The organism is Phycicoccus sonneratiae (assembly GCF_016887965.1).
In the GTDB taxonomy this organism is placed as follows: Bacteria; Actinomycetota; Actinomycetes; order Actinomycetales; family Dermatophilaceae; genus Phycicoccus; species Phycicoccus sonneratiae.
This window is the reverse complement of sequence record NZ_JAFDVD010000005.1, coordinates 1-57,430: the sequence shown is the minus strand read 5'-3', so window position 1 is coordinate 57,430 and position 57,430 is coordinate 1. Positions and strand designations below refer to the sequence as shown.

General features: G+C 74.9%; 53 protein-coding genes, 1 tRNA gene and 1 riboswitch (2 of these 55 running past the window's edge). Of the genes, 20 read left to right on the top strand and 34 right to left on the bottom strand.

The features are described 5' to 3' along the window. Nucleotides 1-27: the 3' end of an acyltransferase family protein gene (locus tag JQN70_RS03745; protein ID WP_204129983.1), read on the top strand. 1,224 nt of this gene lie to the left of the window's left edge; 27 of the gene's 1,251 nt are visible here — the last part of the coding sequence; its start codon lies off the left edge, out of view; the stop codon is at nt 25-27. Here the strand turns inward: JQN70_RS03745 and JQN70_RS03740 are convergent. Next, nucleotides 1-811, bottom strand: partial view of a 2OG-Fe(II) oxygenase gene (locus tag JQN70_RS03740; RefSeq protein ID WP_204129982.1) — the 5' portion only. It extends 35 nt beyond the left edge of the window; only the first 811 of its 846 coding nucleotides appear in the window; it begins with the start codon at nt 809-811; its stop codon lies beyond the left edge, outside the window. The genes JQN70_RS03745 and JQN70_RS03740 overlap by 62 nt on opposite strands. A 128-nt stretch (nt 812-939) precedes the next feature. Here JQN70_RS03740 and JQN70_RS03735 point away from each other — a divergent pair, with 128 nt between their 5' ends. Genes JQN70_RS03735 through JQN70_RS03725 form a run of 3 tightly spaced genes read left to right on the top strand, consistent with a single transcriptional unit; the run spans nt 940 to nt 5,586 of the window. Further along, nucleotides 940-2,388: a bifunctional glycosyltransferase/class I SAM-dependent methyltransferase gene (locus tag JQN70_RS03735; protein ID WP_204129981.1), complete on the top strand. Its 1,449-nt coding sequence runs from the start codon at nt 940-942 to the stop codon at nt 2,386-2,388. Then, on the top strand, nt 2,385-4,427 hold the full coding sequence (locus tag JQN70_RS03730) for a hypothetical protein (protein WP_204129980.1): 2,043 nt from the start codon (nt 2,385-2,387) through the stop codon (nt 4,425-4,427). The genes JQN70_RS03735 and JQN70_RS03730 overlap by 4 nt, the downstream gene beginning before the upstream one ends. A 10-nt stretch (nt 4,428-4,437) precedes the next feature. Next, nucleotides 4,438-5,586 (top strand): glycosyltransferase family 4 protein, encoded by a 1,149-nt coding sequence (locus JQN70_RS03725; RefSeq protein WP_307835798.1) that lies wholly within the window; start codon nt 4,438-4,440, stop codon nt 5,584-5,586. On the opposite strand, the gene JQN70_RS03720 is transcribed toward JQN70_RS03725, so the two are convergent. Beyond that, a complete protein-coding gene (locus JQN70_RS03720; RefSeq protein ID WP_204129979.1) occupies nt 5,564-5,704 on the bottom strand; it encodes a hypothetical protein in 141 nt (46 codons plus the stop codon). The two genes, JQN70_RS03725 and JQN70_RS03720, sit on opposite strands and share 23 nt — an antisense overlap. A gap of 41 nt (nt 5,705-5,745) precedes the next feature. After that, a complete protein-coding gene (locus JQN70_RS03715; protein ID WP_204129978.1) occupies nt 5,746-7,458 on the bottom strand; it encodes an MmpA family trehalose lipid delivery protein in 1,713 nt (570 codons plus the stop codon). Nucleotides 7,459-7,521: 63 nt separating this feature from the next. Here JQN70_RS03715 and JQN70_RS03710 point away from each other — a divergent pair, with 63 nt between their 5' ends. Beyond that, entirely contained in the window at nt 7,522-8,235 is a 714-nt protein-coding gene (locus JQN70_RS03710; protein ID WP_204129977.1) for a class I SAM-dependent methyltransferase, read from the top strand. Between the two features lie 48 nt (nt 8,236-8,283). Next, nucleotides 8,284-9,603, top strand: a complete 1,320-nt coding sequence (locus JQN70_RS03705) for a lipopolysaccharide biosynthesis protein (protein ID WP_204129976.1) — start codon at nt 8,284-8,286, stop codon at nt 9,601-9,603. A gap of 24 nt (nt 9,604-9,627) precedes the next feature. On the opposite strand, the gene polA is transcribed toward JQN70_RS03705, so the two are convergent. Continuing rightward, nucleotides 9,628-12,336, bottom strand: a complete 2,709-nt coding sequence (polA, locus tag JQN70_RS03700; protein ID WP_204129975.1) for a DNA polymerase I — start codon at nt 12,334-12,336, stop codon at nt 9,628-9,630. Here polA and JQN70_RS03695 point away from each other — a divergent pair. The 3 genes from JQN70_RS03695 to JQN70_RS03685 all read left to right on the top strand — a co-directional run bounded on the left by JQN70_RS03695 (nt 12,335) and on the right by JQN70_RS03685 (nt 15,957). Continuing rightward, nucleotides 12,335-12,766, top strand: a complete 432-nt coding sequence (locus JQN70_RS03695; RefSeq protein ID WP_204129974.1) for a hotdog fold thioesterase — start codon at nt 12,335-12,337, stop codon at nt 12,764-12,766. The two genes, polA and JQN70_RS03695, sit on opposite strands and share 2 nt — an antisense overlap. Before the next feature lie 147 nt (nt 12,767-12,913). After that, on the top strand, nt 12,914-14,632 hold the full coding sequence (locus JQN70_RS03690; RefSeq protein WP_204129973.1) for a DUF1800 domain-containing protein: 1,719 nt from the start codon (nt 12,914-12,916) through the stop codon (nt 14,630-14,632). Between the two features lie 8 nt (nt 14,633-14,640). Next, entirely contained in the window at nt 14,641-15,957 is a 1,317-nt protein-coding gene (locus tag JQN70_RS03685; RefSeq protein WP_204129972.1) for a DUF1501 domain-containing protein, read from the top strand. A gap of 404 nt (nt 15,958-16,361) precedes the next feature. On the opposite strand, the gene JQN70_RS03680 is transcribed toward JQN70_RS03685, so the two are convergent. The 15 genes from JQN70_RS03680 to hisI form a co-directional block, all read right to left on the bottom strand. Continuing rightward, nucleotides 16,362-16,922 carry a GNAT family N-acetyltransferase gene (locus JQN70_RS03680; RefSeq protein ID WP_204129971.1) on the bottom strand — a complete coding sequence of 187 codons (561 nt, stop codon included), beginning with the start codon at nt 16,920-16,922 and terminating at the stop codon, nt 16,362-16,364. A 172-nt stretch (nt 16,923-17,094) separates the two neighbouring features. Next, nucleotides 17,095-17,688, bottom strand: a complete 594-nt coding sequence (locus JQN70_RS03675) for an ANTAR domain-containing response regulator (protein ID WP_166120464.1) — start codon at nt 17,686-17,688, stop codon at nt 17,095-17,097. Between the two features lies 1 nt (nt 17,689). Beyond that, a tRNA-Leu gene (locus JQN70_RS03670) sits at nt 17,690-17,772 on the bottom strand. Between the two features lie 39 nt (nt 17,773-17,811). Further along, on the bottom strand, nt 17,812-19,275 hold the full coding sequence (pyk, locus tag JQN70_RS03665) for a pyruvate kinase (RefSeq protein WP_204129970.1): 1,464 nt from the start codon (nt 19,273-19,275) through the stop codon (nt 17,812-17,814). A 78-nt stretch (nt 19,276-19,353) separates the two neighbouring features. Further along, the gene (locus tag JQN70_RS03660; protein ID WP_204129969.1) at nt 19,354-20,814 is read right to left on the bottom strand and encodes a glutamate synthase subunit beta; all 1,461 of its coding nucleotides are present in this window, start codon (nt 20,812-20,814) and stop codon (nt 19,354-19,356) included. Further along, the gene (gene gltB / locus JQN70_RS03655; RefSeq protein ID WP_204129968.1) at nt 20,807-25,348 is read right to left on the bottom strand and encodes a glutamate synthase large subunit; all 4,542 of its coding nucleotides are present in this window, start codon (nt 25,346-25,348) and stop codon (nt 20,807-20,809) included. Before gltB ends, JQN70_RS03660 begins: the two co-directional genes overlap by 8 nt. 128 nt (nt 25,349-25,476) lie before the next feature. After that, nucleotides 25,477-26,367, bottom strand: a complete 891-nt coding sequence (gene lgt / locus JQN70_RS03650) for a prolipoprotein diacylglyceryl transferase (protein WP_204129967.1) — start codon at nt 26,365-26,367, stop codon at nt 25,477-25,479. A 31-nt stretch (nt 26,368-26,398) separates the two neighbouring features. Further along, a complete protein-coding gene (locus JQN70_RS03645; RefSeq protein ID WP_204129966.1) occupies nt 26,399-27,175 on the bottom strand; it encodes a DsbA family protein in 777 nt (258 codons plus the stop codon). Nucleotides 27,176-27,204: 29 nt separating this feature from the next. After that, a complete protein-coding gene (gene trpA, locus JQN70_RS03640) occupies nt 27,205-28,035 on the bottom strand; it encodes a tryptophan synthase subunit alpha (RefSeq protein ID WP_204129965.1) in 831 nt (276 codons plus the stop codon). Further along, complete coding sequence (gene trpB, locus JQN70_RS03635; RefSeq protein ID WP_204130159.1) at nt 28,032-29,243, bottom strand: tryptophan synthase subunit beta; 1,212 nt, start codon at nt 29,241-29,243, stop codon at nt 28,032-28,034. The genes trpA and trpB overlap by 4 nt, the downstream gene beginning before the upstream one ends. Nucleotides 29,244-29,275: 32 nt before the next feature. Next, nucleotides 29,276-30,076: an indole-3-glycerol phosphate synthase TrpC gene (gene trpC / locus JQN70_RS03630; RefSeq protein ID WP_204129964.1), complete on the bottom strand. Its 801-nt coding sequence runs from the start codon at nt 30,074-30,076 to the stop codon at nt 29,276-29,278. Nucleotides 30,077-30,089: 13 nt separating this feature from the next. Next, nucleotides 30,090-30,317: an HGxxPAAW family protein gene (locus JQN70_RS03625; RefSeq protein ID WP_204129963.1), complete on the bottom strand. Its 228-nt coding sequence runs from the start codon at nt 30,315-30,317 to the stop codon at nt 30,090-30,092. A gap of 66 nt (nt 30,318-30,383) precedes the next feature. Then, on the bottom strand, nt 30,384-30,989 hold the full coding sequence (locus tag JQN70_RS03620; RefSeq protein WP_204129962.1) for a Trp biosynthesis-associated membrane protein: 606 nt from the start codon (nt 30,987-30,989) through the stop codon (nt 30,384-30,386). Next, nucleotides 30,986-32,548, bottom strand: coding sequence for an anthranilate synthase component I (locus JQN70_RS03615; protein WP_204129961.1), 1,563 nt, complete (start codon nt 32,546-32,548; stop codon nt 30,986-30,988). Before JQN70_RS03615 ends, JQN70_RS03620 begins: the two co-directional genes overlap by 4 nt. Next, nucleotides 32,545-32,913, bottom strand: coding sequence for a phosphoribosyl-AMP cyclohydrolase (hisI, locus tag JQN70_RS03610; protein ID WP_204129960.1), 369 nt, complete (start codon nt 32,911-32,913; stop codon nt 32,545-32,547). The genes JQN70_RS03615 and hisI overlap by 4 nt, the downstream gene beginning before the upstream one ends. Nucleotides 32,914-33,116: 203 nt before the next feature. Here hisI and JQN70_RS03605 point away from each other — a divergent pair, with 203 nt between their 5' ends. From JQN70_RS03605 to JQN70_RS03595, 3 genes are all read left to right on the top strand, one after another. Next, nucleotides 33,117-33,380: a hypothetical protein gene (locus JQN70_RS03605; RefSeq protein WP_204129959.1), complete on the top strand. Its 264-nt coding sequence runs from the start codon at nt 33,117-33,119 to the stop codon at nt 33,378-33,380. Then, nucleotides 33,380-34,768 carry a DUF4331 domain-containing protein gene (locus tag JQN70_RS03600; RefSeq protein WP_204129958.1) on the top strand — a complete coding sequence of 463 codons (1,389 nt, stop codon included), beginning with the start codon at nt 33,380-33,382 and terminating at the stop codon, nt 34,766-34,768. Before JQN70_RS03605 ends, JQN70_RS03600 begins: the two co-directional genes overlap by 1 nt. A 75-nt stretch (nt 34,769-34,843) precedes the next feature. After that, on the top strand, nt 34,844-35,215 hold the full coding sequence (locus JQN70_RS03595) for a hypothetical protein (protein ID WP_204129957.1): 372 nt from the start codon (nt 34,844-34,846) through the stop codon (nt 35,213-35,215). Here the strand turns inward: JQN70_RS03595 and JQN70_RS03590 are convergent. Genes JQN70_RS03590 through hisF form a run of 3 tightly spaced genes read right to left on the bottom strand, consistent with a single transcriptional unit; the run spans nt 35,190 to nt 37,257 of the window. Further along, complete coding sequence (locus JQN70_RS03590) at nt 35,190-35,861, bottom strand: Pr6Pr family membrane protein (protein ID WP_307835797.1); 672 nt, start codon at nt 35,859-35,861, stop codon at nt 35,190-35,192. The genes JQN70_RS03595 and JQN70_RS03590 overlap by 26 nt on opposite strands. Nucleotides 35,862-35,890: 29 nt before the next feature. Continuing rightward, nucleotides 35,891-36,448 carry a hypothetical protein gene (locus tag JQN70_RS03585; protein WP_204129956.1) on the bottom strand — a complete coding sequence of 186 codons (558 nt, stop codon included), beginning with the start codon at nt 36,446-36,448 and terminating at the stop codon, nt 35,891-35,893. A gap of 20 nt (nt 36,449-36,468) precedes the next feature. Continuing rightward, on the bottom strand, nt 36,469-37,257 hold the full coding sequence (gene hisF, locus JQN70_RS03580) for an imidazole glycerol phosphate synthase subunit HisF (protein ID WP_204129955.1): 789 nt from the start codon (nt 37,255-37,257) through the stop codon (nt 36,469-36,471). Between the two features lie 37 nt (nt 37,258-37,294). Here hisF and JQN70_RS03575 point away from each other — a divergent pair, with 37 nt between their 5' ends. Genes JQN70_RS03575 through JQN70_RS03565 form a run of 3 tightly spaced genes read left to right on the top strand, consistent with a single transcriptional unit; the run spans nt 37,295 to nt 40,220 of the window. After that, on the top strand, nt 37,295-37,873 hold the full coding sequence (locus tag JQN70_RS03575; RefSeq protein WP_204129954.1) for a nucleoside/nucleotide kinase family protein: 579 nt from the start codon (nt 37,295-37,297) through the stop codon (nt 37,871-37,873). Further along, a complete protein-coding gene (locus JQN70_RS03570; RefSeq protein WP_204129953.1) occupies nt 37,870-38,976 on the top strand; it encodes an FUSC family protein in 1,107 nt (368 codons plus the stop codon). Before JQN70_RS03575 ends, JQN70_RS03570 begins: the two co-directional genes overlap by 4 nt. A gap of 20 nt (nt 38,977-38,996) precedes the next feature. Next, nucleotides 38,997-40,220, top strand: a complete 1,224-nt coding sequence (locus JQN70_RS03565) for an MFS transporter (protein ID WP_307835796.1) — start codon at nt 38,997-38,999, stop codon at nt 40,218-40,220. Here the strand turns inward: JQN70_RS03565 and JQN70_RS03560 are convergent. The 4 genes from JQN70_RS03560 to pnuC all read right to left on the bottom strand — a co-directional run bounded on the left by JQN70_RS03560 (nt 40,210) and on the right by pnuC (nt 42,621). Next, entirely contained in the window at nt 40,210-40,605 is a 396-nt protein-coding gene (locus tag JQN70_RS03560) for a PH domain-containing protein (RefSeq protein ID WP_307835795.1), read from the bottom strand. The two genes, JQN70_RS03565 and JQN70_RS03560, sit on opposite strands and share 11 nt — an antisense overlap. A 53-nt stretch (nt 40,606-40,658) precedes the next feature. Then, a complete protein-coding gene (hisG, locus tag JQN70_RS03555; RefSeq protein WP_204129952.1) occupies nt 40,659-41,504 on the bottom strand; it encodes an ATP phosphoribosyltransferase in 846 nt (281 codons plus the stop codon). 28 nt (nt 41,505-41,532) lie between these two features. Beyond that, nucleotides 41,533-41,796 (bottom strand): phosphoribosyl-ATP diphosphatase, encoded by a 264-nt coding sequence (locus tag JQN70_RS03550; protein ID WP_204129951.1) that lies wholly within the window; start codon nt 41,794-41,796, stop codon nt 41,533-41,535. A gap of 66 nt (nt 41,797-41,862) precedes the next feature. After that, on the bottom strand, nt 41,863-42,621 hold the full coding sequence (gene pnuC / locus JQN70_RS03545) for a nicotinamide riboside transporter PnuC (protein ID WP_204129950.1): 759 nt from the start codon (nt 42,619-42,621) through the stop codon (nt 41,863-41,865). Between the two features lie 102 nt (nt 42,622-42,723). After that, nucleotides 42,724-42,854, bottom strand: a riboswitch (FMN riboswitch). Nucleotides 42,855-42,958: 104 nt separating this feature from the next. Here pnuC and JQN70_RS03540 point away from each other — a divergent pair. Continuing rightward, nucleotides 42,959-43,483 carry a hypothetical protein gene (locus JQN70_RS03540; protein ID WP_204129949.1) on the top strand — a complete coding sequence of 175 codons (525 nt, stop codon included), beginning with the start codon at nt 42,959-42,961 and terminating at the stop codon, nt 43,481-43,483. A 6-nt stretch (nt 43,484-43,489) separates the two neighbouring features. On the opposite strand, the gene JQN70_RS20805 is transcribed toward JQN70_RS03540, so the two are convergent. From JQN70_RS20805 to rpe, 3 genes are all read right to left on the bottom strand, one after another. Then, on the bottom strand, nt 43,490-45,370 hold the full coding sequence (locus JQN70_RS20805) for a methyl-accepting chemotaxis protein (RefSeq protein WP_204129948.1): 1,881 nt from the start codon (nt 45,368-45,370) through the stop codon (nt 43,490-43,492). Nucleotides 45,371-45,481: 111 nt separating this feature from the next. Then, nucleotides 45,482-46,093 carry a pentapeptide repeat-containing protein gene (locus JQN70_RS03530; RefSeq protein ID WP_204129947.1) on the bottom strand — a complete coding sequence of 204 codons (612 nt, stop codon included), beginning with the start codon at nt 46,091-46,093 and terminating at the stop codon, nt 45,482-45,484. Nucleotides 46,094-46,095: 2 nt separating this feature from the next. Then, nucleotides 46,096-46,752, bottom strand: a complete 657-nt coding sequence (rpe, locus tag JQN70_RS03525) for a ribulose-phosphate 3-epimerase (protein WP_204129946.1) — start codon at nt 46,750-46,752, stop codon at nt 46,096-46,098. A 39-nt stretch (nt 46,753-46,791) separates the two neighbouring features. Between rpe and JQN70_RS03520 the strand changes: the two genes are divergently transcribed. Beyond that, nucleotides 46,792-47,214: an NUDIX hydrolase gene (locus JQN70_RS03520; protein ID WP_204129945.1), complete on the top strand. Its 423-nt coding sequence runs from the start codon at nt 46,792-46,794 to the stop codon at nt 47,212-47,214. Nucleotides 47,215-47,218: 4 nt separating this feature from the next. Here JQN70_RS03520 and JQN70_RS03515 read toward each other — a convergent pair whose 3' ends face one another. Both JQN70_RS03515 and JQN70_RS03510 read right to left on the bottom strand, forming a co-directional pair. After that, nucleotides 47,219-47,719 carry a GNAT family N-acetyltransferase gene (locus tag JQN70_RS03515; protein ID WP_204129944.1) on the bottom strand — a complete coding sequence of 167 codons (501 nt, stop codon included), beginning with the start codon at nt 47,717-47,719 and terminating at the stop codon, nt 47,219-47,221. Next, nucleotides 47,716-49,200, bottom strand: coding sequence for an RsmB/NOP family class I SAM-dependent RNA methyltransferase (locus JQN70_RS03510; protein ID WP_204129943.1), 1,485 nt, complete (start codon nt 49,198-49,200; stop codon nt 47,716-47,718). The genes JQN70_RS03515 and JQN70_RS03510 overlap by 4 nt, the downstream gene beginning before the upstream one ends. Before the next feature lie 87 nt (nt 49,201-49,287). Between JQN70_RS03510 and JQN70_RS03505 the strand changes: the two genes are divergently transcribed. Continuing rightward, on the top strand, nt 49,288-50,148 hold the full coding sequence (locus JQN70_RS03505) for a DinB family protein (RefSeq protein ID WP_204129942.1): 861 nt from the start codon (nt 49,288-49,290) through the stop codon (nt 50,146-50,148). A gap of 7 nt (nt 50,149-50,155) precedes the next feature. On the opposite strand, the gene fmt is transcribed toward JQN70_RS03505, so the two are convergent. The 3 genes from fmt to metK all read right to left on the bottom strand — a co-directional run bounded on the left by fmt (nt 50,156) and on the right by metK (nt 54,468). After that, entirely contained in the window at nt 50,156-51,094 is a 939-nt protein-coding gene (gene fmt, locus JQN70_RS03500) for a methionyl-tRNA formyltransferase (protein WP_204129941.1), read from the bottom strand. Nucleotides 51,095-51,122: 28 nt separating this feature from the next. Beyond that, complete coding sequence (locus tag JQN70_RS03495) at nt 51,123-53,177, bottom strand: primosomal protein N' (RefSeq protein ID WP_204129940.1); 2,055 nt, start codon at nt 53,175-53,177, stop codon at nt 51,123-51,125. A gap of 70 nt (nt 53,178-53,247) precedes the next feature. Continuing rightward, nucleotides 53,248-54,468 (bottom strand): methionine adenosyltransferase, encoded by a 1,221-nt coding sequence (metK, locus tag JQN70_RS03490; protein ID WP_307835794.1) that lies wholly within the window; start codon nt 54,466-54,468, stop codon nt 53,248-53,250. A gap of 132 nt (nt 54,469-54,600) precedes the next feature. On the opposite strand from metK, the gene JQN70_RS03485 reads away from it, so the two are divergent. After that, nucleotides 54,601-56,052 (top strand): coiled-coil domain-containing protein, encoded by a 1,452-nt coding sequence (locus JQN70_RS03485; protein WP_204129938.1) that lies wholly within the window; start codon nt 54,601-54,603, stop codon nt 56,050-56,052. Next, complete coding sequence (locus JQN70_RS03480; RefSeq protein WP_204129937.1) at nt 56,052-57,332, top strand: DivIVA domain-containing protein; 1,281 nt, start codon at nt 56,052-56,054, stop codon at nt 57,330-57,332. The genes JQN70_RS03485 and JQN70_RS03480 overlap by 1 nt, the downstream gene beginning before the upstream one ends. Nucleotides 57,333-57,430: the final 98 nt, after the last annotated feature.

Below are 57,430 nucleotides of genomic sequence, written 5' to 3'. Positions count from 1 at the left end.
GCAGACCCTGCACCGTCTCGTCCCTGAGCCCGAGCCGGCGCTTGGCCCGGTCGTAGACGTCGAGGGCGGTGCGGTCGGCCCAGATCGCCGCCCCGCGCCCCGCGCCGTCGGTGGGGCGGGCCCGGTAGTTGGTCGACCGGCGCACCGCCTCCGCCTCCTCGGTGAAGTAGTAGAGGGCCATCGACCGGCGGGCCTCCCCCGGCGGGCAGGTGAGCGGGTCCGGGTGCCCGTGGAAGCTGTCGAACGACGTCGTGAAGACGAGCATCCGGTTGCCCTTCGGCGTCACCGTGCCCTGCCTGGCCGTCATCTGCCGGTCCCACAGCTCGAGCTCGCCGCCCCACTCCGGGTGCCACTCCTCGTTGAGGTACAGGAGGATGTTGACCCGGCGGGCCCAGTTCTCGCGCTCGTGGTGCGTCGTGAAGTCGGCGTGGATGTTGAGGTGGCCGCCGCGCAGCGTCTGGTGCAGGCCGCCGCCGTCCATCGACCAGTCGGGCAGCAGGTCCTCGATGCCGGTGAGCCGCTCGAGGTAGGCGACGAACTCGGGGGCGCAGAGCTCGCGGGCGACCGCCCGGAGGGTCGGGCCCCAGGTGTCGGGCGCGGTGTTGGAGTACTTCGTCTCGTTGACGTGCAGGTACCCTCGCCAGAACGGGTCCTCGGTGCCGGGGAACTCCTCGACCGCGGCCGCGAAGGCCTCGGGGGTCAGCACGTCGTCGAGGACGGTGTGCGGGAACGGGACGGCCGCCGCGTACTGCGCCGCGGCGTCGGGGAGGCCCGCCGAGAGGCGGTCCATCGCGAGGAGCTGGCTCGGCATGGCGCCAGTGTGGCACGGCGCCCGGACCGGTCCTGCGACATCCCTACCGGCGGGTCACATACAATCCAGCGACGTCGCGACGCCGCCTCGACCCGGGCGGCGCAGCGCCCGAGACGGACGGACCCCCGATGACCCAGACCCCTGCCGCGCCGGCACCGCGCGTCGGCGTGCTCGTCGTGGCGTACAACGCCGCGAGCACCCTCGTGCACACCCTCGACCGGCTGCCGGCCGGCTTCCGCGCCACCGTCGACCACGTGCTGCTCGCCGACGACGCGAGCCAGGACGACACGTACGCCATCGGGATGGCCTACCGCGACACGAGCGACCTGCCGCTGACGGTCGTGCGGCACGAGAAGAACCTCGGCTACGGGGGCAACCAGAAGGCCGGGTACCGCTGGGCGATCGGCCACGGGCTCGACGTCGTCGTCCTCCTCCACGGCGACGGCCAGTACGCGCCCGAGGTCATCGAGGACCTCGTACGCCCGCTCACCGAGGGGCGCGCCGACGCCGTGTTCGGCTCCCGGATGATGGTGCGCGGGCAGGCCCTCAAGGGCGGCATGCCGCTCTACAAGTTCGTCGGTAACCGCATCCTGTCGACCTTCCAGAACGCGATGACCGGCGCCGGGCTCAGCGAGTGGCACAGCGGGTACCGGGCCTACCGCGTCGACGCCCTCGCCGACCTCGCCCTCGACACCTACAGCGACGGCTTCGACTTCGACACCGAGATCATCCTCGGCCTGCTCGACGCCGGGAAGCACGTCGCCGAGGTCCCGATCCCCACGTACTACGGCGACGAGATCTGCTACGTCAACGGGATGGCCTACGCCCGTGACGTGGCCCGCGACGTCGTGCGCCACCGGGCACGCCGGATGGGCTTCGGCGCGCAGGGTGCGGTCGACGCCGAGGCCTACGAGCTCAAGCCGTCGCCGCACTCGAGCCACGGCCGGATCCTCGCGTGGCTCGCCGCGTCGGCCCCCGGCTCGGTGCTCGACGTCGGCTGCTCCGACGGCGCGTTCGGTGCGCTCGCCCGCGCGGAGGGGCACCGGGTCGTCGGGGTCGACGTCGTCAAGCACGACGGTGTCGGCGCCCGTCTCGACGACTTCGTCGAGGCCGACCTCGAGCGCGGCCTGCCCGACGAGGTCGGCACCGGTTACGACCACGTCGTCGCCGCCGACGTCCTCGAGCACGTCACCCAGCCCGAGGTGCTCCTGCGCGACATCGCCGCGCGGCTCGCGCCGGGTGGGGAGGTGCTCGTGTCCGTGCCGAACTTCGGCCACTGGTACCCGCGTGGTCGCACCGCCCTCGGGCTCTTCGACTACGACAGCCGTGGCCCGCTCGACCGCGGCCACGTCCGGTTCTTCACCCGTCGCAGCTTCGAGAAGCTCGTCCGCGAGTGCGGCCTGCGCATCGCCGAGCGCGACGTCGTCGGGGTCCCGGTCGACGTCCTCGACCGCGGGCGCACCGGCGGCCGCCGGGTCGACCTCGCCCGGGCCGTCGGGGCCGCCGACCGCGCCGCCGTCCGCGGCTGGCCGACCCTCTTCGGCTACCAGCTGCTCTACCGCCTCGAACCGGCGTGAGGCCGCCGGCACCGCCGCATCCTCGGGTCGTCGTCGCGTCCCTCGCCGGGTGCCTCCTCGGGGGCCTGGTCTACCTGCTCGTCCTCCTCGACCTCGCGTGGTCGCCGACCCGCACGGCCGTCGGCCTCGGGTACGGCTCGAACTTCTTCGACATCCAGGCCAACGCGCTGCTCGACGGCCACCTCGACGTGCCCGAGGGCTCGCTCGGCATCGAGGGGTTCGTCCTCGGCGGGCGCACGTTCATGTACTTCCCGCCGTTCCCGGCACTGCTGCGCATCCCGGTCATGCTCGTCACGCACGAGTTCGACGGGCGGCTGACGGTCGCGTCGATGGCGCTCGGCTGGCTCGTCCTCGCCGTCATGTCCGCCCGGCTGCTCTGGCTCGTCCGGACCGTGCTGCGCGGCAGCACCGTGCCGAGCCGGCGCGAGGCCGCGGCCGCTGCCGTGCTCCTCGTGGCGATGACCGGGGGCACCGTCATCACCTTCGTCGCCGCGCTGCCGTGGGTCTACCACGAGGTGTACGTGTGGTCGGTGGCCACCGTCGTCGGGGCCCTGTACTGGCTCGTGCGGGCGGGGCTCGAACCGAGCCGCCGCAGCCTCGGGTGGCTCGGCGCGTTCGCCCTCGCGGCCGTCCTCACCCGCACGACCGGTGGCTTCGCGGTCTGCGGCGCCGCGGTCCTCGCCGGTGGCTGGTGGTGGCTCTCCGAGGGTCGACGCCGGGTCGACGGGCGCCGGCTGCTCGTCGGGTTCCTCGCCGCGGGCCTGCTCCCCGTCGCGGCGTCGGTGGCCCTCAACGAGGTGAAGTTCGGGCACCCGTACCTCTTCCCGCTCCAGGACCAGGTCTGGACCCAGGTCAACGACCACCGTCGGGAGGCGTTGTCCGCCAACGGTGGTCACATCACCGGCCCGCAGTTCCTCCCGACGACCACGCAGGCCTACCTCTCCCCCACCGGCCTGCGCCCCACGCCGTGGTTCCCGTGGGTGTCGCTGCCCGACGCCCCGCCGGTGGAGCGCGACGGCGTGGTCCTCGACCAGACCTACCGGACCGCGAGCGTCACGGCGACGACGCCGCTGCTCTCGCTCCTCGCGCTCGCGGCGGTACCGGTGCTCGTGCTGCTGCGCCGGCGGCGCTCCTTCCGGCTGCTCGCCCCACCGGTCCTCGGGGCGGCCGTCGTGCCGGCGGGGATCCTCATGTACGGGTACGTCGCCAACCGGTACACGAGCGAGTTCGTCCCGCTGCTCGTCGTCGGGTCGGCCGTCACGGCGTGGGCCCTGCTCCCGCGGCTGCTGCGCGGCTCCCGCCGGCGCGCGGGCGCGGTGCTGACCGCCTTGGCCCTGCTCACCGCGTACTCGGTGCTCGTGCACACCGCCACCGGGCTCGTCGCGAGCGCCGTCACCGGCCGGGGCGACCGGCTCGTCCAGCTGCTGTCGCTCCAGCACCGGGTCGACCGCGCCCTCGGCACGACACCGCCGCCGGTGCTGCGCGACGTCGGCGCCCTCCCGGACGACGCCGCCCCCGACGCGCTCGCCGCCGCTCCCGGCTGCTCGGCCCTCTACCTGGCGACCGGCGACCGCTACGAGCCGTGGGTGCTCGTCGAGTCCTCCCCGACCGTGCTGCGGGCTACCGTGCACCGCGGCGTCGAGGCCGGGCAGGTCGTCCTCGCGACCGTCGTCGGCTCGCGGACCCGCGAGGTCGTCCTCCAGACGCGCGCCGACCACCAGGTGCGCGTCGTCGTCCGGCAGGGCGACACCGTGACCGCCGGTCCCTGGTACGGCGTCTACCCCGAGAGCTCGACGACCGTCGGCATCGGCGTCTTCGCGGACGTCGGGGTCGCCGAGGTGACGACGACGCCCGGCGGCCGGGTGGCGGTCTTCCCGGCCCAGCGGATCGACGAGCGCTGGGTGATCCGGCCCGGACGCACCGAGGTCCGCAACGACGCCTTCGCGCGGGCCGAGCGGCTGGGCGTCACCCTCGACCGCGTGCCCGGCCGCCCGACCACGCTGTGCCCCCGGGTCGTCGACGCGGCGGGGTCGCGGTGAGGGGGTCGCGGTGAGCCGGACGCCGCTGCGGGTCGCCGTCCTCTCGTGGCGCGACCCGCGCCACCCCGAGGCGGGCGGGAGCGAGGTCTACGTCGAGGAGGTGGCCCGCGGGCTCGTGCGCGCCGGGCACGAGGTCACCGTCATCACCGCGCGCCCGCCCGGGCTGCCGCGGCGCGAGGTGCTCGAGGGGGTCCGGCACCGGCGCTCGGGGGGCCGGCTCACCGTCTACCTCCACGGCCTGTGGTGGGTCGCGCTGCACGGCCGGCGCACCGACGTCGTCGTCGACGTCATCAACGGGTTGCCCTTCGGCACACCACTCGTGCGCCGGCGCGGCGTCGTCGCGCTCGTCCACCACGTGCACCGCGAGCAGTGGCGGATGATCTACCCCGGGTGGCGGGGACGGTTCGGCTGGTGGGTCGAGTCCGTCGTCACGCCGTGGCTCTACCGCGGGGTGCGCCACGTGACGGTGTCCGGCACCTCGCGGGACGACCTCGTCGCGCTGGGCCGCCGCCCGGAGCGGGTCGACGTCGTGCGCAACGGCCTCGCGGCCCGGGCGCGCGCCGCCCACCGGGCGCCGGAGCCGCGGGTCGTCGTGCTCTCGCGCCTCGTCCCGCACAAGCAGGTCGAGCACGTCCTCGACGCCGTCGCCGCGCTCCGCGCCGAGCACCCGGACGTCCGGGTCGACGTCGTCGGGCGCGGCTGGTGGGGACCCCAGCTGCTCGAGCACGCCCGCTCGCTCGGGGTCGAGGACCTCGTGACCTTCCACGGCTGGGTCGAGGCCGACGAGCGTGACCGGCTCCTCGCCCGGGCGCGGGTGCTGGCCCTGCCGTCGGTGCGCGAGGGCTGGGGCATCGCCGTGACGGAGGCGGCCGCCCAGGGCACGCCGGCGATCGGGTACCGCGTCAGCGGGGGGCTCACCGAGTCGGTGGTCGACGGGGTGACCGGATGGCTGGTCGACGGTCCCGAGGAGCTGACCCGCACGCTCGGCGAGGTCCTCGCGGGGCGGCTCGACGTCGACGCCGCGGGCGAGGCCGCGCGTGAGCGCGTGGCTGAACTGGACTGGGGCCGGACGGCCCGGGAGTTCGAGGACGTGCTCCTCGAGGTGGCCCGGCGCGGGCGCGCGCGACCGCTGAGGGTCAGCCCTGGCCGTAGACGATGATCGGCTTGGACGCCGGGTTCTCGGCGGGGGCGGCGGTCTGCGAGGAGACGAGCCCGAAGATCGCGGCGAGCGCGAGCACGATGCCGGCGATGCCGGGGGCGACCACGTTGGCGATCATCACGACCTTCCTGTCGAGAAACTACGCCACAGTAACAGAACTCAGGGACGCCGACGGCGCACTCGCGAGAGCGACACGACGAGCAGGAGGGCGAGCACCGCGAGGTCGGTGCCGGCGACGACGCCCACCCGCCACCCGGCGGTCCGTGGGACCGGGGCGGGGTCCGCGAGCTCGACGAGGACGAGGTCGGGGCCGTCGTGCACCCGCCGCGCGGACGGTGCGGCCTCGAGCGCGGCGAGCAGGGGCGACGCGTCGGCGTCGGTGCGGGTGACGAGGACCCACCGCACCCCGGCCGCCGCGAGCCCGGCCGCGGTACCGGCACCGGGCTCGGCGAGCACCGAGCCCACGCGCGCGGCGAGGCGGTCCTCCCCACGGACCGTCCGGTCCCCCACCGCGAGGGCGTCGGTGGTCACGACCTGCACGTCGAACCAGCGGGAGGCCGGGTCGTAGGTGCCGTAGGCACCGGCCCACGGGTAGCGGCGGTAGAGCCGCCACGGCGCCGAGGCGAGCACGCCGTCCGACCCGTCGACGGCCCGCGCCACGGCGGCGAAGTCCGCCGGCCAGGTCACGGGGGTCAGGACCCGGTGGACGACGACCGTCGCGTCGGGCAGCAGCACGAACGGGACGAGGAGGCAGGCGCCGACGGCCGTGGGCGCCAGCGCCGGCGCCTGCCGTCGGGCCGCGGTGACGCCGGCGTCGGCGAGCGCCCCGACCCCGAGGACCGCGACGACGACGAACGGCGCGAGCCACTTCTGACCGTCGCGGAGCAGGCCGAGGCCGGGGACGACGTCGGTGCCGGCCGCGACGAGGTCGGCGCCCCACGGGACGGTGGTGACCGCTGCGAGGAGCAGGCCCGCGAGCCCGAGGCCGAGGAGCGGCCGGGGCGCGAGCGCCGGGCGGCGGACGACGGCGACGAGGCCGGCCACGACGAGCACGACGGTGACCGCCCCCAGCCCGCCGGCGCGGGTGCCCGGGACGCTCAACCGGTCCCAGATGCCGCCGAGCCCGAGGAGGCTCAGCACGGCCGGCCCCGGCAGCTCCGCACGGGCCGCGAAGGCCGCCACGCCCGCGGGGTCGGACGTGCCGCCGGCGCCGCCGAGGAGGGCGGGCAGGAGCCACGGCAGCTGGACCGCGGCGACGAGCCCGAGCAGCCCGGCCCGGCGCCGCCCGGGCGTGCCGCGCGGGGCGGCCCCGAGCACGAGCGCGGTCCCCCCGACGAGCACCGCGGACGTCGGGGTCAGCGCCCCGAGGGCCAGCCAGGGGGCGAGCCGCGCGAGGGGACGGTCGTGGCCGGGGCGCAGGGCGAGGGCGACCCACCAGAGGACGGCGTAGCCGAGGACGAGGGCCCACTGGCCGAGCCCGAGCCGCTCGACGACGAACGGGTTCCACACGGCGAACGCCGCGACGAGGGCCCGCGCCGGCAGTCCGAGCGGACGGGCGAGCCGGTGCGCGCCCCACCCGGCGAGCAGCAAGGGCGCGAGGACGGCGACCCGCCCGAGGACGGCGCCGTCGACCCCGAGCGAGAGGACGGCGACGACGGCGTCGAGCGGCGCCGCCCGCGGCGTCCCCGTGCCGACGCCGAGGGCCTCGGGCCGCAGCGGCAGGGCCGGGGTGAACAGGAGGTCGCGCGCGACGGGGTACCCGGAGCGGGTGAGCAGGGGCCACGCGAGCACCGCCGCGGGGAGCAGCACCCAGAGGTCGAGCAGGAGGTCGGGACGGCGCCATCGCCCACCGGTCCCCGTCGGGGCCACCATCGCGACCTCCCTATGCTGGCCCGGTCCGCAGCACACCCTAGAACACCCGCCGGGAGGTCGAGCGTGCCTCCGGAGCGCGGCCCGGCCTTCGCCGAGGTGTGGCCGGCCGTCGACGCCGTCGGCGGCTGGCTGACCCGCGACCAGGCCCAGCTGCTCTGGGACGCGGTACGTGCGGTGGACCCCGGACCGGCCCGCGTCCTCGAGATCGGCTCGCACCGGGGCCGCTCGACCTGCGCCCTCGCCGCCGCCCGGCCGGACGTGGACGTCACGGCCGTCGACCCGTTCGTCACGACCCGCCGCTACCCCGGACCCTCGGTGCGCCTCGGGCTGGAGGCCACCCTCGAGGCGCTCGGGGTGGCCGACCGGGTCACGGTCCTGCCGGTGCCGTCGGCGCAGGCGAGACGGGGCTGGGACCGCCCGCTCGACGTCCTCCACGTCGACGGCAAGCACGACTACTGGACGGTCTCGGACGACCTGCACTGGGCGGACCACGTCGTCGCCGGCGGCACCGTCCTCGTCCACGACGCCTTCTCCTCGATCGGCGTCACCCTCGCCCTGCTGCGCCACGTGCTGCCCGGCGACCGGCTGGCCTACCGCGGGCGGGTCGGGTCGATGGCCCGCTTCGTCGTGGCGCGCCCGACCACCGGGGACCGCGCCGCGATGCTCCGCGAGCTGCCCTGGTGGGGACGCAACGTCGTCGTCAAGGTGCTGCTCCGGCTGCGCCTGCGCCGGGTCGCGGCCCTCCTCGGCCACCACGGGCGCGACGACCCGTACTGAGGCCTCGACCGCGGGGCCTCGCCGGGTACCGGGTGGTAACTTTCGCCGGTGGCCAGCAGGGACCGTCGGGCGGGCGTCGTGGGGGGCGCGACGATGGCCGCCGCCATCGGCGTCATGAACCTCACGACCTACGGCCTGACCCTCGCCTGCGCCCGGCTCCTCGGCCCCGACGAGTTCGGCCAGTTCTCCTCGGTGCTCGGCGCGCTCATCGTCCTCAACGTCCTCTCCCTCGCCCTCCAGGCCACCGGCGCCCGGCGGGTCTCGACGGCCACCGGCGACCCGTCGGCGATCGCCCGCACCGTGCTCGCCGCGACGGTGCGGGGCGCGGTCGCCGTCACCGTCCTCGGGCTCGTCCTCGCCCCCCTCGTCCAGCGCGGTCTCCGGCTCGACAGCCTCGTCGGGGCGCTCTGCCTCGCCGTCGCGGCCGGCCTGCTCACGGTCATGGGCGGCCAGGCCGGCATCCTCCAGGGCGAGCAGCGGTGGGGGCCGCTCGCCCTGCTCTACGTGACGATGGGCACCGCCCGGCTCGCGCTCGGCGGGATCGCGCTGCTCGTCGACCGGTCCGCGGCGGCCGCCCTCGTGGGCGTCGCCGTCGCGGCGGCCGCGCCCGTGCTCGTCGGCGGGCTCGCCCTGCGCCGGTCCGGCCGCTGGGACACCCGGGCCCCGGTCGGAGCCACCCCGGAGAGCACCTGGCGGGACTGGGAGCGCGGCGGCGTCGCCCGCGAGGTGGTGCACAGCGCCTCGGCCCTGCTCGCGTTCTTCGCCGTCTCCAACGCCGACGTCCTCGTCGCCCGGGTCGTGCTGCCCGGTGAGGAGGCCGGCCACTACGCCGCCGGGCTGGTCCTCACCAAGGCGATGCTCTTCCTCCCCCAGTTCGTCGTCGTCGTGCTCTTCCCGCGGATGGCCCGCGGCCACGACCTGCGGCGCACGCACGCCGTCGGCCTCTCGGCGATCCTCGGGCTCGGCGTCGTCGCCGTCGGCGGGGTCCTGCTCCTGCGCGGGCTGGCCCTCGAGTTCGTCGGCGGCGCCGCGTACGCCCCGGTGCGCGACGACCTGTGGCTCTTCGCCGCCCTCGGCACGGTGCTGGCAATGGTCCAGCTGCTCGTCTACGGCGCGCTCGCCCGGCAGCACCCGCGCGCGGTCGTGCTGCTGTGGGTGGCGCTGGCCGCCACGGCCGGCCTCGCGGCGGCCGTCGACGACGCCCACGGCCTGCTGCTCGTCAAGCTCGGGGTCGACCTCGTGCTGCTCGTCGGGCTCGGCGCCTACCTGCTCCTGCGGACCAGCCCGGAGGAGGCCGACGGGCTCGAGCCGGTGGACCCCCCGCTCGCCGAGGACCCCACCTCCCCCGAGCAGCCCGCGGTGCGCTGACCACGGCGCCCGGGGCCGGCCGCGTCAGTGCGCGGCGTCGTGCCAGGACCGGCCCACCCCGACGCTGACGTCGAGCGGGACGTCGCCGAGGTCGAGGGCCGAGCCCATCTCGCGGCGGACCAGCGCCTCGACGTCCTCGCGCTCGCCCGGCGCGACCTCGAGCACGAGCTCGTCGTGGACCTGGAGGAGCATCCGGCTCTTCGCGCCCTCGGCCGTGAGGGCTGCGTCGACGCCCTTCATGGCGAGCTTGATGATGTCGGCCGCCGAGCCCTGGATCGGGGCGTTGAGGGCCATCCGCTCGGCACCCTCGCGGCGCTGGCGGTTGTCGCTGAGCAGGTCCGGGAGGTAGCGGCGCCGGCCGAGCATCGTCGCGGTGTACCCGGTGGCCCGGGCCTCGACGACGACCTCGCGCAGGTAGTCGCGGACGCCGCCGAAGCGGGCGAAGTACTCGTCCATGAGGCCCTGCGCCTCGCCGGTCGAGATGGTCAGCTGCTTGGAGAGGCCGAACGCCGAGAGGCCGTAGGCGAGGCCGTAGCTCATCGCCTTGACCTTGCTGCGCATCTCGAGGGTGACGTCGGAGGGCTCGACGCCGAAGACCCGCGCCCCGACGAAGCGGTGGAGGTCCTCGCCGGTGCGGAAGGCCTCGATGAGCCCCTCGTCGCCGGAGAGGTGGGCCATGATCCGCATCTCGATCTGGCTGTAGTCGGCCGACATCAGCGACTCGAAGCCCTCGCCGACGACGAACACCTCGCGGATGCGACGGCCCTCCTCGGTGCGGATCGGCACGTTCTGGAGGTTCGGGTCCGTGGAGGACAGCCGGCCCGTGGCCGCGATGGTCTGCAGATAGGTCGTGTGGATGCGGCGGTCCGGGGCGACCGACTTGATGAGCCCCTCGACGGTGACCCGCAGCCGGCTCGTGTCGCGGTGGCGCAGCAGCGCCTCGAGGAACGGGTGCTCGGTCTTGGTGAAGAGGTCGGCGAGGGCGTCGGCGTCGGTGGTGTACCCGGTCTTGGTCCGCTTGGTCTTCGGCATGCCGAGCTGGTCGAAGAGCACCTCCTGGAGCTGCTTCGGGCTGCCGAGGTTGACGTCCTCGCGGCCGATGGCGTCGTAGGCGTCCTGCTGGGCCTGGCGCATCTTGCCGGCGAAGTCGGCCTCGAGGGCGGTGAGCGCGTCCTCGTCGACGGCGATGCCGGTGCGCTCCATCTCGGCGAGGATGTCGACGAGCGGCAGCTCGAGGTCGGCGAGCAGCTCGGTGCCGCCGGTCTCCTCGACCTTCTCGGCGAGCACGGCCGACAGCTCGAGGACGGCCCGGGCGCGGACCATCGCGTCGCGCTCGGCGGTGTCGTCGTCGGTCTCGAAGGACAGCGTGCCCTGTGCGCCCTGGTCGCTCGTGGAGTCGCCCTCGGCGGTCAGCTCGCGGCCGAGGTGGCGCACGACGAGGTCCTCGAGGTCGTAGGAGCGCTGGTCGGGGCGGACGAGGTACGCGGCGAGGGCGGTGTCGCTGGTGACGCCGTTCAGCGCCAGGCCGCGCGCCCGGAGGGCCTGCAGCTGGGGCTTGACGTCGTGGAGGACCTTCGGGGCGTCGGGGTCGGCGAGCCAGCCGGCCAGGACCTGCTCCTGCTCGGCGGTGAGGGCGGTGAGGTCGAGGGACGCGGTGGCGCCGTCCTCCCCCGCGAGCGCGAGCGCCTCGGCGTCACCCTCGCCGGCCCGGTAGTGGCCGGACACGACGACGCCGTGCGGCACCGTGCGGCCCACCCCACCGTCGCCGAAGCGCACCGTGAGGTCGTCGGCGGTGAAGACCTCGCCGTCGAGCTCGAAGCCGCCCTCGACCTCGTCGGACTCGACGTCGAAGGTCTGGAAGAGCCGGTCGCGCAGCACGCGGAACTCGAGGCCGTCGAAGACCCGGTGGACCTCCTCGCGGTCCCAGGACTGGCGCTCGAGGTCGGGGACGGCGAGCGGCAGCTCGAGGTCGTCGACGAGCCGGTTGAGCCTGCGGTTGCGCAGGACGCCGTCGAGGTGCTCGCGCAGGTTCTCGCCGGCCTTGCCCTTGATCTCGTCGGCGTGGGCGACGACGCCGGTGAGGTCGCCGTACTGGCCGAGCCACTTGGCGGCCGTCTTCGGCCCGACGCCCGGGACGCCGGGCAGGTTGTCGCTGGACTCGCCGACGAGCGCGGCGAGGTCGCTGTACCGGTTCGGGGGGACGAGGTACTTCTCCTCGACGGCGGCGGGGTCCATCCGCCAGACCTCGGAGACCCCGCGCACCGGGTAGAGCAGGGTGACCTTCTCGGTGACGAGCTGGAACGCGTCGCGGTCGCCGGTGCACACGACGACCTCGGCCCCCGCCTCGGTGGCCTGCCGGGTGAGGGTGGCGATGACGTCGTCGGCCTCGAAGCCCTCGACCCCGACGTGCCGGATGCGCAGGGCGTCGAGGACCTCGCGCAGCAGCGGGAGCTGGCCGGAGAACTCGGTGGGCGTCTTGGAGCGCCCGGCCTTGTACTCGCTGTACTCCTCGAGCCGGAAGGTCTGGCGGGAGACGTCGAAGGCGACGCACACGTGCGTGGGCGCCTCGTCGCGCAGGACGTTGATGAGCATCGAGGTGAAGCCGTAGACGGCGTTGGTGTTCTGCCCCGTGCTCGTCGAGAAGTTCTCGACGGGGAGGGCGAAGAACGCCCGGTAGGCGAGGGAGTGTCCGTCGAGGAGGAGGAGCTTCACGCGTGGCAGCCTAACGACCATGACCGACAGCTCGGACCTCATGGCCGGCGTGCAGCGGATGCGCGCGATGAACCCCGACTCGCTCATGGAGCGGATGGGCATCGAGGTGGTCGAGGCCACCCCCGAGCGGCTCGTCGCGACGATGCCCGTCGCCGGCAACACCCAGCCGTACGGGCTGCTCCACGGCGGCGCGTCGGTGGTGCTCGCCGAGACGCTCGGGTCGATCGGCGCCGCCCTGCACGCCGGCGAGGGCAAGGCCGTCGTCGGGCTCGACATCAACGCGACGCACCACCGGGCGGCCCGCTCGGGCCTCGTCACGGGCACGGCCAGGCCGCTCAGCCTCGGGCGGACGCTCGCCTGCTACGAGGTCGTCGTCACCGACGAGGAGGGCCGGCGGATCTGCACCTCGCGCATCACCTGCCTGGTCCGCGACGCGGCGCCCGGCGCCTGAGCGTCAGCGCCGGGTCGGGCACCGGTCAAGACCCGGCAACCCCGGGGTAAGCCGCAGGTCAAGAACCGTGCATCCGGGCCGCTCGGCCCCCTCCGGCCCGACCGAACGGCCGAGGACGCCGGCGTCCGCCGCCGCGACGATCGACCCGTGAGCCCCACCCTGCCCCGCCGCTCGACCGCCGCCGCCCTGCTCTCCGGCGTCGCGCGCGCCGTCGCGTCCGACCCCTCGGGGCGCGCGAAGGACGCGGCCCGCCGCACGGCGCGGGCCACCCGGCTCCCGGCCGCCGAGCGTCCGCGAGCCGTGCCCCCGACCGCGGTGCCGGCCGCCGTCCCGGGCGACCGGGCCGTCGACGCCGCCTACCGTCCCCGCGCCGCGCTCCGCCTCACGGCCACCCCGATCGTCTCGGTCCGGCGCCCGGTGGGCCGCGTCGCCACCGGCACGACGACCGACGCCACCGCGCTGCACCTCGCCCGCCGGGCCTCCTTCGGCGCGACCCCCCAGCTCGTCGACGAGATCCGCGCCCGTGGGGCGGCCGGCTGGGTCGACGACCAGCTCGACCCCCTGCGCCTCGTGCCGGACGCCACGTGCGACGCCCTCGTCACGAGCCTCTTCCCGCTCCTGCCGCTCGCGACGTGGGAGGTGCACGACCGCTACTGGCCGAACAGCACCGGCGACCTCGGCGACGAGGTCATCCAGTCGGTCCTGGCCCGCGCGCTGTGGTCGAAGCGGCAGCTGCTCGAGGTGATGGTCGAGTTCTGGACCAACCACCTCGTCGTCACCGCGCCGTGGGGCGAGACCTGGGACAGCGTCCACCGCTTCCACGTCGACGTCGTCCGCAAGCACGCCCTCGGCCGCTACGCCGACATGCTCGTCGCGGCCGCCAAGCACCCCGCGATGCTCGCCCAGCTCGACAACGAGTCCTCGACGAAGCGCTCGCCGAACGAGAACTTCGGCCGCGAGGTCCTCGAGCTGCACACGGTCGGCGTCGACGGCGGCTACGCCGAGTCCGACATCCGGCGCTCCGCGCTGGCCCTCACCGGCCTGTCGACCGACGACGAGTCCGGGGAGTACTTCTACCGCCGGATCCGCCACCACACCGGCGCGCTGAGCCTGCTCGGCTGGAGCCACGCCAACACGAGCGCGGACGGTGAGACGGTCGCCGTCTCCTACCTGACCCACCTCGCGCGGCACCCGAAGACGGCCCGGCGCATCGCCACCAAGCTCGCGGTGCGCTTCGTCTCCGACACCCCGCCGGACTCCCTCGTCACGGCCCTCGCGGCCGTCTACACCCAGAACGACACGGCGCTCGCGCCGGTCCTGCGGGCCCTGTTCGCCTCCCCGGAGTTCGCGGCCTCGGCGAACCAGAAGGTCAAGCGCCCGCTGGAGCGGATGGTCTCGACCTCGCGCGTCCTCGGTGTCGCTCCCGGGAAGAACACCCGGAACTGGCTCGGTGGCCTCGCCTGGAACGCGCGCGTCGCGGGGCAGGCGCCCCTCGGCTGGCCCGCCCCGAACGGCTACCCGGACGTCGCCGCCGCGTGGGCGGGTGCGAACGCCACGCTCACGGCGTGGAACTGGGCGATGGGCCAGGGCTGGACGGCGTCCGACGCGACCCAGACCGACGTCACCTACCCCCCGCTGCGCTCGCTCCTCCCGGCGACGCTGCCCTCGACGCACGGCGCGCTCGTCGACGCGCTCGCCCTCCGGCTGCTCCAGGGTCCGCTGCCCGCGGCCAAGCGCGACGCCGTGTGCGCCTTCCTCGACAAGACCGCCGCCTCGCCGCTGCGCAGCACCGACGCCGCCGTCGGGTGGCGCCTGCCCTACGTCGTGGCGCTGCTCCTCGACACCCCCGAGTTCGCGACCCGCTGAGGACGACGATGACCCTGCCGACCCGCTCGACCCCCTCTCCCACGATGGGCGCCTGCGGCTGCCCCGAGGGCGTCGCCGTCTCCGGCCCGACCCGACGGGGCGTGCTCGCCGGGGCCGCCACGCTCGGTGCGGCCGGCGCCACGGTGGCGATGGCCTCCCCCGCCGAGGCGCTGACCCGCCTCACCTTCGCCGACAGCGGGTACACCGGCGACACCCTCGTCGTCCTGTCCTTCCGTGGCGGCATCGACGGTCTCTCGGTCGTCGCGCCCGTCGGCGACCCCGAGTACTACACGGCGCGGCCGTCGATCGCCGTCCCGCAGGCCCGGGGCCTGCAGCTGACGAGCCGGTTCGCCCTGCACCCGGCCCTGGCACCGCTGCTCCCCCTCTACACCGGCGGGAAGCTCGCGGTCGTCCACGCCGTCGGGCAGCCGAACCCCACCCGCTCGCACTTCACGGACCTCGACGAGATGGAGCGTGCCGCACCCGGGTCGTCGCTGCGCACCGGGTGGCTCGACCGGATGGTCGGCGCGACGACCACCCCCGGACCCTTCGCCTCGAGCGCCGTCGGGGCGACGAGCGCGCCGCGGGCGATGCTCGGGCCGACGCCGGAGCTCGCGATGCGCTCGGTCGACTCGTTCAGCCTCAACGCGGCCTGGGACGCCACGGAGTCGACCCGCTGGACCACGGCGCTGCGCGCCCTGCACGCCGGGGCGCCCGAACCGATCGGGGCCCCGGCCACGGTCACCCTCGACGCCCTCTCCACCGCCGGCGCGCTGCGCTCGGCCGGGTACACGCCGTCGGGCGGGGCCTCCTACCCCTCGGGTGCCCTCGGTGACGCCCTGCGCGACACCGCCCGCCTCGTCAAGGCCGGGGTCGGCCTGCGGGCGGTCACCATCGACTCCGGCAACTGGGACATGCACACCGACCTCGGCCGCAGCGACAACGGCTGGATGTTCCGCCAGCTGACCGAGGTCGGCCGGGCGCTCGCGGCGTTCATGACCGACCTCGGCGCCGCGGCGGACCGGGTGACCCTCGTGACCCTCTCCGAGTTCGGGCGCCGGGTCACCGAGAACGGCTCCGGCGGCGTCGACCACGGCTACGGGAACTTCTCGTTCGTCCTCGGCGGCGGGGTCGTCGGTGGGCAGGTGTACGGCACCTGGCCGGGGCTCGCGGCCGACCAGCTGCAGGCCGGGGACCTCCGGGCGACGACCGACTACCGCTCGGTGCTCGCCGAGCTGCTCGAGAAGCGCTGCGGGCTCACCGCCTCGACCGTGCTGCCCGGGGTCCCGTCGGCCCGCCTCGGCCTGGCCCGCGCCCGCACCTGAGCAGGCGCCACCCGCGGTCGAGGTGAAACCCGACCCGCATCCGGTCGGACATCACCTCGACCCAGCAGGCGCCACCCGCGGTCGAGGTGAAACCCGACCCGCATCCGGTCGCCCATCACCTCGAACGAGCGGGGGTCCGACACCGGTTCGAGGTATCCCGCCGTCACCTGACGGTGGCCGGATACCTCGACCCAACACGTGCCACCCGCGGTCGAGGTGAAACCCGACCCGCATCCGGTCGCACATCACCTCGAACGAGCGGGGGTCCGACAGCGGTTCGAGGTATCCCGCCGTCACCTGACGGTGGCCGGATACCTCGACCCAACCCGTGCCACCCGCGGTCGAGGTGAAACAAGACCCGCATCCGCTCCACCATCACCTCGACCCAGCAGGCGCCTCGGGCGTCAGGCCGAGCGGGCGGGGAAGGCGCGCTGGCGGAGGCTGCGGCGCCGACGGGTCAGCTCGAGGCCGGTCTCGGCGGTCTCCGGGGCGATCTTGCGGCGCAGCGTGCCGGTGGGGACGACCCGCCGCGTGACGACCGACCCGAACCCGAGCCGGGCGAAGAACCGGTTGGCCTCGCGGCTGGTCGTCGGCACGTTCGAGACGACGAGCTCACAGCCCGAGCGCTCGGCCGAGCCGAGGACGGCGGCGATGAGCGACTTGGCGACCCCGTGCCGACGGGCGTCGGGCGTCACCCAGAGCTGCTCGATGGCCACCTCGGGGGTCGGGCTGATGCCGAACGGGTTGTCGGTGGTGATGACGTAGCCGGCGGGCTCGCCCTCGAGGTGCGCGACGAACGCGGTGACCCCCGGGCGGCGCAGCGCCGCCGACAGCCGGCCGTCGGCGATCGTGCGGGCGCAGACGTCCGGGCTGGAGCCGGAGTCGACGCGGGCCTCGAGCCACAAGGCGGTGACCGCGTGGAGGTCCTCCCCCACCTGCGCCACGTCGACGGGCCGTCGGGCCACCGGACCTCCTCGTTGCTCCGGGCCCGCGACGCGGACCGCACCGACACCGGACACTATGCCCCTCGAACCGTCGTTGGGTAGGGGGGTCGGCGCAGGAAGTCGTGCGTCGTCGAGGCCGGGGGCCACGGACCCCGCACCGGCGCCGGAACACCGCCGACACCGAGCCCGAGGGTCAGGCCTTCTCCATGCCCGCCACGACGGCCTCGGCGACCTCGCGCATCCCCATCCGGCGGTCCATGGCGGTCTTCTGGATCCACCGGAAGGCGTCGGCCTCGCTGATCTTCAGCTTGGCCATGAGCACGCCCTTGGCGCGGTCGACGGCCTTGCGGGTCTCGAGCCGCTCGCCGAGGTCGGCGACCTCCTCCTCGAGCGCCTTGAGCTCGCTCCAGCGGGAGAGGGCGATGTCGAGGGCCGGCGTGACGTCGCTGGCGGTGAACGGCTTGACGACGTAGGCCATGACCCCGGCGTCGCGCGCCCGCTCGACGAGCTCGGTCTGGCTGAACGCGGTGAGCATGACGACGGGCGCCAGCCGCTCGGCGCCGATGGCCTCGGCGGCCGACAGACCGTCCATGACCGGCATCTTGACGTCCATGATGACGATGTCCGGCCGCAGCGAGCGGGTGAGCTCGACGGCCTGCTCGCCGTCACCGGCCTGGCCGACGACGTCGTAGCCGGCCTCGCGGAGCATCTCCGAGAGGTCGAGGCGGATGATGGCCTCGTCCTCGGCGACGAGGACGCGCTTCGTGGGGGCTGCACTCTGGGTCATGTGCCGGGAGCGGGACTCGAACCCGCACGCCCTCGCGGGCAGCGGATTTTGAGTCCGCCGTGTCTGCCGTTCCACCACCCCGGCCGGGGCGTCGTCAGTCTACCGACGGGCCCCCGGCCGGCCTCAGGCCCGTCCGTCGTGGGCGGCGTCGACGTAGGCCGCCGCGACGCGGTTCTTCGCGTCGCCGACGCGGTGCACGCGCAGGGCGTTGGTCGACCCCGGGATGCCGGGGGGCGAGCCGGCGACGATGACGACGTTGTCGCCCTCCTTGACCCGGCCGAGCCCGAGCAGGACCTCGTCGACCTGCATCGCCATCTCGTCGGTGTGCCGGACCTTGCCGACGAGGAAGGTCTCGACGCCCCACGACAGCGCGAGCTGGCTGCGGGTGGCCTGGTTCGGGGTGAAGGCCAGCAGCGGGATGCGCGGGCGCACCCGGGCCAGCCGGCGCGAGGAGTCGCCGCTCTCGGTGAAGGTGATGAGGTACTTGACCCCGAGCAGCTCGCCGATCTCGGCCGCGGCCGCGGTCACCGCCCCACCCTTGGAGTTCGGGCGGGTGCCGAGCGGCCGGATGCGGTGCAGGCCGTGGGTCTCGGTGTTCTCGATGATGCGGGCCATCGTGCGCACGGCCGCGAACGGGTTCTTCCCGACGCTCGTCTCGCCGGAGAGCATCAGCGCGTCGGCACCGTCGAGGACGGCGTTCGCGGCGTCGGAGGCCTCGGCGCGGGTCGGGCGCGAGTTCTCGATCATCGACTCGAGCACCTGGGTGGCGACGATGACCGGCTTGGCCCGGCGGCGGGCGATCTCGCAGGCGCGCTTCTGGACCAGGGGCACCTGCTCCAGGGGCATCTCAACCCCGAGGTCCCCGCGGGCGACCATGACGCCGTCGAAGGCGCGGATGATCTCGTCGAGGTTCTCGACGGCCTGCGGCTTCTCGATCTTGGCGATGACCGGGAGGCGGATGCCCTCCTCGTCCATGATCTCGTGCACCCGGCGGATGTCGTCGGCGGTGCGGACGAAGGACAGCGCGATCATGTCGACGCGGGTGCGCAGCGCCCAGCGCAGGTCGTCCTCGTCCTTCTCCGACAGCGCCGGCACCGAGACCGCGACGCCGGGCAGGTTGATGCCCTTGTTGTTGCTCAGCGGGCCGCCCTCGAGCACCTGGCAGACGACGTCGGTCTCGGTGACCTCGGTGGCGATGAGGGCGATCTTGCCGTCGTCGATGAGGATGCGGTCGCCGGAGTGCACGTCGCCCGGCAGGCCGGCGTACGTGGTGCCGACCTCGTGGACGTCACCCGGCACGTCGCGCGTCGTGATGGTGAAGGTGGCCCCGCCCACGAGCACCACGGGACCGTCGGCGAAGCGCGCGGTGCGGATCTTCGGGCCCTGGAGGTCGGCGAGGATGCCCACCGCGCGCCCGACCGCGTCGCTCGCCGCGCGCACGTCGGTGTAGACGCGCGAGTGGTCCGCGTGCGAGCCGTGCGAGAGGTTGAGCCGGGCGACGTCCATGCCCGCCTTGACGAGCTCGCGCAGGTTCTCCGCGGAGGAGGTGGCCGGGCCGAGGGTGCAGACGATCTTCGCGCGACGCATGGTGTCGAGCCTATCGGTGCAACCGTTTCCACCGTGACGCGGGCCACATGACGGGCGACCCCGCCGCCGACCCCGCGCTCAGGCCGTGAGCGGGCGGTCGGTGGGGCCCACCGGACGCGGCAGCCGGGACGGCTTGTGCATCAGCCAGGCGTCGACCTCGTGGGCCACCGAGCGGCCCTCGGCGATCGCCCAGACGATGAGCGACTGACCGCGGCCGGCGTCGCCGGCGACGAAGACGCCGGGCACCGAGGACATGAAGTGGCCGTCGCGGGCGACGTTGGTGCGCGGGTCCTTCTCGACCTCGAGCTGCTCGAGGAGGCCCTCGGCCTGGGGACCGAGGAAGCCCATGGCGAGGAGCACGAGCTGGGCCGGGATCTCGCGCTCGGAGCCCTCGACCTTCTCGAAGCCGCTCTCGCCCATGCGGACCTCGTGGAGGCGCAGCCCCCGCACCCGGCCGTGCTCGTCGCCGACGACCTCGCTCGTCGTCGTGGCGTAGACGCGGTCGCCGCCCTCTTCGTGCGCGGACGCGACGCGGAACAGCATCGGGTAGGTCGGCCACGGGTGCGCGTCGGAGCGGTCGACCCCGGGCTGCGGCATGATCTCGAGGCTCGTCACCGAGCGGGCGCCCTGGCGGTGCGCGGTGCCGATGCAGTCGGCGCCGGTGTCGCCGCCGCCGATGACGACGACGTCCTTGCCGTGGGCCGTGACCTGGCCCTCGACGGTCTGCCCGAGGGCGACCCGGTTGGCCGGCGGGAGGAAGTCCATCGCCTGGACGACGCCGTCGAGCTCGCGCCCCGGCACCGGGAGGTCGCGCGGGACGGTGGACCCGATGGCGACGACGACGGCGTCGAAGCGCTTGCGGAGGTCGGCGCCGGTGATGTCCTGCCCGACGGAGACGCCGGTGCGGAACCGGGTCCCCTCGGACTTCATCTGCGCGATCCGCCGGTCGAGGACGGCCTTCTCCATCTTGAACTCGGGGATGCCGTAGCGGAGCAGGCCGCCCGGCTGGTCGGCGCGCTCGTAGACGGCGACGGTGTGCCCGGCGCGGGTCAGCTGCTGCGCGGCGGCCAGCCCGGCCGGGCCGGAGCCGACGACGGCGACGGTCTTGCCGGAGAGCCGCTCGGGGGCCTGCGGCAGGACGGTGCCGTTCTCGAAGGCCCGGTCGATGACGCTGACCTCGACCTGCTTGATGGTGACCGGCGGCTGGTTGATGCCGAGCACGCACGCCGACTCGCACGGCGCCGGGCAGAGCCGGCCGGTGAACTCGGGGAAGTTGTTCGTGGCGTGGAGGCGGTCGATGGCCTCGCGCCACTCGCCGCGCCACGCGAGGTCGTTCCACTCGGGGATGAGGTTTCCCAGCGGACACCCGCTGTGGCAGAACGGGATCCCGCAGTCCATGCAGCGGCCCGCCTGGCGCTGGAGCTCGGGGACCGGCTGGTCCTCGTAGACCTCCTTCCAGTCCCGGATGCGCACCGGCACCGGGCGCCGCCGCGGCAGCTCGCGCTCGCGCGTCCTCAAGAAACCCTGGGGGTCAGCCACGGGAGGCCTCCATGATCCGCTCCCACACCTGGGCGCCGTCGGGGTCGAGGCCCTCCGTCTCCGCCTTGGCCCGCACGTCGAGGACGCGCTGGTACTGGCGCGGGAGGACCAGGGTGAAGGCCGACCGGGCACTGCCCCAGTCGGCGAGGAGTCGGGCCGCGACCGAGGAGTCGGTCCACCGGTGGTGGCGCTCGAGGAGGTCGTGGACGACGAGCTCGTCCTCGGCCCGCAGCGGGCGCAGGTCGACGAGCTCGGGGTTGACCCGCGCGGGGTCGAGGTCGAGGACGTAGGCGACGCCCCCGGACATCCCGGCCGCGACGTTGCGCCCGGTCGGGCCGAGGACGAGCGCCGTGCCGCCGGTCATGTACTCGAGGCCGTGGTCGCCCACGCCCTCGACGACGGCCGTGGCGCCGGAGTTGCGCACGCAGAACCGCTCGCCGACCCGGCCGCGGAGGAAGAGCTCGCCGGAGGTCGCGCCGTAGCCGATGACGTTGCCGGCGATGACGTTGTCCTCGGCGACGAGGGCCGACCCCGGCGCGGGCCGGACGACGACCCGCCCGCCGGACAGGCCCTTGCCGACGTAGTCGTTGGCGTCGCCCTCGAGCCGCAGCGTGATGCCGCCGGGGAGGAAGGCACCGAAGCTCTGCCCCGCCGACCCCGTGAAGGTGAGGTCGATCGTGCCGTCGGCGAGACCGTCCGGGTGGGCCTTGGTGACCTCGTGCCCGAGCATCGTGCCGACGGTGCGGTTGACGTTGCGGATCGCGAAGGCGGCGGAGACCGGCTCGCCGTTGTCGATGGCGTCGCGCGCCGCGGCGATCAGCTGGTGGTCGAGCGCCTTCTCGAGGCCGTGGTCCTGCCCGACGCGGTGCCGGATGCCCGAGCCGTCGGGGCTCTCGACCTGCGCGAGGATCGGCGAGAGGTCGAGCCCCGAGGCCTTCCAGTGCTCGACGGCCCGGCTCGTGTCGAGGTGCCGGATCTGGCCGATGGCCTCCTCGATGCTCCGGAACCCGAGCGCGGCGAGGTGCTCGCGGACCTCCTCGGCGATGTACTCGAAGAAGGTCTCGACGAACTCCGGGCGGCCGGAGAAGCGGGCCCGCAGCTCGGGGTTCTGGGTGGCGATGCCGACCGGGCAGGTGTCGAGGTGGCAGACCCGCATGAGGACGCAGCCGGAGACGACGAGCGGCGCGGTGGCGAACCCGAACTCCTCGGCACCGAGCAGCGCGGCGACGACGACGTCGCGGCCGGTCTTGATCTGCCCGTCGACCTGGACGACGATCCGGTCGCGCAGCCCGTTGAGCACGAGGGTCTGCTGGGTCTCGGCCAGACCGAGCTCCCACGGCCCGCCGGCGTGCTTGAGCGAGGTGAGCGGTGCGGCGCCGGTGCCGCCGTCGTGCCCGCTGATGAGGACGACGTCGGCGTGCGCCTTGCTGACCCCGGCCGCGACCGTGCCGACCCCGATCTCGGAGACGAGCTTGACGTGCACCCGCGCGGACGGGTTGGCGTTCTTCAGGTCGTGGATCAGCTGGGCGAGGTCCTCGATCGAGTAGATGTCGTGGTGCGGCGGCGGGCTGATGAGCCCGACGCCGGGCGTCGAGTGCCGGGTGCGCGCCACCCACGGGTAGACCTTCGGGCCGGGCAGCTGCCCGCCCTCGCCCGGCTTGGCGCCCTGGGCCATCTTGATCTGGATGTCGTCGGAGTGCGTGAGGTACATCGACGTCACGCCGAAGCGCCCGGAGGCGACCTGCTTGATCGCCGAACGGCGCTCGGGGTCGAGGAGGCGGTCGACGTCCTCGCCGCCCTCGCCGGTGTTCGAGCGGGCCCCGAGCCGGTTCATCGCGACGGCGAGGGTCTCGTGCGCCTCCTTGCTGATCGAGCCGTAGCTCATCGCGCCGGTGGAGAAGCGCTTGACGATGGCCTCGACCGGCTCGACCTCCTCGAGCGGCACCGGCTCGCGCGGCTCGTCGCCCCCGAGGGCGAAGAGGCCGCGCAGGGTCATCAGCCGCCCGGACTGCTCGTCGACGCGCTGGGTGTACTGCTTGAAGACGTCGTAGCGGCGCTGCCGGGTGGCGTGCTGGAGCCGGAAGACGGTGTCGGGGTCGAAGAGGTGCGGCTCGCCCTCGCGGCGCCACTGGTACTCGCCGCCGACGACGAGCTTGCGGTGCGCCTGGCGGATGCCGTCCGGCGGGTAGGCCGCCTCGTGGCGGGCCGCCGTCTCGGCCGCGAGCACCCCGAGCCCGACGCCGCCGAGCTGGCTGACCGTTCCGGTGAAGAACTCGTCGACGAGGTCCTGGGCCAGGCCGATCGCCTCGAACACCTGCGCGCCGCGGTAGGACGCGACGGTCGAGATGCCCATCTTCGACATCACCTTGAGCACGCCCTTGCCGAGCGCCTTGATGAGGTTGGCGACCGCCTTCTCCTCGGTGACGTCGGTGATGTCGCCGCGGCGCACCATGTCCTCGACGCTCTCCATCGCGAGGTACGGGTTGATCGCGGCGGCGCCGTAGCCGATGAGCAGCGCCACGTGGTGCACCTCGCGCACGTCGCCGGCCTCGACGATGAGCCCGACCTGCGTGCGGGTCTTCTCGCGGATGAGGTGATGGTGCACCGCGCTCGTGAGGAGCAGCGACGGGATGGGGGCGAGGTCGCGGTCGGAGTCGCGGTCCGAGAGCACGACGAAGCGCGCCCCCTCCTCGATGGCGGCCGAGACCTCGGCGAAGATCTCGTGGAGCCGCGCGCGCAGCGCCGCCTCTCCCCCGCTGACGTCGTAGGTGCCGCGGACGACGACGGTCTCGAAGCCCGGCAGGTCGCCGTCGGCGTTGATGTGGACGAGCTTGGCGAGCTCGTCGTTGTCGAGGACCGGGAAGGGCAGGACCACCTGGCGGGCGTGGGCGGCCGCGGCGTCGAGGAGGTTGCCCTCGGGCCCGATCGAGCTCGCGAGGGAGGTGACGAGCTCCTCGCGGATGGCGTCGAGCGGCGGGTTGGTGACCTGGGCGAAGAGCTGGGTGAAGTAGTCGAAGACCAGCCTCGGGCGGTCGGAGAGCACGGCGATCGGCGTGTCGGTGCCCATCGACCCGAGCGCCTCGGCCCCGGTGCGGGCCATCGGCGCGAGGATGACCTTGAGCTCCTCCTCGGTGTACCCGAAGGTGCGCTGGCGGCGCGCGACGGATGCCGCGGTGTGGATGATGTGCTCGCGCTCGGGGAGGTCGCCGAGCTCGATGAGGCCGGCGTGCAGCCACTCCTCGTACGGGTGCTCACCGGCGAGCCCGGACTTGACCTCCTCGTCGCCGACGATGCGGCCCGCCGCGGTGTCGACGAGGAACATCCGGCCCGGCTGCAGGCGGCCGCGGCGCACGACGTTCTCGGGCTCGAGGTCGAGGACCCCGGCCTCCGAGGCGAGGACGACGAGGCCGTCGTCGGTGACCCAGTACCGGCCGGGGCGCAGGCCGTTGCGGTCGAGGACGGCGCCGACGAGCGTGCCGTCGCTGAAGCAGACCGCGGCCGGGCCGTCCCACGGCTCCATGAAGGTCGAGTGGAACTCGTAGAAGGCGCGGCGGGCGGGGTCCATCGAGTCGTGGTTCTCCCACGCCTCGGGGATCATCATGAGGACGGCGTGCGGCAGGCTGCGACCGCCGAGGTGGATCAGCTCGAGCACCTCGTCGAAGGAGGCCGAGTCGGACGCCTCGGGGGTGCAGACCGGCGAGAGCCGGGAGAGGTCGCCCGGCAGGACGTCGGACTCGAGCTGGCTCTCGCGGGCGTGCATCCAGTTGCGGTTGCCCTTGACGGTGTTGATCTCGCCGTTGTGGGCGATGAGCCGGTAGGGGTGCGCGAGCGGCCAGCTGGGGAAGGTGTTGGTCGAGAAGCGCGAGTGGACCAGCGCCAGCTCGGTGGCGAACCGCTCGTCGGAGAGGTCGGGGAAGAACGGCTCGAGCTGGCCGGTGGTGAGCATCCCCTTGTAGACGACCGTGCGGGCCGACAGCGACGGGAAGTACACCTCGGCCTCGCGCTCGGCGCGCTTGCGCAGGGCGAAGGCGACCCGGTCGAGCTCGATGCCCGAGCGGCCGTCCTGCGCACCGACGAAGAGCTGGCGGAAGCAGGGCATCGTCGCGCGGGCGGCCTCGCCGACGAGGTCGGGGACGACCGGCACGTCGCGCCAGGCGAGGACGGTCAGGCCCTCCTCCTGCGCGATCTCGGCGATGCGGCGCTCGGCGTCGGCGCGCGCGGCGTCGTCGGTGGGCAGGTAGGCCATGCCGGCGGCGTAGGCCCCGGCCGGCGGCAGCTCGACGTCGAGGACGGCCCGGAAGAAGCGGTCGGGGACCTGGGTGAGGATGCCCGCGCCGTCACCGACGAGCGGGTCGGCGCCGGTGGCCCCCCGGTGGTCGAGGTTGCGCAGGGCGTCGAGGGCGTGGACGACGATGTCGTGACCGGCGCTCCCCCGCATCGTCGCGACCATCGCCACACCGCACGCGTCGTGCTCGTGCGCGCGGCGGTAGAGGCCGACGTCGTCGGGCTGGGCGGAGAAGCGGGCGACGGTCACGTCGCATCACCGTCCTCGGGGTCGACGGCCCCTCGCGGGACCGGGCACGGCAAGGTCAGGCGCGGACGACGTTGGCCACGTGCCGGAATGCTAGCCCCGACCCCCCGCGTCTTGCCATTCGAGCCGGCCTATCCCACATCCTGGGACTCGGAGGGTTCGTCGGAGGGCTCGTCGACCGGCCCGTCGGCAGCGTCACGGGAGCGCGCCCGCCGACCGGTGAACCAGACGATCCAGAGGCCGAGGAGGAAGACGAGGACGCTCGTCCAGACGTTGAGCCGCTGCCCGAGGATCAGCTCGGCCTCGTCGGTGCGCATCTTCTCGACGACGATCCGCCCGATGGGGTAGCCGGCCACGTAGAGCCCGAGGAGCTGGCCGGGCGCGAGCCGCCGCCGCCGGTCGACGACGAGGAGCAGGACGCCCAGCACGACGAGGAAGAGGAACTCGTAGAGGAAGGTCGGGTGGAAGACCCCGGCGACGACGGGGTCGCCCGCGGAGTCGGTGACCGCCCGGCCGGCCGACTGGTCCCACTCGTAGACCCGCAGGCCCCACGGGAGGGTGGTCGGCGCGCCGTGCAGCTCGTTGTTGAACCAGTTGCCCCACCGGCCGAGGGCCTGGGCGAAGGCGACGCCCGGGGCCGCGGCGTCGGCGAACTGGAGGAAGGGCACGCCCGAGCGCTTGCAGCCGATCCAGGCCCCGAGCGCACCGAGCGAGATCGCGCCCCAGATGCCGAGCCCGCCGTTCCAGATCTTCAGGGCGTCGACGAGGTTCCCGCCCTCGCCGAAGTACGGACCCGGGGTCGTGACGACGTGGTAGAGCCGGCCGCCGACGATGCCGAAGATCACCGCCCAGGCGGAGACGTCGAGCACGACGCCGGGGTCGCTCCCCCGGGCGGCGAGCCGCCGCCCGGTGAGCCAGACCGCGAGGACGATGCCGGCGAGGATGCACAGCGCGTACGCCCGCAGGGTGAGCGGGCCGAGGTGCAGCGCGCCGACGGTGGGGCTCGGGAGGTAGGCGATCACGTGGGGGTCACCTCGGCCGGGGCCGGGGTGCTCACTTCGTGGCGTCCTGGACGGCCTTGGTGAAGCCCTCCACCGTGCCTACCGTCCGCAGATCTTTCATCTCGCCGTTGATGCTGACGGTGGGTGTGCCCTGGAAGCCGGGGAGCTTGAATGCCGCGTCGTTGACGGACTGGATGTATCTGTCATACGTGCCATCGGCGACGCACGTGTTCCAGGCCGTCAGGGCGGACCCGGTGATACCAGCCACCTTGGCCCATCCGTCGAGTGTGGCCTGGTCCACGTCCTCACCCTCGGTCTTCTGGTTGCGGTAGACCGCGTCGTGGAACTGCTGGAACTTGCCGGTCGTCGCGGCGCAGAAGGCGCCGTTGGCCGCCGGGGTGGAATTCCGGGCGCCGGTATTCTTGTCGAGGAAGTTCAGCACGTGGTAGTTGAGGACGATCTTGCCGGACTGGCCGAGGTCGCGGATGGTCTCGCCGAGGATGCCCTCGAACTGCCCGCAGTTCGGGCACTGGAAGTCCTCGTAGAGGTCAACGGTGGGGGCGCCGGCGACCGGTGTGACGTCGGCGTACGCGCGGAACGGCTTGCCCATCGAGGAGCCGGCGGGCACGGCCGTGCTGGTCCCGACGCTCGCCTGCTTCTTCGCCTGCGACCACACCACCCCGCCGACGACGGCGACGATGGCCACGACGACGACGACGGTGGCGACGACGATCTTGTTCGAGCCGCCACCGGACGCCTTCTGCGCGGCCTGGATCTTGGCCTGGCGCGCGGTGCCGGCGGCCTTGGTCGAGCTGGTCTTCTTCGCCATGGTGCTGGGTGTGCCTCTCGGTGTCCGGATCAGGGCTGGTCGGTGGTGCGGGCGGCCTCGCGGACGCCTGCTGCGAGCCGGGTGGTCAGTGTGCGCAACGCCTCGAGCCGTGGCGCGAGTTCCCCGTCGCCGCCGAGCGCGCGCACGAGCGCCGAGCCGACGATGACGCCGTCGGCGTACGCGCCGATCTCGGCGGCCTGCTCGCGGGTCGAGACGCCGAGCCCGATGCACACCGGCACGTCGGTGACGGCGCGCACCCGCTCGACGAGCCCGCGCGCGTCGGTGTCGACGCTGCTGCGGGCGCCGGTGACCCCCATCGTCGACGCGGCGTAGACGAAGCCGCGGCAGGCGGAGGTGACCCGCACCAGCCGCTCGGGGGTGCTGCTCGGCGCGACGAGGAAGACGCGGTCGAGGCCGTGGCGGTCGCTCGCGGCGACCCACTCGTCGGCCTCCTCCGGGATGAGGTCGGGGGTGATGAGCCCGGCGCCGCCGGCGGCCGCGAGGTCGCCGGCGAAGCGCTCGACGCCGCGGTGCAGGACGAGGTTCCAGTAGGACATGACGAGCGGGGTCGCCCCGGCCTCGCGGACGGTGGCCACCGCGGTGAAGACGTCGTCGACGCGGGTCCCCGCGGCCAGCGCCTCGCTCGTCGCCTGCTGGATGACCGGGCCGTCGATGACGGGGTCGCTGTACGGGATGCCGACCTCGACGACGTCGCACCCCGCCTCGACGAGGACGCGCATCGCCTCGAGGGAGCCCTCGACGGTCGGGTACCCGACCGGCAGGTAGCCCACGAGGGCGGCGCGGCCCTCGGCGCGGCACCGGGCGAGGGTCTCGGCCACCCCGGCGACGGCCGTGCTCACTGCGTGCCCTCGGGCGCCAGGCCCAGCCACGCGGCGGCGGTGTGCATGTCCTTGTCGCCGCGGCCCGAGAGGTTGACGAGCAGGAGCGCGTCGGGGCCGAGCTCGCGGCCGACGGCCATCGCGCCGGCCAGGGCGTGCGCGGACTCGAGTGCCGGGATGATGCCCTCGGTGCGGCACAGGAGGGTGAAGGCCTCCATCACCTCGTCGTCGGTGGCGTACCGGTATTCGGCACGCCCGGAGTCGCGCAGGAAGGCGTGCTCCGGGCCGACGCTCGGGTAGTCGAGCCCGGCGGAGATCGAGTGCGACTCGACGGTCTGCCCGTCGTCGTCCTGCATGAGGTAGCTCATCGCGCCGTGCAGCACGCCCGGGGTGGCGTCGGCGGCGAACCGGGCCGCGTGCCGCCCGGAGTCGACGCCCTCTCCCCCGGCCTCGACACCGATGAGCCGCACCCCGGCGTCGGGGACGAAGCGGTGGAAGATGCCCATCGCGTTCGAGCCGCCGCCGACACAGGCGATGACGGCGTCGGGCAGCCGGCCGGTGAGCTCGAAGACCTGGGCCCGGGCCTCCTCGCCGATGATCGCGTGGAAGTCGCGGACCATCTCGGGGAACGGGTGCGGGCCGGTGACCGTACCGATGATGTAGTGCGTCGTGCCGACGTTGGTGACCCAGTCGCGCAGCGCCTCGTTGATGGCGTCCTTGAGGGTCGCGCTGCCGTGCTCGACCGGCACGACCGTGGCGCCGAGGATGCGCATCCGGGCGACGTTGAGGGCCTGGCGCTCGGTGTCGACCCGGCCCATGTAGACGGTGCAGTCCAGGCCCATGAGCGCGGCCGCCGTGGCCGTGGCGACCCCGTGCTGGCCGGCGCCGGTCTCGGCGATGACCCGCGTCTTGCCCATCCGCTTCGCGAGCAGGGCCTGGGCGAGGACGTTGTTGATCTTGTGCGACCCGGTGTGGTTGAGGTCCTCGCGCTTGAGGACCACCCGGGCCCCGCCGCAGTGCGCGGCGAACCGCGGCACCTCGGTGACGATGCTCGGCCGGCCGGTGTACGTGGCGTGCAGGCGGGCCAGCTCGTCCTGGAACTCGGGGTCGACGGCCGCCTTCTGGCGCGCCTCGTCGAGCTCGTCGAGGGCCGGGACGAGGGCCTCGGGGACGAACCGGCCGCCGAAGTCGCCGAAGCGCCCGGGGCGCGGCAGCTCCTCGACGGTCAGCTCGGGACCGTCGACGACCTCGGGGTGCTCGCTCACGACGCCACCTCCGGGGCCCCGGCCGCGACGATGGCCGCAGCGGCGGACGACGGGTCGCCGGTGCGCACGAGGGCCTCCCCGACGAGGACGACGTCGGCGCCCTGCGACGCGTACGAGCCCGCGTCCTCGGGACCGCCGATGCCGGACTCCGCGACCGCGACGACGCCGGCGGGCAGGAGGGGCCGCAGCCGGGAGAAGGTGTCGGGGTGCACCTCGAGGGTCTTGAGGTTGCGCGCGTTGACGCCGACGACCGTCGCGCCGGCGTCGAGCGCGCGCTGGGTCTCGGGCTCGTCGTGCACCTCGACGAGGGCGGTCATCCCCAGCTCGCCGACGAGGGCCAGCAGCCGGGCGAGCGTGGCGTCGTCGAGGGCGGCGACGATGAGCAGCACGAGGTCGGCGCCGTGGGCCCGCGCCTCCCACACCTGGTACTCGCTGACGACGAAGTCCTTGCGCAGCACCGGGACCGAGACGGCGGCACGCACGGCGTCGAGGTCGTCGAGGCTGCCGCCGAAGCGCCGCGCCTCGGTGAGCACCGAGATGGCCGCGGCCCCGCCCGCCGCGTAGCGGGTGGCGAGCGCGGCGGGGTCGGGGATGTCGGAGAGCGCGCCCTTGCTCGGGCTGGCGCGCTTGACCTCGGCGATGAGCGAGAGCCCGGGACGGCGCAGCACGGCCTCGGCGTCGAGGGCCGGCGGCGCGGCGGCCGCGGCCTCGCGGACGGCGGAGAGCGGACGGGCGGCCTCGCGCAGCGCGAGGTCCTCGCGGACCCCGGCGACGATGCCGTCGAGGACGGTGGTCACGGTGCGGCGACCGTCACCGGATCGAGGGGGCCTGCTCGTGGTCGCGGCCGGCCGCGCCGTACCCCGCCATCGAGAGGACCTTGCCCGCGACCGCGCCGACGACGGCGAGGACGGCCCCGCCGACGAAGAGCCAGCGGTTCGGGAACACCACGGCGACGGACATGATGACGGACGCGACGATGATGATCGTCACGGCGGTCCACGCGGCGACGCTGTGGCCGTGGTCCTCGTGCTCGTCCATGGGTCCACCTCTACGGGTCTGGGGGCCCGGAGGGGCCCGGCGGTCGGGTGCTCGGGGTCGATTCTGTCAGGTCCGGCGCTCGTCGCCGACGTCGGTCGGGTCGCGGCCGGCCGACAGGTCGTCCCAGGCCGTGCCCACGCGCTCGCCGCGCGACCCGGCGACGTGACCCTCGGGGGCGTCGGTCCGCTCGTAGCGGCGCGAGGGTGCGGCCCACCGCCGGCGGCCCACGACCGCGGCCGCGAGCGCCGCGGCCGCGAGCACGAGGCCGAGCGCCGCGACCCACGGCCAGGCGGTGGCCGTGGCGGTCGCCGCGACGGTGCCCGTGCGGCCCACGCGGGCCGCCGCCACCGGGCCGAGGACCCCGGACGGGTCGGCGAGGACCCGCCCGACGAGCACCCCGGCGGTGCCGAGACAGACGACCCAGAGGACGAGGGCCACGACCCGCGCGACCCGGCCGGCGGCGACGACCGCGACGGCCGCGGCCGCGACGGCGAGCGCGACCGCCGACAGCCCGGGGGCGACCTCCGACCCGGAGGCGAGCACCCGGCTGCCGCCGAGCACGGCGTCGGCGACGGTGCCCGAGACCCAGGGCCGGAAGCCGGCGACGAGGACGACGCCGGCGCCGAGCAGCGCGAGGAGGGCGACCGGGCCCTTGCCGGTGAGCCGCCTCACGAGACGGTCCGCATCGCCCCGGCGGTGGCGACGGCCCGCAGGGCGGCGGTGGCCTTGTGGACGCACTCCTCGTGCTCGCGGGCCGGGACCGAGTCGGCGACGATGCCGGCGCCGGCCTGGACGTGGGCCACTCCGTCCTTGACGACCGCGGTGCGGATGGCGATGGCCATGTCGAGGTCGCCGTGGAAGTCGAGGTAACCGACGACACCACCGTAGACGCCCCGGCGCGAGGGCTCGTACCGCTCGATGAGGGCGAGGGCCCGCGGCTTCGGCGCGCCGCTGAGCGTGCCGGCCGGGAAGGTCGAGACGAGGACGTCGTAGGCGCCGGCCCCGGGGCGGGTGCCGCCGACGACCGTCGACTCGAGGTGCATGACGTGGCTGTAGCGGCGGACGTCCATGAACTCGACGACGTCGACGGTGCCCGGGCGGCACACGCGCTGGAGGTCGTTGCGGCCGAGGTCGACGAGCATCACGTGCTCGCTGCGCTCCTTGGGGTCGGCGAGCAGCTCGTCGGCGAGGCGCACGTCGTCCTCCGGGGTCTTGCCCCGGGGGCGCGACCCGGCGATCGGGTGGGTGATGGCCCGCTCGCCCGTCACCCGCACGAGCGCCTCCGGGCTGCTGCCCACGACGGCGTACTCGGAGCCGTCGGCGTCGTGCAGCCGGAAGAGGTACATGTACGGGCTCGGGTTGGAGGCGCGCAGGGCGCGGTAGACCTCGAGGGGGTCGGCCGGGCAGTCGAGCGAGAACCGCTGCGAGAGGACAACCTGGAACACCTCGCCGGCCCGGATGTCCTCCTTCGCGAGCTCGACGACCTCCTCGTACCGCTCGCGGGTGGTGTTCGAGCGGACTCGGCCCATCGCGTCGTCGACGGCCGCGGTGTCGACGACGGCCACCGTGCTCGGGGCGGGGGCCGCGAGGGCGGCGGTCATCGCGTCGAGGCGCGCGACCGCGCCGGCCCAGGCCTCCTCGACCCGCTCGTCGGTGTCGTCGTAGTTGACCGCGTTCGCGACGAGGAGGATCGAGCCGTCGGCGTGGTCGAGGACGGCGAGGTCGGTGGCGAGCACCATCGAGAGCTCGGGCAGGCCGAGCTCGTCGGGGAGCTCGGCGGGGACCTTCTCCCAGCGCCGGACGGCGTCGTACGAGATGGCGCCGACCATCCCGCCGGTGAGTGGGGGCAGCCCGGCGATGGGCGGGGTCGCGAGCGCCTCCATCGTCGCGCGCAGCGCCTCGGTGGCGGGACCCTCGGTGGGCACGCCGACCGGGGGCTCGCCGACCCAGTGCGCGAGGCCGGCCTTCTCGGTGAGGGTGGCGCGGCTCGCGGCCCCGACGATCGACCACCGCGACCAGACGCCGCCGTGCTCGGCGGACTCGAGGAGGAACGTGCCGGGCCGGTCGCCGGCGAGCTTGCGGTAGACCCCGACCGGCGTCTCGGCGTCACCCATCAGCCGGCGCACGACGGGGATGACGCGCCGGTCGCGCGCGAGGACGCCGAAGACGTCGAGCCCCGGCCAGGTCTGACCGTAGGCGAGGTCGGGGGTCTCGGCGGCCGGCGAGCTCACGCCCCTCCCCCGACGGTCGCGCCGAGGTCGCCGGCGTCGAAGCAGGTGCGGTCGCCGGTGTGGCAGGCCGCCCCGACCTGGTCGACGCGCACGAGCACGGCGTCGCCGTCGCAGTCGAGCGCGACCGAGCGGACGTGCTGCACGTGGCCGGAGGTGTCGCCCTTGCGCCAGTACTCCGCGCGGCTGCGCGACCAGAAGGTCACCCGCCCCTCGGTGAGCGTGCGGCGCAGCGCCTCGTCGTCCATCCAGCCGAGCATGAGGACCTCGCCGCTGTCGTGCTGCTGGACGACGGCGGCGACGAGGCCCTGGTCGTCGCGCTTGAGGCGCGCGGCGAGGGCGGGGTCGAGGGCGTCGGGGGTCGGCACGCGCCCATTCTGCCGCGACCGGGTCGGTGCGCCGACCGGGGTCCGTCGGTGGCCGTCGAGACGTTCGTCCCTTCCTCGGGCGCAAACCCATCCGGATCGCGCTCGGCTCCGAACCACGACGGGTCGTCGTGGACCCTCGTGGTCGACCCCGGCGACCCGCTCCTGCGCGGGAGCTCTCCCGCGCCCCCAGGAAGGGATCACCCATGGCAGGGACATCACGACGCGGCCTGCTGGCAGCGGCAGGGTCGGGGACGGCCATCGCCGTCGTCGCCACGGCCGCGGCAGCGCAGGCCTCACCACGCACGCGCGACGAGGCGCTCGAGGACCTGGACGGCGCCGTCCTCGTCGCCTTCATCGAGGACCCCGGCACCGGCGTCATCTCGCTCATGGTCGGCGAGGAGGAGGTCGAGGTCCACGACCCCGCCCTCGTCCGCCGGCTCGTCAAGGCGGCAGGGGGGAAGGCCTGATGTCCTCCCACCGCGAGGCACCGGAGATCTCCAAGGACCCGGTCGCCGACAACACCGACGTCTACGCGTTCGTCAGCCCGGACAAGCCGGACACCGTCACCCTCATCGCGAACTTCATCCCGTTCCAGAACCCCCAGGGCGGGCCGAACTTCTACGAGTTCGGTGACGACGTGCTCTACGAGATCAACATCAGCAACTCGGGCACGGCGGGCGAGCCCGACGTCACCTACCGGTTCCGGTTCACGACAGGCATCCGCAACCGGAAGACCTTCCTCTACAACACCGGCCCGATCACGTCGATCAGCGACTCGACCTGGAACCGTCCCCAGTACTACACGGTGACGCGCTACCAGAAGGGCAAGGGCTGGAAGGAGATCGCCTCCCGGCTCGCCTGCCCACCGGTCAACGTCGGGCCGCGGAGCACGCCGAACTACCCGAAGCTCGCCGCCCAGGCGGTGCACCGCATCGCCGGTGGCCGCACCGTCTTCGCGGGGCAGCGGGCCGAGGGCTTCCACGTCGACCTCGGCAGCATCTTCGACCTGGGCACGCTCCGGCCGTTCCAGATGGCCCACCTCATCCCGTCGGCGACCGCGGCAGGGGTCAACGGCACGCAGGGGCTCAACGTCCACAGCATCGCCATCCAGGTGCCGAAGACCGACCTCACGGCCGGCAACGTGGCCCCGAAGGACGTCGGGGACGCACGCTCGGTCATCGGGGTCTGGGCGACGGCCAGCCGGCAGAAGACGCGGGTCATCTACCAGGGGCGCGGCGAGCCGGTCTCGACCGGACCGTTCCAGCAGGTCTCGCGCCTCGGCAACCCCCTGTTCAACGAGGTCATCACGCCGATGGCCGAGAAGGACAAGTGGAACGCCGTGCTCCCGCAGTACGACAAGGCCTACGCCCAGTACGTGAAGAAGCCCGAGCTCGCCGGCCTCCTGCCGGCGCTCTACCCGGGGGTCTTCCCGAAGCTGGCGGCCTACACGAAGGACCGGGCCGACCTGCTCGCCATCCTCCTCACGGGCATCCCCACGGGGGTCGTCCCGGGCTTCCAGAACTACACGGGCCCGAACCAGGCGGACATGCTCCGGCTCAACCTCGCGGTCCCGCCCGCGAAGAAGCCGAACCCGATCGGCCTCGTCGCCGGGGACGCCGCGGGCTTCCCCAACGGCCGGCGACCGGTCGACGACGTCGTCGCCATCGAGCTGCGCGCCGTCGCGGGGGCGACCATCCCCCTCGTCGACCCGTCGTTCACCCCCGACGACGCCACGGCCGGTCTCACCGACGGGACGACGAACACCAACCCGCCGTTCCTCGACGTGTTCCCGTACCTCGGGACCCCGGCCGGCGGCTACCAGACGACGCCCGGTACGCCGGGCGGCGCCTCCTGAGAGCGGCTCCCGTCCGCCGGCCGTCACCGGTCGGCGGGCGGGACCCGTCGCCCACCCCGCGTGAGAGGACGTCCCGTGCACACCCCCGAGAACCCCGATGCCGGTCAGGGACCGGTCCCCCTCGACATCGGCGACGACGTCGGCGCCCTCGTCGTCACCATGCCCGACGACCGTCCGGACCTGGCCGACCTCGAGGTCGAGATCCGCCCGGTCGGCGCCACGCGCCGCCACGGCCACACGCACCACCACACCGACCACGACCACGACCACGCGTACCCCCACGTCGGGGTGGTCGGGCGCCCCACGCCCGCGGGGACGGTCCACTCGCTCGTGTACGCGGCGGTGGCCGCCGGCGACTACGAGCTCTGCCCGATGCCCGGCGACGACGTTGTGCTGACGGCGACGGTGGTCGGGGGCGAGGTCACCGAGCTCGACTGGCCGGGCTGAGCTCCCCCGCCGGGGCCGGCGCGAGCCTGTGGTCCAGTCCACGCACCCCGGCGAAGAGGGCGAGGAAGAGCACCGTGATGCCGAGGCAGGCGACGACCACCGCACCGACACCGTCGTTGGCCGGGTTGAGGAACGGGTACGGGTACCAACCGCTCAGGGCACCGACGACGAGGGTCCACCCGGTCCACACGACCGGCCAGACCAGCGACTCGCCGACCGTGCGCCACGTGACCCGACGGCGCGGGCCGACGAGGAACCAGGCGAGGACGGCGAGCACCGGCACGACCATGTGGAGGAGCTTGTCGACCACCCAGTTCGCCCCGTCGAGGTCGAGCAGCGGGCGCAGCAGGACGAAGTGCACGAGCCCGGTGACCGTGATGCCGACGAGGGCGGCCAGCCGCACCGGGCGCCACCAGCGGCCGTCGCGGGCCGGGTCGCGCCACAGTTGCCAGGACGTGACGGCGACGAGGACGTTGCTCTGGATCGTGAAGTAGGCGGCGAGGCGGTACAGGCGGGTGGCGAGCGGCGGCACCTCGTCGTTGAGCACGGCCTCGCCGGAGAACACGAGGACGGCCTGGAACGCGACGGCGCCGGTCGCGACGACGGCGACGAGCAGGTGCAGCATCCGGGCGCGGGAGGCGGTCACGGGCCGAGCCTAGGCCGGGGACGCGGGCCTCAGGCGGCCGAGAGCACCGACGCGCCGCGCAGGAACGACCAGAGGCCGACCCCGAGGAACACCGGGGCCCCGAGCAGCCCGCACCAGAAGCTGCGCGCGACGCCACCGGGCGGGACGAGGGCCGCGAGCACCGCCACGGCCGTCAGGAGGACGGCCACGAGGTGGAGGACCGGCTGCCCGAAGACCACGGCGAGGGCGACGAAGTGCACGCCGACGACGAGCATCACGAGCGGGGCGAGGAGGTCGGAGCGCCCCGCACGGGCCAGCAGCATCCCTGCCACGACGGCGACGAGGACCTCGGCCCAGAAGACGACGAGGTAGAGCGTGAATCCGCGGCCGCCGGGGGCGATGGCCGTCGCGGCGTCCCAGTTCCGGGCGGCGAGGACGCCGCTCCAGCCGGCGAGCGCGAGCCCGGCGACGGACAGCACCCCGAGCACCACGCGCCAGCCCCCCGCCGGGGGCGGCCCCTCCTGGGCCCAACCGGCCCAGGCGAAGGTCGCGGCACCGAAGACGGCGCCGATCATCACCAGGTCGCGCGCAAAGGTGTCGTCGAGCACGGTGGTCCCCCCTCGGGACGTCAGGTGGCGGTGGCCCGGCGGACCGGGAGGCCGTGGGCGGCGAGGCCGTCCTTGACCTCGCCGATGGTCAGCTCACCGAAGTGGAACACACTCGCGGCGAGGACCGCGTCGGCGCCCGCGTCGACGGCCGGGGCGAAGTGCTCGACGGCACCCGCTCCCCCGCTGGCGATGACCGGCACGCGCACCTCGGCCCGCACGAGCCGGATCAGCTCGAGGTCGAAGCCGTCCTTCGTGCCGTCGGCGTCCATCGAGTTGAGGAGGATCTCGCCGGCCCCGAGCGACTCGGCCCGGGCGCACCACTCGACGGCGTCGAGCCCGGTACCGGTGCGTCCGCCGTGCGTGGTGACCTCGAACCCGCCTGCGGGAGTGCCGTCCTCGTGCCGGCGCCGGCGGACGTCGGCGGACAGGACGAGCACCTGGGCGCCGAACCGGTCGGCGGTCTCGGCGATGAGCTCGGGGCGGGCGATCGCCGCGGTGTTGACCCCGACCTTGTCCGCCCCGGCGCGCAGCAGCCGGTCGACGTCGTCGACGGTGCGCACGCCGCCCCCGACGGTCAGCGGGATGAAGACCTCCTCGGCGGTGCGGGCGACGACGTCGTACATCGTCGCGCGGTCGCCGCTGCTCGCGGTGACGTCGAGGAAGGTCAGCTCGTCGGCGCCCTGCTCGCCGTAGCGGCGGGCCAGCTCGACGGGGTCGCCGGCGTCGCGCAGGCCCCGGAAGTTGACCCCCTTGACGACCCGTGCGGCGTCGACGTCGAGGCACGGGATGACACGGACGGCGACCGACACGGGCGCCAGCGTAGCCGCGGCACTAGGGTCGGGTGTCGTGTGGTTCCAGGTCACGGACCCCGCCGACCCCGCCCACGTCGACGCCGTCCTCGCCGCCCTCCAGGGCGCGGCGCCGCGCTGCGGCAAGGTCGCGGTCGTCGCCGTCGACGGCCCGAGCGGTTCGGGCAAGACCACCCTCGCCAAGGGCCTGCTCGACGTGCTCGGCTGCCCGGTCGTCCACATGGACGAGATCTTCCCCGGCTGGGACGGCCTCGCCGAGGCGGTCCCCCTGCTCGTCAACCAGGTGCTGCTGCCGCTCTCGCGCGGCCGCCGGGGCACCTACCGCGTGTGGGACTGGGAAGCCGACGCCTGGGGTGTCTCCCGCCACGTCGACCCCGGGCCCGTGCTCCTCGTCGAGGGGTGCGCCTCGAGCGTCGGTGCCGCGGGCGGGTACGCCGCGGTCCGCGTGTGGGTCGAGGCACCGCGCGACCAGCGGATGCGCCGCGGCCTCGAGCGCGACGGCGAGGCCTACCGTCCGCACTGGCAGCGCTGGGCCGCCCAGGAGCAGGCGCTGTTCACCGCCGACGGCACGCGGGCCAAGGCCGATGTCGTCGTGACGACCGGGACCCCGGCGTGAGTCTGCCGGGCCGGGCCCGCGGGGCCGGCGAGGACGCCCGGGCCGCGCTGGGCCGCGGCCTGCACCGGCTGCGCGACCGGCTCGTCCTGCTCGTGCAGATCGGCGTCGGCGTCGTCCTCGCCTGGACCCTCGCCAGCCAGGTCCTCGGGCACGTCCAGCCCTTCTTCGCACCCGTGACCGCGCTCATCTGCCTCGGGCTCACCTACGGCCAGCGGCTGCGGCGCATCGTCGAGGTGACGCTCGGGGTCGCCGTCGGCGTCCTCGTCGGCGACGTCGTCGTCGAGCTCCTCGGCAGCGGGCCGCTCCAGATGGCGCTCGTCGTCGTCACGGCCATGGCCATCGCGGTCGTCCTGTCCTCAGGCCAGCTCGTCGTCATCCAGGCCGGCGTGCAGTCGGTGTTCATCGTCGCCTTCACCGCGTCCGCCGGGCAGGGCCTCTCGCGCTGGCTCGACGCGCTCGTCGGTGGCCTCGTCGCGCTCGTCCTCGGCGCGCTGGCCCCGACGACGCCGGTCGCCCGGCCGCGCGCCGAGGCGGCGCGCACGGTCCGCGGCGTGGCCGCGACGCTGCGCGAGGTCGCCACCGCCCTGCGCACCGGCGACGCCGCCGCGGCCGTCGCCGCGCTCGAGGGGGCCCGCGCCCTCGAGACCCAGCTCGGCGAGCTGCGCCTCGCCGCCACCGAGGGCGTCGCCGCGGTGCGGCAGTCGCCGTTGCTGCGCAGCCACCGCCCGCAGGTCGTCGCGGCCTCGGCGCTCGTGGTCCCCCTCGACCGGTGCGTGCGCAACCTGCGGGTCCTCGCCCGTCGGGCCGCGGTGGCCGTCCGCCGCGACGAGCCGGTGCCGGCGCACTACGTCGACCTCGTCGCCGAGCTGGCCCGGGCCGCCGACGACCTCGCCCGCGTCCTCGACGAGCACACCCTGCCCTCGGCGGGTCGCGGTGTGCTCGAACGGGTCGCGGGGCTGTCGGCACGCGCCGACCCCGCGGCCGGGCTCTCGGCCGAGATGGTCCGCGGGCAGGTGCGCTCGATGGTCGTCGACCTGCTCGTCGTCGCCGGCCTCGACGACGACGAGGCACTCCAGCTGGTCCCGGAGTCCCACCTGCCCTGACCGGCTGGCAGGATGCGTCGGTGAGCACCCCCGACGCCCCGACCCTGCCCCGCTGGGCCGTCGTCGCCGGGCTCGTCCTCGTCGCGTCGAACCTGCGCACCCTGATGGCGAGCCTGCCGCCGCTCGCCGAGACGGTGCGGGCCGACCTCGGGCTGAGCAACGCGTGGATGGGGGTGCTGACCACCCTCCCGGTGCTCTGCATGGGCCTGCTCGCCCCGGTCGCCAACCAGCTCGGCCGGCGGCTCGGCGCGGCGTCGGCCGTCGGCGCCGGGGTGGGCCTCGTCCTCGTCGGGCTCGTGCTCCGGGGCGTCGGGAACGGCACGGTGTGGTCGCTCTACGCGGGCACGCTCGTCGCAGGCGCCGGCATCGCCCTCGCCGGCACGCTGCTGCCGGGCATCGTCAAGGCCGTCTTCCCCGCCCACCGCGCGGGTCTCGGCACCGGGCTGACGATGATGTCGATGATGGGAGGCGCCGCCCTCGCGTCCGCGCTGTCCGTCCCCCTCGCGGGCGCCCTCGGTGGCTGGTCGACGTCGCTGCTCGCGTGGGCACCGCTCGCGGCGGTCGCCGGCCTCGTGTGGATCCCCGTGGCGCGCCACGCGCGCCGGCTCGCCGCGAACCGGCCTGTGCCCGAGGACGTCTCGCACGCGCTGCCGTGGCGCAGCCCGACCGCCTGGCTGCTCGCGGCCTACCTGTCGTTCCAGTCCTGGCAGTTCTACTCCTCGCTCGCCTGGCTGGCGCCCACCTACGAGTCGGGCGGGTGGAGCGCCCGCGACGCAGGCCTGCTCATGTCGGTCTTCACCGGTGCCCAGCTCGTCTCCGGGCTCGTCGCCCCCGTGCTCCTCGACCGGCGCACCGACGCCCGAGTCCTCCTCGTCGGGGCCACCCTCCTCGGTGGTCTCGGCGAGGCCGGGGTGTGGCTCGCCCCCGACGCCGCGCCGTGGCTCTGGGCGGTGATGATCGGCGGCGGCCAGGGGGCCTGCTTCGCGCTCGGTCTCGGCCTGCTCGTCCGGTACGCCGCCACCGCGCGCGACAGCGCCCGGCTCACGGCGATGGGCTTCCTCGTGTCGTACACCGTCGCCTCGGCCGGCCCCGCGACGATGGGCGCCGTGCGCGACGCGAGCGGCGGGTACACGTGGCTCTGGGCCGTGCTGGCCCTCGTGGGGCTGCCGCAGCTGCTCGCCTCGAGCCGGCTGCGCCCCGACGCCGACCGGGTCGGCACGCCGGAGCCGGTCGTCAGCCGCTGACGCCCCGGTGGGCGCGGACGAGCCCGGCCAGCCGTCGCGCCTCGGCCCGCCCCTCCTCGCCGTCGACCCGCTGCACGGCCATCACCGCGAGGACGTCGGTGTCGGACAGCTCGAGGCTGACCCACGGGTCGCCGTCGGGGAACCGGACCTCGACGATCTCGTCCCAGGCCACGGTGCGCGTCGTCATGAGGTTGCGGACGGTCAGCCCGTCCGGCCCGGGGACCGCGCGGATCATCGCGTAGCGCGAGAGGAACCCGGCGACGAGGAGGCCGAAGGCCACGAGCGCCAGCTGGTCGCCGACGCCCCAGCCCCCGGAGACCCCCATCGCGACGGCGACGACGGTGCAGATCGCGAGGAAGACCAGGGCCACGCCGAGCGGGACCACGCGACCCCGACGGGGCCGGAACGGCGCGTCCGGGCCGGGACCCGCGGAGGCCGTCACAGCCGGCAGGCGGTGATGTCGGTGACGAGGATGGCCCGGGCCCCGAGCTCGTAGAGCTCGTCCATGACGGCGTTCGTGCCGACCCGCGGGACCATCGCCCGGACCGCGCACCAGTCGCGGTTCTGGAGCGAGGACACGGTGGGGCTCTCGAGGCCGGGGGTGACGGCGCACGCGCGGTCGACGAGGGACGCGGGCACGTCGTAGTCGAGCATCACGTAGTGCCGCGCGGTGACCACCCCGAGCAGGCGGCGGCGCAGCACCTCGATGCCGGCCTTCTCCTCGCTGCCCTCGCGGCGCACGAGCACGGCCTCGCTGCGCAGGATCGGGTCGCCGAAGACCTCGAGGCCCTGGCTGCGCAGCGTCGCGCCGGTCTCGACGACGTCGGCGATGACGTCGGCGACGCCGAGGGTGATGGCCGTCTCGACGGCGCCGTCGAGGCGCACGACCTCGGCCTGCACGCCGTGGTCGGCGAGGTGCTTCTCGACCAGGCCCGGGTAGCTGGTCGCCACCCGGCGCCCGGCGAGCCCGTCGACGCCGGAGGCGGTGCCGGGCCGGGCGGCGTACCGGAAGGTCGAGCCGCCGAAGCCGAGGGTCATCACCTCGACGGCGGCCGACCCGGAGTCGAGGAGCAGGTCGCGGCCGGTGACGCCGCAGTCGACGGTGCCGGAGCCGACGTAGACCGCGATGTCGCGGGGGCGGAGGTAGAAGAGCTCGACGCCGTTGTCGGCGTCGGTGACGACGAGCTCCTTGGTGTCGCGGCGGGTGCGGTAGCCGGCCTCACGGAGCATGGCGGCCGCGGGCTCGGAGAGCGACCCCTTGTTGGGGACGGCGATGCGCAGCATGGGGTGGTGGTCCTCGGGTTCGGGCCGCTCAGAGGTGGCGGTAGACGTCGTCGGGGGTGAGGTCGGTCGCGACCATGAGCACCTGGAGGTGGTACAGCAGCTGGCTGACCTCCTCGGCGGTGCGCTCGCGGCCCTCGTGCTCGGCGGCCATCCACACCTCGGCGGCCTCCTCCACGATCTTCTTGCCGATGGCATGGACGCCGGCGTCGAGGGCGGCCACGGTGCCCGAGCCCTCGGGGCGGGTCCGGGCCTTCTCGGCGAGCTCGGCGTACAGCGCGTCGAACGTCTTCACGAGGCACAAGGGTACGGGGGTGCGGCGGCGGCCCGGACGCCCGTCCGTGCCGCCGCCGTCCCGCGGTCAGGCGACGGGCGCCGGCTCGGAGGTCGGGGTCGTGCGCTCCCGCTCGGAGGCGCGGGTGACCTTGACCCACTGGCTGAAGCCGTAGAGGACGAAGGCGCCGTAGAAGATGTACATCACCGACGTCGGCACGTACCCGGTGGCGAACCCGAGGGGCACGCCGATGAGGTCGACGCCGATCCAGGCCAGCCAGAACTCGTTCCAGCCGCGGGCCATCGCGTAGGTGGCGACGATCGAGCCGACGAAGATCCACGCGTCGGCGGCGTAGTACCACCACTGCGGGGTCCAGAACGGGTTCGGCGCGAGGTTCCAGAGGGCGACGAAGGCCCACCAGACGACCGCGGTCCCGACGAGCCAGCCGGCGGCGACGACGGCCCGCTCGCGCGCGGTCATCCACCGCGGGTTGACCGCCGGGGCGTCGCCGCCGCCACGACGCCGGGTGGCCGCCCAGGCCGCCCAGCCGTAGATGCTCACGACGATGAAGAAGACCTGCCGGCCGGCCTGGCCGAAGAGGGGGATGCGCTGGTCGGCACCGAACGTGGCGCCGACGTAGACGAAGAACAGCATGATGTTGGCGAGGATGCCGACGGGCCAGGCCCAGACCTTGCGGTGCATGCCGTACCAGGCGGACGCGACGCCGATGAGGACGCCGACGACCTCGAGGACGTGGAGCTGGTACTGCCCGATGGGGATGCTGAGGTCGATCAGCTGCTGGAAGAGGTTCTGCGACGCGTCGGTCGCAGTGGCGAGGGTGTTCATGAGAGGTGTTCGTCCTTCGGGTTCGTGATGCTTCTCGGACGAACTCCGGGGGACTGCACCATCGGGGTACGCACGGGTCGACGGACCCGGCACACCCTGCCGGCACGTGCTGCCTACCATCCGGACTTTCACCGTCGGTCCTGGAGTTCCACCAGGTCAACCGGCCGCTGGCTGCGGTCGGGTCGCGGACTGTCACCGCCGGCTCGGAGTTTCACCGACCCCGGAGCACGTGGGGACAGTATGCATCCCCCGGGGCGGGGCCGTCATCGGTGCCCGCTGTGCGTTCGGCCACGAAACTCGCTGGCCGCCGCCCGCGCCCTGGTGGTCCCCTGAGTCCGTGCCCGCCCCGACCGAGGAGTGCTTCCGCGCGCTGACCCGACCCGGCCCGTGGCGGTTCACGACGCTCCGGTTCACGCACCGGCGGGCCGACGGCGAGCAGGTCGAGGCGTGGCTCCGGCGCCCGGGGTGGCTGCGCGTCCGGACCTCCGCCGGGCGCCTGCACGTGCTCGACGAGCGCCCCGCTCGGGGCGGGCCGGCGGCCGACCCGGCGTGGCGCCCGGACTGGCCGGCGATGCTCGCCCCGGTCGAGCTCGCGGTCGGCACCGACGTCGGCGGGCTGGCCGCGACGACGCGGCACGGCCGCGAGACCTGGTGGGCCCGGATGACGGCCACCGAGGGCTACGAACCCCGGTGTCCGTGCGGGTCCCTGCTCGGCGGGTGGGGCGTGCCGTGGGTGGTCGGGCTCGACGTCGCCACCGGCGTCGTCGTGTCCACCGGGCCGCTCGGCGAGGACGCCGACGACCTCGGCTTCACCGTGACGATCCACGCCGTCGACGACCCCCTGACGGTCGCCGACGGCTGAGCCGCCTCAGGCCCGGAAGCGGCCGACCATCGTCTGCAGCTGCGAGCTCATCCGCGCGAGCTCCTGCGAGGCCGACTGCGAGTCCGACGCCGAGCCGCTCGTCACCTGGGCGGTCTCGGCGACGGCGGTCACCGACGTCGAGATGTACCCCGCGCTCGAGGCCGCCTCGGCGGCCCGCTGGCTGATCTCGGCCGCGGTGACGCTCTGCTCCTCGACCGCGCCGGCGATCGAGGTCTGGAACTCGTTGATCTGCTCGACGACCCCGGCGATCTCCTCGATGGCCTCGGCGGCGGCGGCGCCGTCGACCTGGATCTGCGTCACCCGGTCGGTGATGTCGGCGGTCGCCTCGGCGGTCTGCCGGGCGAGGTCCTTGACCTCGTTGGCCACGACCGCGAACCCGCGGCCGGCCTCCCCGGCCCGGGCCGCCTCGATCGTCGCGTTGAGCGCGAGGACGTTGGTCTGCTCGGCGACCGCACGGATGAGGGCGATGACGTCGGTGATCTCGGCCGAGGACCGGCCGAGCTGGTCGACGGTGGCGGTGGTCCGGCGGGCGAGGTCGGTCGCGCCGACGGCCACCCGGGCCGCCTCGCTCGCGTTGTGCGCGATCTCGCCGATCGAGGCGCCGAACTGGGTGGAGGCCGCCGAGAGGTTGTCGACGTGGGCGAACACCGACTGGGCGGCGTCGGTGGCGGTCTGCGCGCTGGCGCTCGTGTGCTGGGCGGCGTCGGCGATCGACGAGCTCGCCGCCGACATCTCCTCGCTCGCGGCCGCCAGCGTCACCGCGTCCTCGCCGATGGCGGCGATCGTCTCGCGGAGCGTGGCCGTCGCCGCACCCAGGGATCGGCCGATGTCGCCGAACTCGTCGCCGCCGTCGGGCAGCTCGCGTGCGCGCAGGTCGCCGTCGGCGAGGGCGCGCACGGCCTCGACCGTCGTCGTGGCCTCCCGGCGGGTGAGCACGACGACGCCGGTGACCAGCCACAGGGCGAGGACGATCGACACAGCGCTGACGAGGACGATGCGGGTCTGCGTCCCCCGGAGCGCGGCGACGCGGGTGGCGAGCAGGGCGTCGAGGGCGTCGAGGGAGGGGCCCACGGCCGCGGCGGCCGCGGTGGCGAAGGCGGAGGTGTCGGCGGCCCGCTGGTCGGCGAGGGCTCCGGAGACCGCCTCGTCGAGGGCGCCACCGGCGTCGGCGGCCCGGGTGAGGGCCGACAGCTCGGCGGCCAGCGATCCCCGCTCGGTCGCCGAGAGCGCCGTCTCGACGTCGCCGGCGAGGATCTCCAGGTGCCCGGCGAGACCGCCGGCGAGCATGGCCCGGTCGGCGATGCGCTGCGCGTCCGACCCGTCACCGGGGATGCGGGCCTCGGCCGCGTGCTCGAGGGCGTTCGCGAGCTGGAGCACGACGGCGTCCATCACGGAGAAGGAGTCGAGGTCCGGGTCGAGGACGAGGTTCGACGAGGCGCCGACCGCCCCGACGAAGGCCACGAGGGCCTTGGCGCTCGCCCACGCCCCCTCCGGTGTGCCCACCTCGGCGTCCTTCGCGACGACGGCGGCGAGGGCCTCGTCGGCGGCGAGCTCGGGGTGGGCGGCGACGGCCGTCCGCAGGGCGGTGAGGTCGGGTCGGTGGCCGGCGGCGATCTCGGTGAGGGCCACGAGCGCCGGCCGGACGACCTCGACCCCGGCGCGCTCCCGGGCGGCGAACGCGATGTCGTCACGGCTCGAGCCGAGGAAGGCCTGGCCGAGGACGACGGTCGGGACGAGGAGGACGACGGTCAGCGCGACGAGGCGCGCGCGCAGGCGCAACCGGCGGACGACGACGAGGATCGGCGCGAGGAGGAGGCCGAGGGGCCCCCCTCGGGGTCGTGCCGACGGGGCGGCTGCTGTGGTCACCGGATGGTCCCTTCCGTGGGCGGTCGGCCGGCCGGTGCCGGCGACCGTGGTCCCCCTCCCATCGGCGCCGCGCCCGGTCGGTCGAGCAAGAACCGCTCAAGATCCGGTGAACTACCCCTCGACGACCAGGCCCATCGCCCGGAGGATGCCGGCCGCCGCCACGGCGTCGACGCGCATCCCGCGCACCCGGTTCTCCGCGGGGTCGACGACGTAGCCCGAGGCGCCGACGAGGTCGGCCTCGCGCAGGTCGGTGCCGGCGAAGGTGGCCCCGGAGAGGTCGCAGCCGGTCAGCACGGCCCGCCGCAGGTCGGCACCGGCGAGGTCGACCTCGCGCAGCGAGCAGTCGGTGAAGCGCGAGCCGGCGGCCTCGGTGTCGCGGAACGAGCCGAGGTCGAGGCGGCACCGCTCGAGGTCCCACGGGCGGGTCGACAGGGGCGCCGGCGCGGCCCGGGACCACTGGACGGCGAGCGCCTTGCAGTCGACGAACCGGCAGTCCGTGAAGCGGCTGCCGGCGAGGTCGGCCATCGAGAGGTTGCAGCCGGTGAAGGTGCAGTCGGTGAACGTGCAGTCGCGCAGCACCGCCTTCTCGAGGACGCAGCCCTCGAGCCGGCAGCCCTCGAGCTCGACGCCCTCGAGCAGCTCGCCGGGCGCCAGCCCCTCGGTGAGGTCGAGGTCGGCGGCGTACCCGTCGGTGCCGGCCAGTCGCTCGAGGAGGGAGGGCATCGTCAGTGCCGGTGCCGCTCGGCGAGGGCCCGCAGGTCGTCGACGGCCGCGGCCGCCGAGTCCTTGCCGTAGACGGCCGACCCGGCGACGAAGACGTCGGCGCCCGCCTCGGCGCACTGCTCGATGGTGTCGGCGGAGACACCGCCGTCGACCTGGACCCAGATCTCCCCGCCCCGGCGGCGCACGGCCTCACGGACCCGGCGCACCTTGGGCATCTGGTCGGCCATGAACGACTGTCCCCCGAAGCCGGGCTCGACGGTCATGACGAGGACCATGTCGACCTCGGCGAGGAGCTCCTCGTAGGGGTCGAAGGGGGTCCCGGGCTTGACGGCGAAGGCGGCCCGGGCCCCGGCGGCCCGGATGGCGCGGGCGGTGGCGACCGGGTCGCGTGCGGCCTCGACGTGGAAGGTCACCGACTGCGCGCCGGCCTCGGCGTACCCCGGGGCCCAGCGGTCGGGGTCCTCGATCATCAGGTGGCAGTCGACGGGGACCGGCGAGACCTCGAGCAGCGCCTCGACGACCGGCAGGCCGAGGGTGAGGTTGGGGACGAAGTGGTTGTCCATGACGTCGACGTGCGCCCAGTCGGCGTTCGAGATCGCCTCGAGCTCGGACTGGAGGTTCGCGAAGTCGGCCGAGAGGATCGAGGGGGAGATCTGCACGGGCGTCACCCTAGCGATCGGCGGCTAGGGTCGGTCACCGTGACCTCCGCCGCACCGCCCGAGCCGATCCGGGTCAGCGCCGTGGTCCTGCGCGACCCGGCCGGCCGCGTCCTCACCGTCCGCAAGCGGGGCACCCGGCGCTTCATGCTCGTCGGGGGCAAGCACGAGCCCGGCGAGCCGCCCGAGCGCACGGCCGTGCGCGAGGCGGCCGAGGAGGTCGGTGCGGTCCTCGACCCCGACCGGCTGGAACGGCTCGGCCTGTTCAGCGCCGCGGCCGCCAACGAGGAGGGCCGCACCGTCGAGTCGGTCGTCTTCGCCCACCCCCCGGTGCCCCTCGGCGAGCCGCCGGAGTCCGAGATCGAGGAGCAGCGCTGGCTCGACCCGCACACGCTGCCCTGGCCGGACGACCTCGCGCCGCTGCTGGCCGAGCACGTCCTGCCCCTCCTCGTCCGCGAGGCCTGAGCGCTCAGCGGACCATCCGCAGCTCCGCGAGGGGGAAGCCCCGGCTCTCGGCCTGCGTGCCGTCGAGGGTGAAGCCGTTGCGGCGGTAGAAGGCGATGGCCCGCTCGTTGCCCTCGGCGACCCACAGCTCGGCCGGGCGGTCGCCGACGCCCCACTCGAGGAGCGCCTGCCCGAGCCCGGTGCCGAGGTGGTCGCGGGCGACGTAGAGGCCCCAGAGCTCCTCGTCGCGCACGGGGTCCACGCCCTCGTGGACGCGCGCCGGGCCGGTCTGGCACCACGCGACCGGCCGGCTGCCGTCGAGGACCGCGACGCGTCGCACGCCGAGCGGAAGCGGCTCGGCGGTGACCCGGGCCCACAGGGCGATGCGGTCCTCCGGTCCGCGGTCGTCGAACCAGCCGTCGGGCAGGAGCGGGCCGTAGGTGTCGACCCAGGCCCGGAAGTGCATCCGGCCGAGGGCCTCGGCGTCGGCCGGTGTCGGGGCGCGCCACACGAGGTCCGCGGTCACGGTCGCCTCCGGAGCAGGGCGAGGAACATCGCGTCGGTGCCGTGGACGTGCGGCCAGAGCTGGACGTGCGGGCCGTCGCCGAGGTCGGCGAGGGGGGCCCCCGAGGCGTCGCGGAGGAACGGGCGGGCGTCGAGCACCTCGACGTCGTCGCGCCTCTTGAGCACGTCGGAGACGACGAACCGGGTCTCGGCGACGTGCGGGCTGCACGTGGCGTAGGCGACCACTCCCCCGGGCGCGACGGCGTCGAGCGCCGAGGCGAGCAGCGCCCGCTGGAGCGGCCCGAGGGTGGCGAGGTCGGACGGCTGCCGGCGCCAGCGGGCCTCGGGTCGGCGGCGCAGCGCCCCGAGCCCGGTGCACGGCGCGTCGACGAGCACCCGGGCGTAGGCGCCCGGTTCCTCGGCGCCCAGCTCGCGGCCATCGGCAGTCCTGACGTCGACGGGATGCCCTGCGGCAGAGGCCTTCTGGGAGAGCGCAGCGAGGCTGGAGCGCACGAGGTCGGCGCGGTGCGGGCTGACCTCGACCGCCGTGAGGGCGGCGCCGGCCCGCAGCGCCAGGGCGCCGAGCACCCCGGCCTTGCCGCCGGGGCCCGCGCAGAGGTCGAGCCAGCGCGCCGGGAGGCCGTCGGGGACGTCGACCGCGGCGAGCGCGAGGGCCAGGTGCTGCGACCCCTCGTCCTGCACGGCGGCACGGCCGTCGCGGACGGCGGCGATGCGCCCGGGGTCGCCGCTGCGCAGGACCGCCCCGATCGGGGAGGTGGCGCTGCGCTCGGCGTCGGCGTCGTGGAGGAGCTCGTCGACGGTCGCCAGGCCCGGACGCGCGACGACGTGCACGCGGGGCGGCTCGTTGTCCGCCGCGAGCAGGGCGGCGAGCTCGGCGTCGACGGTCTCCGGCGTGGCCCGGCCGTGCCCGAGCAACGCGGCGCGCAGGGCGCTGACGACCCACTCGGGGTGCGAGTGGCGCACCGCGAGGGCGGCCGCTCCCCCGCCCTCCGGGGCCACGGCCTCGGTCCAGCCCTCGAGGTCGCGCTCCCCCACCCGGCGCAGGACGGCGTTGACCAGCCCCGAGGCCCCCTGGCCGACGACGGTGCGGGCCAGCCCGACCGTCTGGTCTGCGGCGGCGTGCGGCGGGACGCGCATCCCGAGCAGCTGGTGGACCCCGAGGCGCAGGACGTCGAGGACCTCGGGGTCGATCCGGTCCACGGGACGGTCGGCGGCGACCGCGATGACGGCGTCGTACAGGCCCTGCCAGCGGATCGTGCCGAAGGCCAGCTCGGTGGCGAAGGCCGCGTCGCGCGGCTCGAGGCGGCGCTGCCGGATCATCCGCGGCATCTCGAGGTTGGCGTACGCCCCGTCGGCCACCGCCCGGAGCAGGGTGTACGCCGCGAAACGCGTGGGCTCGGCGCGGCGGGTGCGCTGCCCGGGTGCGGTCCGGGAGCGCTGTCGGGGGCCGCGGTGCGGCGGTCGAGCGGGGCGGTCGGGCACCCGAGGAGGCTAGCCGGGTGCGGGCGGCCGGTGCACCCGGCCCCCAGCGGACGCCAACCGTCCGCATCCGGCCCTACGGTGTGCGGCATGGACGACGACGAGCCCGTGTACGAGCACGACGACCTCGACCTCACCGGGGCCACCGCGCGCCGCGTCGTGCTCCGCGACGCCCGGGTGCGCGAGGTCGACCTCTCCGGTGCCGAGGCCGACCAGGTGCGGCTCGTCGGGGCGCGGGTCACCGGCGCGAACCTCACCGGGCTGCGGCTCACCGAGGTGCTGCTCGACGACGTCGTCATCCGCGGTGCGTTCATCGAGGGACCGGTGGAGATCAGCGGCGACGTCGAGGGGCTGGTCGTCAACGGCGTCGAGGTGGCCCCCCTCGTCGAGGCCGAGCTCGCCCGGCGCCACCCGGACTACGCGGCGATGAAGCCCACCGACGCCGACGGTTTCCGCCGGGCGTGGGACGTCGTCGAGCAGCTGTGGGCCGGCACGGTCGAGCGGGCCCGCGGGTTCACCCCGGAGCAGCTGCACGAGTCGGTCGACGGGGAGTGGTCGTTCACCGAGACCCTCCGGCACCTCGCCTTCGCCACGGAGTGCTGGGTCGGCCGCACGCTGCGGGCGATGGCCGCGCCGCACGACCCGCTGTCCCTGCCCTGGGACGGCATGCCCGACACCCCGGGGATCCCCCGCGACCGCTCCGTCCGCCCGGACCTCGACACCGTCCTCGCCCTGCGCCACGAGCGGATGGCGTGGGTGCGCGAGGTCGTCGACGGCCTCACCGACGCCGACCTCGAGGGCGAGGTCACCATTCGCGACGGGGTGGGCTGGCCGCCCGCCGGCGAGACGATGCCGGCGAGCCAGCCGCTGCTCGTCGTCCTCAACGAGGAGTGGTGGCATCGGCAGTTCGCCGAGCGCGATCTCACCGCACTGGAGAACCGTTCCGGCTGAGGCCTGTTCAGCCGAGCCGCTCGCCGGGGGCGATGCGGGTCCCGCGGGCCCAGTCGGCGGCCGCCATCGGACGCCTGCCGTGCGGCCCGACCTCGCCGAGGGCCACGGGCCCGGAGGCGGTGCCGACGAGGACGGCACGCTTGGTGGCGTGCATCTCGCCGGCGGCGAGGGACGGGGTGCCGTCGGGAGGGGTCGGCGCGGGGTCGAGCGGGCCGACCTTGAGCCGCTCGCCCCGGAAGGTGGTCCACGCGCCGGGGTTCGGGGTCGCGCCGCGCACGTGGCGGTCGACGAGGTGGGCCGGCAGCGACCAGCGGACCTCGCACTCCTCGACCGTGAGCTTCGGCGCGTGGCTGACGCCGTCGTCGGGCTGGGGCACCGGCCGCAGGGTGCCGTCCTCGAGACCGTCCATCGTCGCGACGAGCAGGCCGGCGCCGACCTCGGCCAGCCGGTCGAGCAGGGTCCCGGCGGTGTCGGTGGGCCCGACCGTCTCGGTGACCGCCCCGAGCACGGGCCCGGTGTCGAGGCCCTCCTCGATGACGAAGGTGCTCGCGCCGGCCACCTCGTCGCCGGCCATGAGCGCGCGCTGCACGGGTGCCGCCCCCCGCCACGCGGGCAGGAGCGAGAAGTGCAGGTTGACCCAGCCGTGCGCCGGGACGTCGAGGGCGACCCGCGGCAGCAGCGCCCCGTACGCGACGACCGGGCAGCAGTCCGGGGCGATGGCACGCAGCCGGTCGAGGAAGTCCGGGTCCCGCGGGCGCTCCGGGGTCAGCACCTCCAGGTCGTGCTCGAGCGCCACCTCCTTGACCGGCGAGGGGTGCAGCGTGCGGCCGCGGCCCGAGCGCGCGTCGGGTCGGGTGACGACGGCGACCACCTCGTGGCGGGAGGCGAGCAGGGCCCGCAACGACGGGACGGCGGTCGTGGGGGTTCCGGCGAGGACGAGGCGCACCCGGCGAGTCTAGGAGCGCCTCGTGGGGTCAGGCCGTCGGGTCGCGGGGGTCGACGCGGACGGTGACGGGGTCGGGGTCCTTGCGGGCCGAGGCCCGGGCCCGCAGCGCGGCGAGCTCGCGGGCGAGGGCCTCGGAGTCCTCGACCGGCACGGTGACCAGCGCCCGCCACCGGTCCTCGCCGTGTGGCAGCGGCCCGAGGGTGCTCGCCGACGCCGGCAGCCCGAGCCCGCCGAGCGCCCCGGCCACCGCGGACCGGGTGCCGGTGAGGGCGGCGAGCCGGGCGGTGGGCGGCAGCGCGAGCTCGCGCCGCTCGGCGAGCTCGCGCTCGGCGAACCACGCCGGGTCCCACCGTACGAGCGCCTCCACCGCGGGCACGGTGACGTGCAGCGGCGCCCCGGCGAGGACGACCCGCCCGCCGTCGGACCCCGGCCGGACGAGGGCGACCGCCGCGCACCAGCGCCGCAGGGCCTCCTCCCCCGCGTCGAGGGTCGGCCGGTCGAGCAGGGCCCAGGCGTCGAGGAGGAGGGCCGCCGCGTACCCGCCCTCGGCGACGGGCTCGGCGCCGGGGGTGGACACGACGAGCCGGGGCGTGCCCGCGACGGTGTCGAGGACCGTGCCCGCGCCCGAGCGCTCGACCGGTACGCCGGGGAAGGCCCGGCCGAGCTCCTCGGCGGTGCGGCGGGCCCCGACGACCGAGGAGCGCAGCCGGGTGCCCGAGCAGGCCGGGCAGGAGAACGCGGTCTCGACGCGTCCGCACCAGCGGCAGGCCGGCGGACCCTGCGGACCCGTGAGCCCGAGCGGCCCGGAGCAGACCCGGCACCGGGCCGGGCGGCGACAGTCCTGGCAGGACAGCGACGGCAGGTACCCGCGCCGCGGTACCTGGACGAGCACCGGTCCCGTGGCCAGCGCCTCCTTGGCCGCGCGCCAGGCGACGCTCGGCAGGTGGGCCGCGGCGACGGCAGCGTCGCGCTCGACGTCGGCGCCCTCCCCCGCCACCCGCACCGTGGCGACCGCCGCCCGCACCGTGCGCCGGTCGGCCTCGACCGGGGCCAGCACACCGCGCGCGACGAGGTCGGCGACCGCGGAGGAGCGGGTGTGACCGGCGGCGAGGACCGCCGCCCCCGCGAGCGTCGCCCGCTCGAGGAGGACCTCCCGGACGTGCGGGTAGGGGGCGCGCGGCTCCTCGAGGAGGTCGTCGCCGTCGTCCCACCAGACGACGAGCCCGAGGTCGCGAACCGGCGCGAAGGCCGCCGCCCGGGTGCCGACGACGACCGGCACGTGCCCGCGCAGCGCCTTGAGGAACGCCGTGCAGCGCGCCTGCGGGCCCTGGTCGGCGGTGAGCCGGGTGTGCCGGCCCGGCCCGAGCACCGCGGCCAGCGCGGCCTCGACCCGGACGACGTCGCGGTGGTCGGGCACGACGACGACCGCGCCCCGACCGCCCTCGACGGCCGCGCGCACCGCCTCGGCGAGCATCGCCGGCCACGCCGTGCGCGGGTCGACCGACGGCAGGGCGAGCACCGACGCGGCCGGCGCCTCCCCGTCGCGGACGCGGGCGAGGAAGGCCGGGCCGGCGGGGTGGCGCTCCCAGGCGGCCGGCTCGTGGGCCGGCAGCGCGACCGGTTCCGGGGGCTCCACCGCCAGCGCCTGCTCCGCACGCGCGTGCCGCGGGGGGACGGCGAGGCGCAGCACGTCGCCGAGCGTGCCGGCGTACCGGGCGGCGACGGCGCGGGCCGCCGCGAGCACCTCCGGGGTGAGCACCCGCTCCGGGGACACGAGCCGGCGCAGGGGGCTCAGCCGGCCGGTGTGCTCGGCCTCGTCGCGGCGCTCGAGGACCCACCCGTCGAGGTCCTGCCCGGCGAAGCGGACCTTGACCCGCGCGCCGGCCTGCGCGCCCTCGGCCATCGACTCCGGGACGAGGTACTCGAAGGGACGGTCGAGGTGGGCCAGCCCGGTGTCGACCTGGACGAGGGCCACCGGCCGGTCCTCGGTCGTGGGGTCGTCGCCGGCGAGGCGTCGCGGGCGGCGGCGTCCCCCGGCCGCGATGAGGGCCAGCTGCTCGCCCTCCCCGCCGGTCTCCGTCACGGCCCCGAACCTAGCGGAGCCCGCCGACCCCGGTCGGGTCGGCGGGCTCCGCCTGTGGACGAGCGGCCGGTCAGCCGGCGACCGCGCGCTGCAGCGCCTCGACCCGGTCGGTGCGCTCCCAGGTGAAGGCGTTGGCGACGCCGTCGACGGAGGTGCGGCCGAAGTGCCCGTAGGCGGCGGTCGGCTTGTAGATCGGGCGGAGCAGCTCGAGCTCCTCGAGGATCGCCAGCGGCCGCAGGTCGAAGACGCGGCGGATGGCGTCCTGGATCTTCTCCACGGGGGCGCTCTCGGTCCCGAAGGTCTCGACGTAGAGGCCGACCGGCTGCGCGACACCGATGGCGTAGGCCACCTGCACCTCGCACCGGCGGGCGAGGCCCGCGGCGACGACGTTCTTGGCGACCCAGCGGGTGGCGTAGGCGGCCGAGCGGTCGACCTTCGAGGGGTCCTTGCCGGAGAAGGCGCCGCCACCGTGTCGGGCCATCCCGCCGTAGGTGTCGACGATGATCTTGCGGCCGGTGAGGCCGGCGTCGCCCATCGGGCCGCCGATGACGAACTTGCCGGTGGGGTTGATGTACGTGCGGTAGTCGTCGGTGGCCAGCGCGGTGCCGGCGTCGGCGAGCTCGGCGAGGACCGGCTCGATGACGTGGCCGCGGATGTCGGGCTGGAGCAGACCCTCGAGGCTGATGTCCTCGGCGTGCTGCGTGGAGAGGACGACCGCGTCGAGCGAGACGGCGCGGTCGCCCTCGTAGGCGATGGTCACCTGGGTCTTGCCGTCCGGGCGCAGGTAGGACAGCTCGCCGTCCTTGCGGACCGCGGTGAGCCGCTCGGAGAGCCGGTGCGCCAGGAAGATCGGCAGCGGCATCAGCTCGGGGGTGTCGTCGCAGGCGTAGCCGAACATCAGGCCCTGGTCGCCGGCGCCCTGCTTGTCCTTCGGGTCGACGCCGCCGGAGCGGTTCTCGAACGCGGTGTCGACGCCCTGCGCGATGTCGGGGCTCTGCTGGCCGATGGACACCTCGACGCCGCACGACGCGCCGTCGAAGCCCTTGGTCGAGGAGTCGTAGCCGATGCCGAGGATGGTCTCGCGGACGATCGAGGGGATCTCGACGTACGCCTCGGTGGTCACCTCGCCGGCGACGTGCACGAGGCCGGTCGTCACCATCGTCTCGACGGCGACCCGGCTGTGCGGGTCCTGGTCGAGCATCGCGTCGAGGATGCTGTCGGAGATCTGGTCGCAGATCTTGTCCGGGTGTCCCTCGGTGACGGACTCGGACGTGAACAGGCGTGCGGACACCAGGCAGCTCCTTCGAATTCGTGGCCGCGCCGCCCCGTCCGGGGGCCGGCGCACCCGCCCCAACATACCGGTCCCTGAGAACCGTCGTGGGCTCGGTCCGGCTGACGACGGGCCCGTGGAATCATGGGGCCCGTGTCCGACGGGTCCACGAGCGAGGCGACGCCGCCCGGGCGGGGTACCACGACGTCCCCCAGCCCGGTCGACGAGGCGCTGTCCCTGCTCACCCGCGCCCAGGACCTCGCCGACCAGCTGCGCGAGGAGGCCGGCACCGAGCTGAGCGCCGCCCGGTCCGAGGCCTCCCGCATCCGCGCCGAGTCCGCGGCGGCCGCCCACGAGCTCGCCGAGCTGACCGCCCGCGTCGAGGCCGCCCGCGAGGACTCCGACCGCCGGCTCGAGGAGACCCGCTCCGAGGTCGAGATCATGCTCGCCGACGCCGCCGACCAGGCGGCGCTGCTGCGGATGCGGGCCACGAAGGCCAGCGACGAGGCGATCGCGATGGCCGAGGACCAGGCCGCCGCCCTCGTCCGCGACGCCCAGGAGCGCGCCGACGAGACCCTCGAGCGGGCCCGCCTCGACCACGAGTCCACGATGGGGCGCCTCGCCGACGAGGAGCGCAGCCACCAGGAGCGCTGGGCCGCCGAGCACGAGGCACACACCGCCGAGCTCGCCGCGCTGCGCGAGGCGACGCACACCGAGCTCGCGGGGCTGCGCGAGGAGGCCGAGCGCTACGCCTCCCGGCACCGCGAGGACGCCGAGGCCGAGGTGCTCGCCCGGCTCACCGAGCTGACCCGGCACGAGGAGGGCTCGCGCGCCGAGTCCGGCCGGCTCGTCGAGGACGCGCAGGCCGAGGCCACCCGGCTCGTCACCGAGGCCGAGGCCGAGGCGGCCTCGGTCGTCGACAGCGCCGAGAAGCACCTCGCGTGGGCCCAGGGCACCGTCCGCGAGGTCCTCGAGCGGGCCGACGCCGAGCGCGACCGGCGGGCCCGTGAGCACCACCAGGAGGTCGTCGAGCGCACCCGGTCGCACCGCCAGCGGGTGCAGACCCTCCTCCACAGCGCCACCGCGAAGAGCCGCGACCGGCTCGCCGAGGCCGAGTCCGAGTCCCGCCGGATGCGCGAGCTCGCCGAGTCGGTGCTCGCCGAGGCCCGGGCCGACGCCGAGCGCACCCGCGAGGCCGCGGCGCGCGAGTCCGAGCGGCTCGTCACCGACGCCCGCGCCCGCGAGGCCGAGGCCACCGCCCGGGCCGAGCGCCGGCTCGCCGAGGCCGAGGAGGGCGCGCGCCGGGTCCGGCAGAGCACCGCCGAGGACGTCGAGCGGATGCACCGCGAGGCGCACGAGTACCACCGGGCCGCCCGGGCCGAGATCGTCAAGGCCTCCGACGAGGCCCGCGAGCGCGCCGACGCCGTGCGCGCCGAGGCGCACGCCGCGGTGGAGCGGGCCCGGGCCGAGGTGCATACACTCGCTGCGCGGCGCGACGCCATCACCACCCAGCTCGGCCGGCTGTCCGGGGTCATCGACGCCCTCGCCGTCTCCGACGACCACCACACCGACCCCGACCCCACCTCTGACCAGCAGGAGTCCTGATGAACCAGCCGGAGTTCCCCACCGTCTTCCGCGGCTACGACCCCGTCCAGGTCGACGCGCACCTCGCGGCCCTGCACCAGGCCGTCGAGACGGCCCGGCAGGAGGCCGAGGCGGCCCGCCAGGAGGCCGCCGAGTCCTCCGTCGAGCTCTCGAAGATCCGCCAGGACGCCGACGCCGCGAGCTCCGAGCTCGAGACGCACCGCGGCCGCATCGCCCAGCTCGAGGAGGAGGGCCGCAAGGTGTCCAGCCCGACCTTCGCCGACCTCGGCGAGCGGATCGGCACCATGCTCGGCCTCGCCGACGAGGAGGCCGCCTCCATCCGCAGCACCGCGACGGCCGACGCCGACGAGGCCCGTCGCGTCGCCGACGAGCAGTCGCAGCTGACCCGCGCCGAGGCCGACACCTACGCCGAGGAGGTCCGCAACCGGGCCGACACCGACGCGGCCGAGGTCCTCTCGCGCGCCAAGGCCCAGGCCGACTCCATCGTCGACGACGCCGCCCGCGAGGCCGCCGCCCGCCGCGAGGAGGCCGAGGCCTACTTCGAGAAGCAGCGGGCCACCGCCGCCGCGCAGGCCGCCGACTTCGAGAAGACCCTCGGGGACCGGCGCGACGCCGCCGCCGCCGAGTTCAACGACCAGATCGCCAAGCAGGACCAGGCGCTGCTGGCCGTCCAGGAGCGCGCCGACCTGCTCGCCCGCGAGGCCGAGGAGGACCACCAGGCCAAGACGGGCGAGGCGAACCGCCTCCTCGAGGCGGCGCGCACCGAGGCCGCCGACATCGTCCGGTCCGCCAAGGAGCAGGCCGACCGCGTGCGCCGCGACTCCGAGCGCGAGCTGGCCGCCGCCACCGCCCGCCGCGACAGCATCACCGCGCAGCTGTCCAACGTCCGCAACATGCTGGCCACCCTCGGCGGTCCCGCGGCCGCCGACGCGCTCGTGGCGCAGGCCGACGAGGCGCCCGCCGAGGACGAGCCGGCGGCCGACGAGCCCGTCGCCGAGCCGTCGGACTCGGACGAGCCGACCGAGCACGACGAGACCGGCGACGAGCGGCTGACCGAGGACGGCCGGCGCGTGCCGACCCTCGCCGAGCTCGCGGCGCAGGCCGAGGACGACGAGGACCTCGACGAGGACGACGACGAGCTCGACGAGGAGGTCGAGCCCGAGGACGAGGCCGACGACGACGTCGAGGACGAGCTGGACGACGATCAGGACGAGGACGACCTCGACGACGAGGACCTCGAGGACGAGGCCGCCGAGCAGCCCGCCGCCGCCAAGCGCTGACCCGGATCACCGGTCGAGGGGCGGCGGCGAGCCCGACCCCCCCCCGGGGGGGGGGGGGGGGGCCGGCGGGGGACCCGGCGGGGCCCCCCCCAGCGGGG

Coding starts and splice junctions, on each gene's coding strand:
- JQN70_RS03675 (WP_166120464.1), bottom strand. CDS start 17,688: ATGACCCAGAGTGCAGCCCCCACGAAGCGCGTCCTCGTCGCCGAGGAC.
- JQN70_RS03605 (WP_204129959.1), top strand. CDS start 33,117: ATGGCAGGGACATCACGACGCGGCCTGCTGGCAGCGGCAGGGTCGGGG.
- JQN70_RS03505 (WP_204129942.1), top strand. CDS start 49,288: ATGGACGACGACGAGCCCGTGTACGAGCACGACGACCTCGACCTCACC.
- JQN70_RS03715 (WP_204129978.1), bottom strand. CDS start 7,458: ATGGTGGCCCCGACGGGGACCGGTGGGCGATGGCGCCGTCCCGACCTC.
- JQN70_RS03600 (WP_204129958.1), top strand. CDS start 33,380: ATGTCCTCCCACCGCGAGGCACCGGAGATCTCCAAGGACCCGGTCGCC.
- JQN70_RS03645 (WP_204129966.1), bottom strand. CDS start 27,175: ATGGCGAAGAAGACCAGCTCGACCAAGGCCGCCGGCACCGCGCGCCAG.
- JQN70_RS03685 (WP_204129972.1), top strand. CDS start 14,641: ATGACCCTGCCGACCCGCTCGACCCCCTCTCCCACGATGGGCGCCTGC.
- JQN70_RS03625 (WP_204129963.1), bottom strand. CDS start 30,317: ATGGACGAGCACGAGGACCACGGCCACAGCGTCGCCGCGTGGACCGCC.
- JQN70_RS03720 (WP_204129979.1), bottom strand. CDS start 5,704: ATGATCGCCAACGTGGTCGCCCCCGGCATCGCCGGCATCGTGCTCGCG.
- pnuC (WP_204129950.1), bottom strand. CDS start 42,621: ATGAACACCCTCGCCACTGCGACCGACGCGTCGCAGAACCTCTTCCAG.
- pyk (WP_204129970.1), bottom strand. CDS start 19,275: ATGCGTCGCGCGAAGATCGTCTGCACCCTCGGCCCGGCCACCTCCTCC.
- polA (WP_204129975.1), bottom strand. CDS start 12,336: ATGGTCGTTAGGCTGCCACGCGTGAAGCTCCTCCTCCTCGACGGACAC.
- JQN70_RS03530 (WP_204129947.1), bottom strand. CDS start 46,093: ATGCCCTCCCTCCTCGAGCGACTGGCCGGCACCGACGGGTACGCCGCC.
- JQN70_RS03480 (WP_204129937.1), top strand. CDS start 56,052: ATGAACCAGCCGGAGTTCCCCACCGTCTTCCGCGGCTACGACCCCGTC.
- hisG (WP_204129952.1), bottom strand. CDS start 41,504: ATGCTGCGCATCGCCGTCCCCAACAAGGGGTCGCTCTCCGAGCCCGCG.
- JQN70_RS03695 (WP_204129974.1), top strand. CDS start 12,335: ATGACCGACAGCTCGGACCTCATGGCCGGCGTGCAGCGGATGCGCGCG.
- JQN70_RS03735 (WP_204129981.1), top strand. CDS start 940: ATGACCCAGACCCCTGCCGCGCCGGCACCGCGCGTCGGCGTGCTCGTC.